The 50,273-nt window shown below is 43.3% G+C and carries 45 protein-coding genes and 2 riboswitches (1 of these 47 only partly in view); of the genes, 33 read left to right on the top strand and 12 right to left on the bottom strand.

Going from position 1 to position 50,273, the window contains the following annotated elements; genetic code table 11:
* The 3 genes from AS888_RS18545 to AS888_RS18535 all read right to left on the bottom strand — a co-directional run.
* On the bottom strand, window positions 1-541 hold a 541-nt coding region (locus AS888_RS18545), incomplete at its 3' end, for a transposase (protein ID WP_185113132.1).
* 303 nt (window positions 542-844) lie between these two features.
* Window positions 845-2,767: a heavy metal translocating P-type ATPase gene (locus AS888_RS18540; RefSeq protein ID WP_061143628.1), complete on the bottom strand. Its 1,923-nt coding sequence runs from the start codon at window positions 2,765-2,767 to the stop codon at window positions 845-847.
* A gap of 337 nt (window positions 2,768-3,104) precedes the next feature.
* The gene (locus tag AS888_RS18535; protein ID WP_061143627.1) at window positions 3,105-4,271 is read right to left on the bottom strand and encodes an MFS transporter; all 1,167 of its coding nucleotides are present in this window, start codon (window positions 4,269-4,271) and stop codon (window positions 3,105-3,107) included.
* Window positions 4,272-4,461: 190 nt separating this feature from the next.
* Between AS888_RS18535 and cax the strand changes: the two genes are divergently transcribed.
* Together cax and AS888_RS18525 are read left to right on the top strand one after the other, a co-directional pair.
* Window positions 4,462-5,520 (top strand): calcium/proton exchanger, encoded by a 1,059-nt coding sequence (gene cax / locus AS888_RS18530; RefSeq protein WP_061143636.1) that lies wholly within the window; start codon window positions 4,462-4,464, stop codon window positions 5,518-5,520.
* A gap of 459 nt (window positions 5,521-5,979) precedes the next feature.
* A complete protein-coding gene (locus AS888_RS18525) occupies window positions 5,980-6,792 on the top strand; it encodes a YfkD famly protein (protein ID WP_061143626.1) in 813 nt (270 codons plus the stop codon).
* 35 nt (window positions 6,793-6,827) lie between these two features.
* Here the strand turns inward: AS888_RS18525 and yfkAB are convergent, their stop codons facing one another.
* The gene (yfkAB, locus tag AS888_RS18520) at window positions 6,828-7,955 is read right to left on the bottom strand and encodes a radical SAM/CxCxxxxC motif protein YfkAB (protein WP_061143625.1); all 1,128 of its coding nucleotides are present in this window, start codon (window positions 7,953-7,955) and stop codon (window positions 6,828-6,830) included.
* Between the two features lie 151 nt (window positions 7,956-8,106).
* Between yfkAB and AS888_RS18515 the strand changes: the two genes are divergently transcribed.
* Window positions 8,107-8,295, top strand: coding sequence for an SE1561 family protein (locus AS888_RS18515; RefSeq protein ID WP_061143624.1), 189 nt, complete (start codon window positions 8,107-8,109; stop codon window positions 8,293-8,295).
* Between the two features lie 281 nt (window positions 8,296-8,576).
* Window positions 8,577-10,145, top strand: coding sequence for a fumarate hydratase (locus AS888_RS18510; protein ID WP_061143623.1), 1,569 nt, complete (start codon window positions 8,577-8,579; stop codon window positions 10,143-10,145).
* A 48-nt stretch (window positions 10,146-10,193) separates the two neighbouring features.
* On the opposite strand, the gene AS888_RS26195 is transcribed toward AS888_RS18510, so the two are convergent.
* Window positions 10,194-10,331: a hypothetical protein gene (locus AS888_RS26195; protein WP_185113129.1), complete on the bottom strand. Its 138-nt coding sequence runs from the start codon at window positions 10,329-10,331 to the stop codon at window positions 10,194-10,196.
* 112 nt (window positions 10,332-10,443) lie between these two features.
* Here AS888_RS26195 and AS888_RS18505 point away from each other — a divergent pair, with 112 nt between their 5' ends.
* The 6 genes from AS888_RS18505 (at window position 10,444) to AS888_RS18480 (ending at window position 15,973) form a co-directional block, all read left to right on the top strand.
* A complete protein-coding gene (locus AS888_RS18505; RefSeq protein WP_061143622.1) occupies window positions 10,444-10,629 on the top strand; it encodes a hypothetical protein in 186 nt (61 codons plus the stop codon).
* Between the two features lie 295 nt (window positions 10,630-10,924).
* On the top strand, window positions 10,925-11,710 hold the full coding sequence (pdaA, locus tag AS888_RS18500; protein ID WP_061143635.1) for a delta-lactam-biosynthetic de-N-acetylase: 786 nt from the start codon (window positions 10,925-10,927) through the stop codon (window positions 11,708-11,710).
* Window positions 11,711-11,834: 124 nt separating this feature from the next.
* Window positions 11,835-12,719 carry a DNA-3-methyladenine glycosylase family protein gene (locus AS888_RS18495; RefSeq protein ID WP_061143621.1) on the top strand — a complete coding sequence of 295 codons (885 nt, stop codon included), beginning with the start codon at window positions 11,835-11,837 and terminating at the stop codon, window positions 12,717-12,719.
* Window positions 12,716-14,104 carry a 23S rRNA (uracil(1939)-C(5))-methyltransferase RlmD gene (gene rlmD / locus AS888_RS18490; RefSeq protein ID WP_061143620.1) on the top strand — a complete coding sequence of 463 codons (1,389 nt, stop codon included), beginning with the start codon at window positions 12,716-12,718 and terminating at the stop codon, window positions 14,102-14,104. Before AS888_RS18495 ends, rlmD begins: the two co-directional genes overlap by 4 nt.
* Window positions 14,105-14,316: 212 nt before the next feature.
* Window positions 14,317-15,318: a tRNA dihydrouridine synthase gene (locus AS888_RS18485; RefSeq protein WP_081092515.1), complete on the top strand. Its 1,002-nt coding sequence runs from the start codon at window positions 14,317-14,319 to the stop codon at window positions 15,316-15,318.
* A 139-nt stretch (window positions 15,319-15,457) separates the two neighbouring features.
* Window positions 15,458-15,973 (top strand): YehS family protein, encoded by a 516-nt coding sequence (locus tag AS888_RS18480; RefSeq protein WP_061143618.1) that lies wholly within the window; start codon window positions 15,458-15,460, stop codon window positions 15,971-15,973.
* Between the two features lie 128 nt (window positions 15,974-16,101).
* Here AS888_RS18480 and AS888_RS18475 read toward each other — a convergent pair whose 3' ends face one another.
* Complete coding sequence (locus AS888_RS18475; protein WP_155645547.1) at window positions 16,102-16,374, bottom strand: hypothetical protein; 273 nt, start codon at window positions 16,372-16,374, stop codon at window positions 16,102-16,104.
* Between the two features lie 239 nt (window positions 16,375-16,613).
* Between AS888_RS18475 and AS888_RS18470 the strand changes: the two genes are divergently transcribed.
* A complete protein-coding gene (locus AS888_RS18470; protein ID WP_061143616.1) occupies window positions 16,614-18,014 on the top strand; it encodes a YfcC family protein in 1,401 nt (466 codons plus the stop codon).
* Window positions 18,015-18,221: 207 nt separating this feature from the next.
* Window positions 18,222-18,524, top strand: a complete 303-nt coding sequence (locus tag AS888_RS18465) for a zinc-binding metallopeptidase family protein (protein WP_061143615.1) — start codon at window positions 18,222-18,224, stop codon at window positions 18,522-18,524.
* A gap of 151 nt (window positions 18,525-18,675) precedes the next feature.
* Here AS888_RS18465 and AS888_RS18460 read toward each other — a convergent pair whose 3' ends face one another.
* Window positions 18,676-20,214 (bottom strand): methyl-accepting chemotaxis protein, encoded by a 1,539-nt coding sequence (locus AS888_RS18460; protein ID WP_061143614.1) that lies wholly within the window; start codon window positions 20,212-20,214, stop codon window positions 18,676-18,678.
* A 57-nt stretch (window positions 20,215-20,271) separates the two neighbouring features.
* Window positions 20,272-20,353: riboswitch (cyclic di-GMP riboswitch) on the bottom strand.
* Window positions 20,354-20,468: 115 nt separating this feature from the next.
* On the bottom strand, window positions 20,469-20,708 hold the full coding sequence (locus AS888_RS18455) for a hypothetical protein (protein ID WP_061143613.1): 240 nt from the start codon (window positions 20,706-20,708) through the stop codon (window positions 20,469-20,471).
* 215 nt (window positions 20,709-20,923) lie between these two features.
* On the opposite strand from AS888_RS18455, the gene AS888_RS18450 reads away from it, so the two are divergent.
* The 4 genes from AS888_RS18450 (at window position 20,924) to AS888_RS26915 (ending at window position 23,534) form a co-directional block, all read left to right on the top strand.
* Entirely contained in the window at window positions 20,924-21,700 is a 777-nt protein-coding gene (locus AS888_RS18450; RefSeq protein WP_061143612.1) for a transporter substrate-binding domain-containing protein, read from the top strand.
* Between the two features lie 58 nt (window positions 21,701-21,758).
* The gene (locus AS888_RS18445) at window positions 21,759-22,403 is read left to right on the top strand and encodes an amino acid ABC transporter permease (protein ID WP_061143611.1); all 645 of its coding nucleotides are present in this window, start codon (window positions 21,759-21,761) and stop codon (window positions 22,401-22,403) included.
* A complete protein-coding gene (locus AS888_RS18440) occupies window positions 22,400-23,134 on the top strand; it encodes an amino acid ABC transporter ATP-binding protein (RefSeq protein ID WP_061143610.1) in 735 nt (244 codons plus the stop codon). Before AS888_RS18445 ends, AS888_RS18440 begins: the two co-directional genes overlap by 4 nt.
* A 268-nt stretch (window positions 23,135-23,402) precedes the next feature.
* Window positions 23,403-23,534, top strand: a complete 132-nt coding sequence (locus tag AS888_RS26915; RefSeq protein ID WP_260320291.1) for a hypothetical protein — start codon at window positions 23,403-23,405, stop codon at window positions 23,532-23,534.
* Between the two features lie 73 nt (window positions 23,535-23,607).
* Here AS888_RS26915 and AS888_RS18435 read toward each other — a convergent pair whose 3' ends face one another.
* Window positions 23,608-26,115 (bottom strand): NEW3 domain-containing protein, encoded by a 2,508-nt coding sequence (locus AS888_RS18435; protein WP_061143609.1) that lies wholly within the window; start codon window positions 26,113-26,115, stop codon window positions 23,608-23,610.
* A 235-nt stretch (window positions 26,116-26,350) separates the two neighbouring features.
* On the opposite strand from AS888_RS18435, the gene AS888_RS18430 reads away from it, so the two are divergent.
* The 5 genes from AS888_RS18430 to argH are packed head-to-tail and all read left to right on the top strand — an operon-like array spanning window position 26,351 to window position 32,965.
* The gene (locus AS888_RS18430; RefSeq protein WP_061143608.1) at window positions 26,351-27,574 is read left to right on the top strand and encodes an ROK family transcriptional regulator; all 1,224 of its coding nucleotides are present in this window, start codon (window positions 26,351-26,353) and stop codon (window positions 27,572-27,574) included.
* The gene (locus tag AS888_RS18425) at window positions 27,571-28,653 is read left to right on the top strand and encodes an extracellular solute-binding protein (protein ID WP_061143607.1); all 1,083 of its coding nucleotides are present in this window, start codon (window positions 27,571-27,573) and stop codon (window positions 28,651-28,653) included. The genes AS888_RS18430 and AS888_RS18425 overlap by 4 nt, the downstream gene beginning before the upstream one ends.
* Before the next feature lie 14 nt (window positions 28,654-28,667).
* On the top strand, window positions 28,668-29,780 hold the full coding sequence (locus AS888_RS18420) for an ABC transporter ATP-binding protein (RefSeq protein WP_061143606.1): 1,113 nt from the start codon (window positions 28,668-28,670) through the stop codon (window positions 29,778-29,780).
* Window positions 29,777-31,465, top strand: a complete 1,689-nt coding sequence (locus AS888_RS18415) for an ABC transporter permease (protein WP_061143605.1) — start codon at window positions 29,777-29,779, stop codon at window positions 31,463-31,465. Before AS888_RS18420 ends, AS888_RS18415 begins: the two co-directional genes overlap by 4 nt.
* 15 nt (window positions 31,466-31,480) lie before the next feature.
* A complete protein-coding gene (argH, locus tag AS888_RS18410) occupies window positions 31,481-32,965 on the top strand; it encodes an argininosuccinate lyase (RefSeq protein WP_061143604.1) in 1,485 nt (494 codons plus the stop codon).
* 228 nt (window positions 32,966-33,193) lie between these two features.
* Here argH and AS888_RS18405 read toward each other — a convergent pair whose 3' ends face one another.
* From AS888_RS18405 to AS888_RS18395, 3 genes are all read right to left on the bottom strand, one after another.
* Complete coding sequence (locus tag AS888_RS18405; protein WP_061143603.1) at window positions 33,194-34,669, bottom strand: sodium:solute symporter family protein; 1,476 nt, start codon at window positions 34,667-34,669, stop codon at window positions 33,194-33,196.
* Window positions 34,666-34,866: a DUF3311 domain-containing protein gene (locus AS888_RS18400; protein WP_061143602.1), complete on the bottom strand. Its 201-nt coding sequence runs from the start codon at window positions 34,864-34,866 to the stop codon at window positions 34,666-34,668. Before AS888_RS18400 ends, AS888_RS18405 begins: the two co-directional genes overlap by 4 nt.
* Window positions 34,867-35,051: 185 nt before the next feature.
* Entirely contained in the window at window positions 35,052-36,389 is a 1,338-nt protein-coding gene (locus AS888_RS18395) for an amino acid permease (RefSeq protein ID WP_061143601.1), read from the bottom strand.
* A gap of 178 nt (window positions 36,390-36,567) precedes the next feature.
* Window positions 36,568-36,646, bottom strand: a riboswitch (glycine riboswitch).
* 489 nt (window positions 36,647-37,135) lie between these two features.
* On the opposite strand from AS888_RS18395, the gene AS888_RS18390 reads away from it, so the two are divergent.
* From AS888_RS18390 to AS888_RS18335, 12 genes are all read left to right on the top strand, one after another.
* The gene (locus tag AS888_RS18390) at window positions 37,136-38,509 is read left to right on the top strand and encodes an amino acid permease (protein WP_061143600.1); all 1,374 of its coding nucleotides are present in this window, start codon (window positions 37,136-37,138) and stop codon (window positions 38,507-38,509) included.
* Window positions 38,510-38,957: 448 nt separating this feature from the next.
* Window positions 38,958-40,022: a P-loop NTPase gene (locus AS888_RS18385; RefSeq protein ID WP_061143599.1), complete on the top strand. Its 1,065-nt coding sequence runs from the start codon at window positions 38,958-38,960 to the stop codon at window positions 40,020-40,022.
* Between the two features lie 99 nt (window positions 40,023-40,121).
* Window positions 40,122-40,910, top strand: coding sequence for a formate dehydrogenase accessory sulfurtransferase FdhD (gene fdhD / locus AS888_RS18380; RefSeq protein WP_061143598.1), 789 nt, complete (start codon window positions 40,122-40,124; stop codon window positions 40,908-40,910).
* Between the two features lie 52 nt (window positions 40,911-40,962).
* Window positions 40,963-41,979, top strand: coding sequence for a GTP 3',8-cyclase MoaA (gene moaA, locus AS888_RS18375; RefSeq protein WP_061143597.1), 1,017 nt, complete (start codon window positions 40,963-40,965; stop codon window positions 41,977-41,979).
* A gap of 49 nt (window positions 41,980-42,028) precedes the next feature.
* Window positions 42,029-42,511 carry a cyclic pyranopterin monophosphate synthase MoaC gene (moaC, locus tag AS888_RS18370; protein ID WP_061143596.1) on the top strand — a complete coding sequence of 161 codons (483 nt, stop codon included), beginning with the start codon at window positions 42,029-42,031 and terminating at the stop codon, window positions 42,509-42,511.
* Window positions 42,512-42,668: 157 nt separating this feature from the next.
* Window positions 42,669-43,685: a MoeB/ThiF family adenylyltransferase gene (locus AS888_RS18365; RefSeq protein ID WP_061143595.1), complete on the top strand. Its 1,017-nt coding sequence runs from the start codon at window positions 42,669-42,671 to the stop codon at window positions 43,683-43,685.
* A gap of 17 nt (window positions 43,686-43,702) precedes the next feature.
* Window positions 43,703-44,995 carry a molybdopterin molybdotransferase MoeA gene (locus AS888_RS18360; RefSeq protein ID WP_061143594.1) on the top strand — a complete coding sequence of 431 codons (1,293 nt, stop codon included), beginning with the start codon at window positions 43,703-43,705 and terminating at the stop codon, window positions 44,993-44,995.
* A 36-nt stretch (window positions 44,996-45,031) separates the two neighbouring features.
* Window positions 45,032-45,481, top strand: a complete 450-nt coding sequence (locus tag AS888_RS18355; RefSeq protein WP_397252140.1) for a molybdenum cofactor biosynthesis protein MoaE — start codon at window positions 45,032-45,034, stop codon at window positions 45,479-45,481.
* Window positions 45,482-45,487: 6 nt separating this feature from the next.
* Window positions 45,488-45,721, top strand: coding sequence for a molybdopterin converting factor subunit 1 (gene moaD / locus AS888_RS18350; protein WP_061143592.1), 234 nt, complete (start codon window positions 45,488-45,490; stop codon window positions 45,719-45,721).
* Between the two features lie 321 nt (window positions 45,722-46,042).
* The gene (gene fdhF, locus AS888_RS18345; RefSeq protein WP_061143591.1) at window positions 46,043-48,997 is read left to right on the top strand and encodes a formate dehydrogenase subunit alpha; all 2,955 of its coding nucleotides are present in this window, start codon (window positions 46,043-46,045) and stop codon (window positions 48,995-48,997) included.
* 16 nt (window positions 48,998-49,013) lie between these two features.
* Window positions 49,014-49,493: a helical membrane plugin domain-containing protein gene (locus tag AS888_RS18340; RefSeq protein ID WP_061143590.1), complete on the top strand. Its 480-nt coding sequence runs from the start codon at window positions 49,014-49,016 to the stop codon at window positions 49,491-49,493.
* A 307-nt stretch (window positions 49,494-49,800) separates the two neighbouring features.
* Window positions 49,801-50,273: the 5' portion of a phosphate-starvation-inducible protein PsiE gene (locus AS888_RS18335; protein ID WP_311316489.1), read on the top strand. It continues 1 nt past the right edge of the window; 473 of the gene's 474 nt are visible here — the first part of the coding sequence; it begins with the start codon at window positions 49,801-49,803; only part of the stop codon is in view: it crosses the right edge, with 2 bases visible at window positions 50,272-50,273.

Below are 50,273 nucleotides of genomic sequence, written 5' to 3'. Positions count from 1 at the left end.
GATTGATTTCTTCTTGAAGACGTCCTTGATACGCTCGTGTTTCTTTACGAACGATTTTCTTTTCAAATTTCCGTTTATTCGCACTGGCTTTCACATGTGGGGAATCCACGAAAACGTGTTCTACACTTATTAACTTTTTATTAGCAGCTGTCATTAAAATGCGACAGAAAATCTGTTCAAACAGGTCTGTATCTTTAAAGCGTCGCTCATAATTTTTTCCGAACGTAGAGAAATGAGGTACTTTATCATGGAAACCATAGCCTAAGAACCAACGGTAAGCCATATTGGTTTCAACTTCTTCAATCGTTTTACGCATGGAACGAATACCGAAGGTATATTGAATGAAAGTCAGTTTAACTAAAATAACTGAATCAATACTTGGGCGTCCTACCTCTGAGTACATATCTTTCACCAAGTCATAAATGAAAGTGAAGTCAATGGCAGCCTCCATTTTACGAACCAAATGGTTCGGTGGCACCAGTTGATCTAAAGTAATCATTTCAAGTTGATCTCGCTGAATAGAATCATGTTTAGAAAGCATCCTCATCACCTCAAGTTTTAATCCTTCAATTTTAAAACAAAAATGACTCCAGTAAAAAGTGTTCTATCTAAAAGGTAAGACAAAGTTGATTGGAACGGAAGGTACGAGACTCCTGCGGGAAAAGCGCGTCTAGGGGAGACCCCGCAGGCAAAGCCGAGGAGGCTCCCCGACCGCCCGCGGAAAGCGAGTGCCTGGAGTGGAAATCAACGTCTAAATTGTACAGGCCATAAAAATAGACAAACTCGATTTTCATCGAGTTTGTCTACAGTCTGAAAAAAGGAGCCTTGGGGCTCCTTTTTTTAGTTAGTTTCTCAATAGCCTTAAGCTATTCAGGATAACGAGAATCGTGCTGCCTTCGTGACCGATGACGCCATAGGGCAGGTCTAGGAATTGAAGGAAGTTGGAGGCGATCAGGATCATGATGACTGAAATCGAAAAAATGACGTTTTGTTTGATGATGCGATTCATTTTTTTTGATAGCTTGACGGCTTCAGCAATGCGGGGCAGGTCATTCTTCATCAGGACGACATCCGCTGTCTCCAAGGCAACATCCGTCCCTTCACCCATCGCAATTCCGACAGAAGCGGTTGCTAATGCAGGTGCATCATTGATCCCATCCCCAACCATGGCTACAGTGCCGAATTGCTCTTTCAGCCTTTTCACTTCATGAACTTTCGTTTCAGGCAGGCATTCCGCGATATATCCATCAATTCGGCTCTCTGCAGCAATCGCCCTGGCAGTCTTTTCCCCGTCACCTGTCAGCATCACTGTATGGATGCCTTCATTTTTTAGAGCCTCGATGGCGGCGATGGTTTCTGCACGCACGACATCCTTCAAGGTAAGTATACCTGCAATCCCTTTGTCGTCTTTTGCATAAACGATCGTCTTTCCTTGTTCCGCCAATGTCAGTGCAATGCCTTCGTTGAAATTTTCAGCTTCAGTTCGGCCGACGAAATCAGCTTTTCCGATTTTCCAAAGCACACCGTTGAGATAAGCTTGAACACCGTTACCTGAAATATCTTCCATATTTTCTGGTTTAATGATGTCAGTGGCCAATTTTGGTTTCGCATAACGTACGATCGATGTTGCCAGTGGGTGGTTCGAATAATTTTCGACGGATGCAACATGGAACAAGAAATCCTCTTCAGTCAAACCTTCACGGATGATGACATCGGTTACTTCTGGCTTTCCTTTTGTCAATGTGCCGGTTTTGTCTAAAGCGATAGCCTGAAGGTTACCCAGATTCTCCAAATGGATACCGCCTTTAAATAATATGCCATGACGGGCACCGTTTGAAATGGCGGATAAGGTAGCGGGCATAATGGAAGCCACAAGGGCACAAGGTGAAGCGACAACAAGCAGGATCATCGCCCTGTAGAAAGTTTCCGTCCAGCTCCAAGCCAATAAGAAGTGGGGCAGGAACATCATCAAGCCCACCACAGTCAATACGACCTTTACGTAAGTTCCTTCAAACCGTTCAATGAACAGCTGTGAAGGGGACTTTTCGCTCTGAGCCGATTGCACGAGAGTAATGATTTTTTGAAATAAAGTTTCACTTGCTGGCTTGGTAATTTCCACGGTAATCGTGCCACGAAGATTCACCGTTCCGGCAAATACCTCATCATCCAATGATTTACTGACTGGGATTGATTCACCAGTGATGGCGGCTTCATCGATATTTGTACGTCCATCAATGATTTTTCCGTCCGATGGCACTCGCTCCCCTGGTTTAACCAAGATCAAATCCCCGATATGAAGCTGGGAAACGGATACGGTTTCTTCATATCCGTTTGTGATGCGCAGTGCTTCTTCCGGCTGCAGATCCATAAGAGCTGATATTTCTTTATGGCTTTTATTCATCGTGTACGTTTCGAGTGCACCGCTTAAAGCAAATATGAATATCAATATCGCGCCTTCGGTCCAATAGCCAATGATTGCCGAACCGATGGCCGCTAGAATCATCAGCATTTCAACATTCAGTTCGCGGTCGGCAATCGTATCTTCGATGCCTTCTTTTGCTTTGGCATAGCCGCCAATCAGGAAAGAGGCCAAGTAAATGGCGATGGAGGTGGATTCCATGCCATTCTTTGAAAGGACCCAGCCCACTACTATCAATAAACCGCTGAATAAAGCAGCGATAAGTTCCATATGTGGTTTTGCCTTTTCCAACCAGGTCGTTTTGCATGCCGCCGCCGGTTGGGTTAATTGTTTCGTTTCTGTAATCATAAAATTCCCTCCCACTTTTCTTCTCTATTTATGTGTAATTGATATAGATTATCATTAGCATCCTGTCTAATTGAGAAAGATAATCAACGTCATTTTTCTCCGTAAAATATGAAAGCTGCCATCGGAATTGTGATGACAGCAATGTTTTTAAGGGTTTCTTGACGCGTTGTTCATTTTGATAATATTATAATACCACATATCCTATTCGAAAATAAAGAAGAATGATTCTAATGTAGGAAAAAATATAAAGTGTTAGTGATTGCAATCTGAAAGTTTGATTGTTAAATGGTGTATGACGGTTGAATAATAAATGAAGTAGTTCAGATAATAAACTAAACTACATGTCTTTTGCAGGCAACTTTTCCTTGAAAATAGCCAATGCAAGGAAGACCAGGAAAAGCATGATACTGATCATGTAGAAAAAATCCCCACCCTGTGAATGCTCGATGATAAGGCCGCCAAAGAATGGACCGCCGATGCTGCCAAGACTATAAAAGATACTGCATAACAAATTTCCTGCAGGTAAAAGATTACGAGGCAATAAATCTGCCATATAACTGATACCTAGCGAGAAAGTCGAACCGAGCATCATTCCGCCAAGCATAAAGCAGAGGAAAAGGCCGAGCACGGAATGGGAGTAGAGTCCTGCTATAGTGAATATGGTGAATCCTGAAAAAATGATGAACAGCAGCGTCTTTCGCCGTCCATATCGATCACTGAGCATACCAATCGGAATCTGTGTAAGCAGCGTACCTCCTGAAAATGCCGGAATGATAATCGACACGGCGGTTAAATCGATTCCCGATCGCAATGCGAATACTGGAAAGTTGCTATTCAATGAAGCTTCGAGCACACCAAACGTGAATGGCAATAAAAAAGCAACCCAAGCGATGCGGCTCACCTTCGTAAACCTTTTGAGTGTGCCAAGAAATGACGCGTTTTCTAATTCATCCTGTTCAGGAAGCTCATTTCTAATCAAGAAAACGGTTAACCAAGTGAGCAGGCTGATTATGGATGTGATGATGAAAGGTAATGATTGATTGAACTCGAGAAGCTTCGTCATTAGCGGACCAACCATGAAGCCAAGGCTGAAGAAAAGGCCGTAAATGGCAAGATTCCTTCCTCGCTTCGCTTTTGGTGAAATAGCGGTGATCCAGGTCTGGGTGGCAAAGTGAAGTGTATGATCGCCGATGCCGATGAAGAAGCGCAGGAGGAACCAAAACCAGAATGATTCCCATACAGGAAATAGGGCCAAAGAAAGGATGACGGTCGCTCCCCCAAATATTATCAATGGTTTATATCCATATTTACGGAGGGGCGCTTCCATAAATGGAGAAATTAACAGAATCCCAATATAAAGCGAGGCAGCATGAAATCCGTTTAAGGAAGAGCTGATTCCGTCACTTTCAAAGATGATGGCAATGACCGGCAAGAGCATTCCTTGAGAAAAACCCGATATGCCGACAATCAAGATTAAAACACGTATAAGCAGTTTATGATTCATATATTCATGTCTCCTAAGAAATGTGTACCTTGTTGATGTTACATCCTAAGGACAGGGTTAAGCAATTAAATTTTGGGTAAATATTGACAAGAAGGAGTGCTGTGATAAAATTTTCCTTTGGCAATGACGTAAGATTATGTATGATTGTTTTTGTTATATAAAAAGTACATATAAGATTGTGAGGAGAAGTATCGTGAATAAAATATTTTTGGGACTTGTCGTACTGGGTGTCCCTTTATCCGTCATTGGTTCTTTGCTGCATTGGCCAAGTGTAATCATGTTCATCGTATATTGCTTGACGATCATCGCGCTTGCAGGATTCATGGGAAGGGCGACAGAAAGTTTAGCGATTGTCATGGGGCCGAGGATAGGCGGGCTCTTGAATGCTACCTTTGGTAATGCAGTCGAATTGATCATTTCCATCTTTTCTTTGAAAGCGGGACTTGTGGGGGTCGTACTGGCTTCTTTGACGGGTTCGGTTTTAGGAAACCTGTTGTTGGTGGCGGGATTATCCTTCTTTATCGGTGGTACCAAATACAAACGGCAGAAATTCAACGTTTTCGATGCGAGACATAATGCGGGGTTGTTGATTTTCGCTGTTATTGTGGCCTTCGTGATCCCGGAAGTATTCACACAAAACATGAGTGAAACAAGCACCATGTCGTTAAGTGTTGGAATCTCGATCATTTTGATTTTATTATACCTTGCTGCATTATTCTTTAAATTGGTTACTCACCGCGGGGTCTATCAGCATAATGAGAAAAAAGAGGAGCATGAAGATGAAGTGCCGGAGTGGAGCAAGAAGAAGGCCATTATCGTTCTTGCCCTTGCTACTTTGGCTGTTGCTTATGTATCGGAGAAACTTGTCCATACGTTCAGCGAAGTGGGGGAAACCTTCGGATGGACGGAGTTATTCATCGGTGTCATTATCGTTGCGATTGTAGGTAACGCAGCTGAGCATGCATCCGCCGTTATTATGGCGTATAAAAATAAAATGGATGTCGCTGTGGAGATTGCGGTCGGCTCCACGCTTCAAGTCGCGATGTTCGTAGCGCCTGTACTCGTGCTGATTTCGTTAATGTATCCGACGCATATGCCGCTTGTTTTCACATGGCCAGAGCTCATTTCGATGGTTACGGCCGTCTTTTTGATGATCATGATATCGAATGATGGGGAAACGAACTGGTTTGAGGGGCTAACGCTATTGGCTGCCTATTTCATTATGGGCATTGGCTTTTACTTATTATAGGAATACAAGGCCTTCCAACGCGGAAGGTCGTTTTTGTATAAATAAAAATGACTCTGCTCAGGTTAGATTTAGCAGAGTCATTTCTATATTAGTAAATTACCATTCATAAGTTATTCCAAAATTTTTCATCATGCTTTGTGAAAGTTGAGAAATATTCTAGAGTGTTACACCATCCTTTTACATCAGATTTAAGTATTGGCGATTTCGTTTTCTGTTATCCTTTAAAAAGGTGTCATGGATTGTTCGATAAGCATACCCCCTGAATGTGTAATAGGTATGAACGATTTCGCCTCCTTTTTATAATGTAAATGAAGTATAACAGATACCGAAAGAAAAGTAAATATTCTGAACTTTACAAATGCATTACAAAATCGACATTCGATTGAAATGTATAATATGCTGCCTAAAAACAAAATCTATAAACAAAATGATTGAACCCTTGAAAAGGAGTGCGACAGCATGAGAAGAATAATTCTTTGTACGATGATTGCGCTAATTGCTTTCATTCAGGCGAATGTTAGCTTTGCGGCCGATAAACCGGGAGATAAGGCAGCTCCGACTAAGGTGAATATCCCGCCTTCCGTATTGAATATTGCCAAGGAAAACACATACCCTAACTCGACGCAAGATCTTCCGATGCTGCAGCCGAGTAAGTTTGCCGAACAATTGATCGATTCGTCTGATATCAAGATTGAAAATCCAGAACTTATCCATATGTTGAATGAATCGGCAATTGCAAAGGCTCCGCTTGCTTTTGGTTACAGGGCGACCATTTATCTTGGTCATTGGGCATTGAATTATGAGTCATCGGAAACGGCCCCGAACTGGGAATATCAAAAGATCAATATGAATTATTATGATAATCGGGGCGGGGAAGTCCCATACAGGATCCGTTATGTCCAGGAAAGCCAGAAGGTAGTAAGCGGAGGTTTGACCGCTAAAATCCCGAAGGCCGAGGATGTCCAGAAGATGATGCTCTTGAAGGCTACGGAAAAGACGAATTTGCCATTGGCCTTCGAAACGATCATCGGAGCTGGCACGAAAAAGGATGAAGTATACAATGTGGCTTCGAACAGGATCGGTTACTTATCCAGCTATGCCTCGGCAGTAAATGAAAAAGGCAAGGTCACTTATGGGGAAGTATATTTGAACTTGAAGGGCAATAAAAGAACGATTACGATCAAGAACATCACTTCACAGGGCATCGGGGCCTGGATACCGGTTCAGGACCATGTTTCCTTCAGCTTCACCGTATCGCAGCAGCCTAGGTAAATGAAAAGAACTCGCCTTGATTGGCGAGTTCTTTCTCATATGTTTGAGCTTCTTGTCCGGAAGTCTTCCTTCGGATAATAGGCGTTTTTGACGAGAACGTTAGGACCCAGGCATTTGACTGCCGGGCAGTGGCAGTTCAATTCATTGGCCAGTCTCGAATTCATCCAGGTGTCATATGATTCGGTCAATGGCTGGTCTTTAATATTACCCAAGGTCGGCGCATCGCCGAAGTCGGTCACGATGACTTCACCCGTAAAAATGTTGATATTCAAGCGTGACCGTCCATCAGGGTCGTTGCGGACTGTCACTTTATGCGTCCCATAAAGGCGCTGAAGCAGTTCTATATCCTCTTTATTATCATTACAAGGATAAAATGGCAATGTACCGAAGAGCATCCAGACATTTTCATCACGGATATCAAGCAAATGATGAATCGCTTCCCGCATTTTGTCCAAGGATAAAGTCTCAAGAGCCGATGCGAAATCACTCGGATACATCGGGTGTATTTCATGCCTTTGACAGCCCATTTCATCAACGATCTGTCTATGGATATGCTCAAGATGCGGCAAAGTCCGTTTATTGAGCATCGTTTCTGCCGACACCAGTACACCAGCTTTTGTGAGGGCACGCGAGTTTTCAATCATTTTATCAAATAATTTCTTACGCTGTTCCCGTGATGGTTTACGATCCATCATGGCGAAGCCGATATCAATGAATTCATCAATCGTTCCCCAGTTATGGGAAATGTGCAGCACATCCAAATATGGAATGATTTCCTCGTACCGTTCCAAATCAAGGGTAAGGTTGGAATTGATTTGTGTCCGCACTCCCCTGCTTCGGGCATATTTCAATAGAGGCAATACATAATTCCTGACTTGTTTCCTTGATAGCATCGGTTCCCCGCCTGTTATGCTGAGTGAGCGAAGCAAAGGGATTTCATCAAGCCGTTGAATCAGCAATTCCAAAGGAAGGGCATCCGGGTCTTTTGGCTGCAGGGTGTAGCCGACAGCGCAATGCTCGCAACGCATATTGCAAAGGGTTGTGGTGGTGAACTCCACATTGGTCAAATTGATCTTCCCATATTGTTCAACGTCCATATATGCTTCCCAAGGATCATACTTGGGTGTAATTGGTGTTAAAAGATCTTGCTTGATTATTGACATGTATTAAAACTCCTTACGTAATAGTGCACTAACTCATTATGAACAATGCGGACAAAAATTGTCAAATGGCGAAGAGCTGCATTTTAGCTTGCCATTGCACTTTCATGCAGATTTCGTTACGATGATATGGAGAATGGAAGGAGAGTGCCTCATGGGAAAATCCATTACAGGTAAAAACGAACAATTAACTTATTTAAAAGAACGCCTCACGATGTTTATGGAGGTTTTGGACCATATCGAACCGGAAAATACGGAATTGGAAGATATAGACCGCTTGATCGGCATGTTAGATGATTTGGAAGGGAAAGTCGAACAATTCAAAACCCGCGAGGAAGAATGATATCTGTTTCGATAATATGATGTTTTCGATATTTTTATTCATGGAGGGATGGCAGCAACATATGCCATCCCTTTTTCGTTGATACAAACATTGATTTGTACTGCATTTTTGCATTCTGTTATTTCGTTCCATGATTCATTTACCGCCAAAATGGCTTTTCATTAAGAAAAACAATTACTTGTTTTCGAAAGAATATGTTAGATGTATAATAAAACGGGTGTTGTAACAGAGAAGCAGGGAAAAGTTTTAAATATAGGGGAAATAAGAGGGGGAAGAGAAATTTGGATATTCAAAAATTCCAAGAAAGTATGTACAGCCTTATCGTTGAAACTTCAACGAATCTTCCAAAGGATGTTCGTCGGGCAGTCAAAAACGCTAAGCAACGTGAAAATGCTGGTACTCGTTCAGCCTTGAGCTTGGATACCATCACCAATAATATTACGATGGCTGACGACAATGTATCTCCGATTTGCCAAGATACAGGTCTGCCGACTTTCAAAATTAAAACTCCAGTTGGCGTGAACCAACTTGAAATAAAAAAAGCGATTCGAAATGCCATCATTTTAGCGACGAAAGGCGGAAAGCTTCGTCCTAACGCCGTTGACTCCCTATCGGGTGAAAATAGCGGGGATAACCTTGGGGAAGGTCTTCCTGTCATGAAATTCGATCAGTGGGAAAAAGACTACATCGATGTCCGCCTGATTTTAAAAGGTGGCGGATGTGAAAATAAAAATATCCAGTACAGTCTTCCTATGGAGCTTGAAGGATTGGGAAAGGCAGGCCGTGACTTGGACGGAATCCGCAAATGTGTCCTGCACTCCGTCTACCAAGCACAAGGACAAGGCTGCAGTGCCGGCTTCATCGGTGTAGGTATCGGGGGGGACCGTTCATCCGGATATGACTTGGCTAAAGCCCAACTTTTCCGCAGTAATGAAGATGTGAATCCGAATGAAGATCTTCGCAAGCTTGAAGAGTACATCATGGAGACAGCCAATGAGTTGGGAATCGGAACGATGGGCTTTGGCGGCGAAACCACGCTGCTAGGCTGTAAAATCGGTGTCATGCACCGCATTCCGGCAAGCTTTTTTGTTTCCGTTGCCTACAATTGCTGGGCATTCCGCCGTTTAGGAGTGAAAGTGAACCCTAAAACAGGTGAAATCAATGAATGGTTATATCAAGAAGGCGAAAAAATCGACTTTGCTCTAGAAGCTGAAAAAGCGGCTAAGGAAGAAGTGGCGGCAGCTGTAGAATCAGACGTTGAAGCTCCACGCGAAATCACCTTACAAGCACCCATAACGGAGGAACAAATTCGTGAATTGAAAGTGGGGGATGTAGTTCATATTAACGGCAGGATGTATACCGGCCGGGATGCCATCCACAAGCACTTATCTGAAAACCCTGCCCCAATTGATCTTGATGGTCAAATCATCTATCATTGTGGACCGGTCATGCTGAAGGATGAGGAAGGTAAATGGCATGTGAAGGCTGCAGGACCGACAACAAGTATTCGCGAAGAACCTTACCAAGGCGATATCATGAAACGATTCGGCATACGTGCCGTTATCGGCAAAGGTGGAATGGGACCAAAAACCCTAGAGGCACTAAGTGAACACGGAGGTGTTTATCTCAACGCAATCGGCGGCGCTGCCCAATATTATGCAGATTGCATCAAATCCGTCGAAGGTGTGAACTTCACCGAATTTGGCATTCCAGAAGCGATGTGGCATCTGAATGTCGAAGGATTCACAGCCGTTGTTACCATGGATTCACATGGAAATAGCCTGCACAAAGATGTTCAGCAATCTTCATTGGAGAAGCTGGCACAATTTAAAGAAGCAGTATTTAAATAAATATATGGAAAAGACGCTCACCAAATCGGCTGAGCGTCTTTTTAGACTTTATTCCTCTATATCAGGCAATGGATCGACCTTTGTTGAATCCTCTAAATTCAAACCACTATTCACAAAATGAACAAACAACCCTGCACCTAAGCCTAGACCACCAACGAAACCCAACGTAATTACCCATTCAAGCATGTCTTCCGCCCCCTCCGTACATGTATATGAAAAAAAAGGCGATAATTGCCTCTGAAAAGTACAATCTTTTGGAACGGACGCACATACATTAATAGAGAAAGGGGGGATTTTCATGCAGAATAATTACTTCTTATTCTTTATTGCCATGCTAACCGGTTTTGCTTTCATCCAACTTCCTGTAGCTGGTACCATTTTCTCCGGTCTTGAAACATTCCTAGATGTAGTCGGAATTGTAATCGTTATCATTTTCGCAATTGCCATCGTCTGGAAGGCGGCACAGGCGTTATTTAAAGGATAAAAAACAGGGGGGCCAATCCTTTTTGGAGGAATGGCCCTTTTTTTGTTCAATCAGATTTGTATGTTGGATTCGCACCCAGGTCGGAAAAACCGAAAAGAATCCGTCCGTCCTGCGAAGAATTCGGCCAAACATGGAAAGAATCCGTCCTACTCGCGAAGAATCCGACCAAATCGGGAAAGAATCCGTCCGTCCCGCCAATAATCCGTCCAAACGCGAGGGAAAATCGACCAACGATAGCATGCATATAAATCTTCATGTTCCAAACACTAAGAAAAAGGACATGGGGGATATTCCAATGAAAAAAAAGGCGATGTTAACTGTTCTTGTTTGCTTGATCTGCTCTTTGGGGAGCCCGGCTTTTGCGGAATCCTATAATTGGGGTTTCAATAAAGGGAAAAATGAGCTACCTGCCGATGCAGGAAAAAACTTCAATGAAATGCTGCCTAAATATGAAGCGATTTATAAAGGGGATACAACGAAGAAGGATATATATTTGACGTTCGATAACGGGTATGAAAATGGTTATACGGCACAGATTCTGGATGTTCTGAAGAAACATAAGGCGCCTGGGGCTTTTTTCGTTACGGGACATTATTTGAAAACGGCGCCTGAGCTAGTTGTAAGGATGGCAAATGAAGGTCATATCGTCGGGAACCATTCCTGGAACCACCCTGATATGACGAGCGTCACGGACGATGTGATCCGCACCGAGCTGGAGCGGGTTAAAAAAGCGACGGAGAAGTTAACGGGGCAAAAGGAAATGAATTATTTGCGTCCTCCTCGAGGGGTGTTCAATGAAAGAACGATGGAGGTCGCCAAGAAGGAAGGGTATTACCACATTTTTTGGTCGCTTGCCTATAAAGACTGGATCGTAGACCAGCAGAAGGGAGCGGCTTTCGCTCATGATGAAGTGCTGAAGCAGATTCATCCAGGTGCCATTTTATTGCTCCATACAGTTTCCAAAGATAATGCGGACGCACTGGACTCAATTTTGACGGATCTTGAAAAGCGAGGGTATACTTTCAGCAGTCTGGATAATTTGATGATTGAAAAACAATTGCCAAGCAGAATGCTGTATTAATAATGAAAAGCGGGTACCTGTAGCGACATTTCAGGTCCCGCTTTTTTCCATTATCCTCAATTCCAAGTATTATTTCAGGAAACGTGCTATAATACGTGGAAAACTGCTAAAGGATGGATCAGTTGTGTGGACTGAAAAATTACAGGTTCAAGGGCCTTATAATTTCGATCTAGTTCTCGAACGGTTATCGTTAGACCCACTTCAAGTAGTTGATTTTACGAACAGGACGGTAAAAGTTCCGCTTTATATAGAAAAAGAACCTATCGTTTTACAGGTTCAGGCAATCGGAAGCATCGATGAGCCTTTCTTTATCATTAAAGGTCATTCAGAGGCGTACAGGTCTAAAGCAATTGAACGGTTAAAAAAGGTCTTTCATTGGCATCAGCCATTGGAAGGCGTATCCCGGCATTTCCGGGAATCCGATTTGAGTGATATCTTCGAAGAACATCGGGGAACGGCGATTGTTCTGGATTTCGATTACTACAGCTGCCTCGTCAAATGCATCATACATCAGCAATTAAATTTATCCTTTGCCCATACGCTCACGGAACGATTCGTAAAAACCTTTGGTTACCAAATGGATGGTGCCTGGTTCTATCCCACACCGGCGACGACCGCCCAACTTAGGATCGAGCAATTGAGAGCGATTCAGTTCAGCGGGCGAAAAGCGGAATACGTCATCGGCCTTTCCGAGCAAATCACCCAAGGTCATCTCCAACTTGATGTATTGGAAAAGCTATCCGATCAAGAAGTTCTGGATACACTAATAAAAATACGCGGTATCGGCAGATGGACGGCTGAAAACTTTCTGCTTTTCGGACTCGGAAGGCCGAATCTATTTCCTAAAGCTGATATAGGCATTCAAAATGCACTGAAAATTTTATATGGCTTACCGCAAAAGCCGACCCAAGAAGAAATGGAGACCTATAGTGTCAACTGGGCTCCATATCTAAGCTACGCTTCCCTCTATTTATGGAGAAGCATTGAAAAACGGAGTGAAAAGAAATGACAAACATTCAAGATACCCAACTGGAAGTGAACCAAACCCTTCCATTGACCATTAAAAGACTTGGCATTAACGGAGAGGGAGTCGGTTATTTTAAAAAGAAGGTCGTCTTCGTCCCAGGAGCCTTGCCAGGTGAGGAAATTGTAGCCTCGGTCACAAAGGTACAGCCAAACTTCACCGAGGCGAAAATTAAAACCATCCGGAAAGAATCACCGCACCGAATCACCGCGCCCTGCCCGGTTTACGCAGAATGCGGCGGCTGTCAATTACAGCATTTAAGCTATGACCAGCAGCTTGTTGAAAAACGCGATATCGTCATTCAAGCGATGGAGCGTCATACGAAACTTCCGGTTTTTTCATTAAATATAAAAGAAACGATCGGCATGGAAAACCCTTGGAATTACCGGAATAAAAGTCAGTACCAGGTCGGTCAAAAAGATGGAAAATTGATTGCGGGCCTATACGGTTTGAATTCCCATACATTGATCGACATCCCGAACTGCCTTGTACAGCATAAGGCAACCAATAAAGTGACACGTACAGTGAAAAAGATCCTGAAAAACCTGAACATCTCGATTTATAACGAAAGAAAAAGAAAGGGCGTAATCCGTACGGTCATCACACGGGTAGGCTTTGAAACTGGCGAGGTGCAGGTCGTCCTTGTGACGGGAGCGGAAGAAATTCCCCAAAAGGATCAGCTGCTTAAACAAATTCGCGATCAGCTTCCTGAAGTGAAATCAGTCGTACAAAACATCAACAACCGAAATACCTCGCTTATTTTTGGTGAAAAAACGATTCATCTTGCTGGCGGTAAAGTCATCAACGAAACATTGGGTGACTTATCATACGAACTATCAGCCCGTACCTTCTTCCAGCTTAATCCTGTCCAAACGGTCCGCATGTATGATGAAGTGAAAAAGGCAGCAGCCCTGACCGGTACGGAAAAAGTTGTCGATGCCTATTGCGGAGTCGGAACGATCGGACTATGGCTTTCTGAAGAGGCTAAAGAGGTTCGTGGAATGGATGTCATCAAGGAATCGATTGAAGACGCCAAGAAAAATGCAAAAAAACATAAGCGAAGCAACATGCACTACGAAACGGGAAAAGCTGAAAACATCCTGCCTCGCTGGATTAAAGAGGGCTGGAAGCCGGACATGCTTGTCGTCGATCCGCCAAGAACAGGATGCGACCAAGCGCTGCTGCAAACAATCTTGAAGGCGAAACCGAAAAAGATTGTGTACGTTTCCTGCAACCCGTCCACACTGGCAAAGGACCTGCAGGAATTGAGCACCATTTACGAGGTGCAATCCATACAGCCTGTGGACATGTTCCCGCAAACGAGCCATGTGGAGTGTGTCTCGCAACTCATCTTAAAAGAAGGCAACTAACCCGATACGGGAGTTGCCTTTTCCTTATTGTATTTGTCTGAAGGGAAGGCTACCATTCAGGACCGATTTTCGTTAAAATAAACATTGCCGATTTTCACGAATTGTAAATGTTCTTGTGTTTGATAATGACTTATTAAGCATGATATACGTGTAAAAGAAGTGTAGGATTTGACTTCGTATTTTCTAAACGAGAGTTTGAAATTTTATCCATAGTGAGAGGATTTGAGTTTGAAATGATAGATAATTTTTGGCGTGATTTACCACGGCCATTTTTTGTACTTGCACCAATGGAAGATGTGACTGATGTTGTTTTTCGTCACGTAGTAAGTGAAGCTGGTCGACCGGATGTATTTTTCACGGAGTTTACAAACTCGGATAGCTATTGTCATCCAGAGGGGATGAAAAGTGTGCGTGGCCGTTTGATGTTTACAGAAGATGAACAGCCAATGGTGGCACATATTTGGGGAGATAATCCCGATTATTTCCGTCAAATGAGTATTGGCATGGCGGAGCTTGGGTTTAAAGGAATCGATATCAACATGGGCTGTCCTGTACCGAATGTGGCTTCGAGAGGGAAAGGCAGTGGCCTTATTCTGCGTCCAGATGTTGCGGCAGACCTTATCCAAGCGGCAAAAGCGGGCGGACTTCCTGTCAGCGTGAAAACACGACTTGGCTTTGAGGATGTGAATGAGTGGGAGGAGTGGCTAACGCATATTTTGAAACAGGATATAGCGAACCTTTCCATTCATTTACGTACAAGAAAGGAAATGAGCCAAGTGGATGCACATTGGGAGATGATTCCGGAAATCAAAAAATTGCGTGACCGCATTGCACCCAATACACTACTAACAATCAATGGAGACATTCCGGATCGTCAAACCGGACTCCAGCTTGCTGAAAAATATGGGATTGATGGCGTTATGATCGGGCGAGGCATTTTTAAAAATCCTTTCGCTTTTGAAAAAGAACCAAAAGAGCATAGCAGTAAAGAATACCTTGATCTTTTAAGGCTGCAGCTTGATCTTCAAGATCAATATGCGGAAGTGCTGCCACGTTCCATCACAGGGCTTCATCGCTTTTTCAAAATTTACGTCAAAGGATTCCGCGGAGCTGGTGAACTAAGAAACCAGTTAATGAATACGAAATCAACTGATGAAGTGCGTGCATTGCTTGATAACTTTGGAAAACAAAACGGCGACAGTGAACTGAGATGACTCGCAAAAGGTTTGTCGTGATGAAACTGAAAATCCGGGAATCCGTAATGGTTCCCGGATTTTCAGCTGTGTTTATTCCCAGCCATTTGTGAAATAATGAAGGTACTGTGAAAAAGAAAACGATACAGGAGGTTTATGAATGCATAATCATGATATATTAATCCGATTAAGGTATGCGCTCGATATAAAAAATAAAGATATGGTAGAGATATTCAAACTTGGGGATATTGACGTGACAAGGGAAGAAGTCATGCAGATGCTCACAAAACCAAAAGATGGATTCGATGATGAATACGAAGATGATATCGATGATGATGGTATAAACTGCAATAACATGATGTTGGAGTCCTTTTTAAATGGCTTGATCATTTTTAAAAGAGGGAAGCAAGAGCCAAAACCGAACCAGCCCGAAAGTCCGGCACCAGCTCCAAGGATCAAGGAAAGCATGAATAATATTTTGCTGAAGAAATTGAAAATAGCCCTGTCGTTGACCAGTGAGGACGTGATTGATATTCTGGATGAAGCTGGGGTCATGATAACTAAAGGGGAACTAAGCGCCATCTTAAGAAAAGTGGGGCATAGGAATTATAAAGAGTGCGGGGATAAATACGCCAGGAATTTCTTAAAAGGATTAGCTTATAAATACAGGGGATAAGGTGCGGCGAAGAAGTGGACTACCCCACTTAGCTGCTGCACTTTATCAAGATATTGAAGAGACGCTTTTTCAGGTACATTCCGAAACAGCGTTGGTGAAAGGCTTGGGCGGTAGGCTCAAGCCTTTTCCTATGTTCGGGCATGCATTAGGCAGCCATCTGGACAATGCGAAACCTCTACATGCAGCCCTGTGAATGCGAAGGGCGGGCTGGATTGAATCCTTCCCCAGCACCTGCCCGTTTTTCCTTGATTGATATAGTCTGTTATCAAGAAGTTCGCCAATTTTTCAAGCTCTGGTTTACCTGTCGCAGCTGGATTAGCAAATGAAGGATATAAGCGGTTTTTTTCCAGAACCACGTCTAACATGGAGACAGGTCCAGACGGTGCTCCTCTGGCAATCATCCCCGTGTTAACATTGGTTTCCCTGTCTCTTATTCCAGATTGCTGTATATATAATATTCAGAAAAATATTATTATTTGAACATATTACTTTATATATAAGCATTTCTAAAACCTACTAAAAAAACTATATAAATTGGGATTGTATTAATATAGAATAATATGTATTATTATTTAAAAATAATAATTTATAGAATGACTATATAAGTGTTAACTTTTTGAATAAGGAGTTTTGACAAAAGATGTTTAAGGGAAAAAAAGGTACTGAAAAGAAAACGGGCATTAACGCACATGTGTTAATCTTCTCGTTAATCGTTATTGCAGCAGTTTTGACATATATTGTCCCAGCCGGTCATTATGACAAGGTTGAGGTTAAAGGACATAGTGAGATTGATCCGGATACATTTAGATTCATCGATAGTGATCCAGTGGGGTTATTGGAGTTGTTCAGTAATATTCATACAGGTATGGTCAATGGTGCAGGGACGATATTCTTTGTCTTAATCATCGGAGGGGTATTCGGTATTATCAGTGCAACAGGGGCACTCGATACGTTCATAACCTCATTCGCCCGGAAGATGGCGAATCGCGAGAAGCTAATCATACCGGTCTTGATGCTGTTTTTTGCGATTTGCGGTGCTACGATGGGGATGTCTGATGAGACGGCAGTTTATGTGGGGTTGCTTGTGCCACTAACGATCGCTTTAGGGTTTGATGCGGTAACCGGTTTTGCAATCGTTGTGGTTGGTGCATCGATGGGTTATACAGCTGGGTTCATGAATCCCTTTACAGTTGGCGTTGCACAGGGCATAGCGGAGCTGCCGACCTTTTCGGGTATTGGCTATCGCCTGATCGTTTTCGCTATCTTTTATATTATCGCCGTCATGTTCGTTTATCGACATGCGATGAAGGTGAAGGCGAATCCGGAGCTTGGCAGTTATGGCAAATTCGGGCGTTTAAATCAAGATACCAAACAACAACCAGCAGTGAAAATGACTTTTCGTCATAAATTGGTACTTGGTGCATTTTTACTTAACTTCATCATCTTAATTTTCGGGGTGATGAAATATGAATGGTATGTTACGGAGATTGCCGGTCTGTTTTTGATGTTCGGCATTATCATGGGAATACTCGGGAGACTATCGCCATCCAGCATTGCCGATAGCTTTGTGAAGGGCGCCGCGGAACTAATTGGCGGTGCCATCATTATCGGTTTGGCACAAGCAGTCCTTGTTATTTTTGAGTCTGGAGGATTGATGGATACAATCCTTTACTATGCTTCTGACTTATTGAATATGATTCCTTCGGGGTTTGCCGCTGTGGGCATGATGATTTTACAGCTCATCATTAATTTCTTGGTTCCTTCTGGAAGTGGACAAGCGGCACTTACCATGCCTTTAATGTCACCTCTTGCCGACCTTGTAGGTGTAACAAGGCAAACGGCCGTGCTTGCTTTCCAATTCGGGGATGGAATTGCGGCAAGTATATTCCCAACGAATGGTGCGCTCATTGCATCTCTTACGATCGCGGGAATCCCATGGAACAAATGGGTGAAATGGTATATTCCGTTCTTCATCATCCAATTGATTGTCTGTGCGATTTTATTAGTTGTGGCAGAGTGGATCAACTACGGACCATTTTAAGAAAAGGAAATTCTATCAATGTTTGAAACGATAGCGAAACAGGCGGTAGCAGATCGGCGCTACCTACATGAAACCAAGAGCTCTCTGGAAGCGAGTGGCAAACAAAGACATTCATACGTGAGCGACTTGAAGCATTAAATCTCCAGGTTTTGGACTTCGATCTCCCCGTGGTTACATGAAAGGAACGCAGGGCGAAAACCGATCGCCATGCGTGCAGCTATCGTCGCATTGCCAATCATCCCTGAGGAGGGAAATAAACCGAATATCTCCAAGGTGAAGGACATCCCGCATGCTTCCGGGCATGACGGTCATACAGCCATTCTGCTGGCGACAGCGGAATGGTTCCTATTCATCATCCAATTGGCAGAGGAAATTATGCCAAGTGGTACCGACCGCTTCGTTAAAATGGGTGTGTTGGAAGGTGGAGAAGCGAATTTTGGCATTCAGTTGTGGCAAAGCATGGAAATGGGGAAGAAGGGCTTGAAAGCCGGAGGTTACGGCAATGGTTAAAGAATATCGCTAATAATCCGAATGACTCCGGCACAGCTTTGGAGTCATTTTTTTGATGGAAGAATGGAAGTGTAAGAGTATGTTGACGGGCAACTCCATTCAGCTGGAACATGACGAAAACCCGCAATCTTTGAAATGCGGGTTACATCGTTTAAGATGGCGCTTTTTGGTTTAGATTGACAACCAACTCCGCCACTTGTTTTGCCTGACCCTCCAGATGAAGAGATTGCTTCATCAAAGATACCATCAAGAAAGCTTGTTCACTTGTAGAAGTCGCAATCTGCTGGTTTGCGGCACGAGATTCCTGTGAATCATGCAGGATGGACCCAAATACTTCATGAATGTTCCTGTTCGTCTCTGTTAGTTGATTTATGCTTGATTCATAGAGACGCAATAGCTGGTTCACACCTTCGTTGGAAGAATAAATCGATCCGAATACCAGCTGGGATTCATGAGCGATCTTCGCTCCTGGTTCTACATCCATGATGGAATGTTCTACTTGCTTCTGGATCAATTCCGTTTCGTCTTGGATTTTACTGACCACACGGACAATTTCCTGGGCAGATAGATCTGACTGGTTAGCGAGATTCCTGACTTCTTCCGCAACGACTGCAAATCCTTTTCCTGCATCTCCCGCACGAGCTGCCTCTATGGAAGCATTAAGGGCTAAAAGATTAGTCTGATCGGAAATACGGTTAATCATGATGGTGAATTGCTCGATTTCTTGTATTCGCTGTTTAAATCGATGAATCGTACCTGCCAAACCGGATACATGTTCAGTGACTAACTTTAACTGAATATGAAGTTTCTTCATCAGCTGCTGGCCGGTATCCACATGAGTGCTGGTGGAATTGGAGTTTTCGGCAACCTCATGCGTACGCTTTGTAAGGTTGAGGACCTGTTCTTCCATGCTCTTCAGCTTCAGCATATTGGATTCCGTCAGGTCCAAATTGCGTTCCGTTTTTACAGACATGTCCTGGATATTGGCATTAATTTGAGCTGAGGCACTATTGGTTTCCTGACTCGTTCCTTTTATCTCCGATGAGACAAGCAGCATTTCTTGTGACATTATATCCAATGCCGTAAGCAGCTCCGTTGTTTTTTGCTCGATTTTGCGGTTTTGCTCCCATAGGTTTCTTTTCATCGATTTTTTATGCAAAAGCAGGACGATCGTTGCCCCGCTAGTCAAAATTAGAAAGACTGCGTGTACCAGCAGAAGCGAAAAGGCATAATTGGATGTTCCGCAAAGCAGCTCCGGAAATAAGAAGTAACCTGCCAGATGTTGCAAGGCAAAAATCATCGTGCTCAACAGGACAAGCTGGATGGAATCGAAGAAAGCGATTAAAGCAATGACCATAAAAATTGAAAAATGATACTCAACCAAACCATTTCCCCCAGCTATCATGGATATCGAGGAAAAGGTGAGGCAGAGCGTGATGGACCAAGGCAGCAACGGATGATTTCTATTTTTCTTATAGAAAACGGTTGCGATAAGGAAGAATAAGATAGGCAGCATAAACAATAGGACAAGCGAAAATGCTAGGTGAGAAGGAAGTTCAGCAATTCCCCGCATCATGAGATAGTCCTGTAAAAACCCCGTGTACCTGTGCAAGAAGTGAATGAAAATCCCCATTAAAACCGTTCCTGCACTGAACATCAGCATTAAATAATTCCCTTTGAATTTATTCATGGTCAGACTCCTCAATCAGTTAATAATCCAGATAAAAAAAGCCAACTAAACATAACGTTTAATTAGCCGGTTGCGCTACTGACTCCAAACCATCCAAGCGCCCATATACGGATAGTTCTTCAAAGTCTCAGGATTTAGATAATAACTATATCGGTTCGGATTTAGAAATCTTGACGGTTTAAAACCTGGTAAAAAATAGAAGGTGTCCTGGGAGAATGCTTCAATACCTTGTGAACCCGATTCCCCATTTTGTTTTATTTCGAATGCTTCTCATTCCCGTGTTTAAAGTTACCCGTAATCTTGGCGAGAAGCAATTGAACCTCCAATATGCTGTGTTCACAGTTTTTAATTTTTTTTATCAGGCGCTCGGCTTGTTTATCCTTTACGACCATGATTTGCTTCTTATTGAAATAAATGATCATGGTTGCTTTCTTTGTGAGGATATAAGTGAAGGGTTCTTCCAATAATTTATTTCTTTTATCTATTCCGCTCATTGAAATATCTCCTTTTTATAACGTTTTTGCCATATGTGCCACTTTTTAGTTTTAATATTCCTATTTTTTAGAAGAGTTAAGAAAAACACGAAAAATATTATTTGGAGAAAATAATATTTATTCTAAAAATTCATATTATAATACTTTATTCTTATGCTATATTATAGGGAGAATTATTTATTATCACGCATAATCAAAGAATTGGAGTGATTTCAATGAAGAAACTTGGTTTACTTAGTTTGTTTTTGATTTTGACTATCTTTATCTCGGCATGTGGGAGCAATGATGGGAAAGATGCTGGTGACGAAAAGAAAAATGAAAAAGTATATAAAGTGGGCGTGGATACGACATATCCGCCGTTTGAATTCAAAGAAGGAAACGAATATAAAGGCATTGATATTGATTTAATCAATGCAATTGCGAAAGACCAGAATTTTAAAATCAAGTTATCTCCGATGGATTTCGGCGGGATCATTCCAGCGATGCAAGCAAACCAGCTTGATGTGGCCATTGCAGGCATGAGCATTACCGAAGATAGAAAAAAGGTTGTTGATTTCTCGACGCCATATTTCGATGCAGGTTTGACTGTCGTCGTTACGAAGGATAATAAGTCCACTAAATCGGTTGCTGACCTTAAGGGGAAGACGGTAGCGGTCAAAAAAGGGACAACTGGTGCCAAATACGCACAGGATAATGCTGGTAAATTAAAGATTAAAGTGGTTCAGTTCAATGACTCTCCAGCGATGTTCCAGGAAGTGTCGAATGGCAATGCCGATGCACTTATCGAAGATTATCCGGTAATCTCGTATGCCATTGCCCAAAAAGACCTTGGCTTGAAAACCGTAGGTGAGCGCTTGAATGGGGATCAGTATGGAATTGCTGTATTGAAAGGCGAAAACCAGGATCTATTGAAGAAAATAGATGCGGGTCTTGCCAATCTGAAAAAAGACGGCAAATATGATGAAATCATAAAAACGTATCTTGGTGAATAGATTAAAGGCTCAATAAGCGCGCCTGAGGCGCGCTTTCTTTTTCGAAGGGGTGAAAGGAATGGATATAATTGTTGCGGCTTTGCCTATGTTAGTAAAAGGACTTCAGGTGACGCTTTACATCTTTGTGATTGCCATTATCCTAGGTTTTTTGATTGGTTTAGTAGTGGCCCTGCTGCGACTTGCCCCTATCAAGATCTTGAACTGGATTGCAAAGGTTTATGTGGATGCGATACGAGGGACGCCGTTCATCGTGCAGCTATTCTTTATATATTTCGGAGTGAATTCACTGAATCTCATCTCATTGAACAGTACGACAGCGGGAATAATCACCGTTGCAATCAATGCAGGAGCATATTTTGCTGAAATAATAAGAGCGGGGATACAATCCATTGATAAAGGCCAAACGGAAGCGGCAAGGTCAATCGGGTTCACTGGAACCCAAACGATGCGCTATGTCGTGCTGCCGCAAGCCTTTAGGAGGATGCTTCCTACGATTACGAACCAATCGATCATTAGCTTAAAAGATACTTCCCTATTGTCCGTCATCGGGATTGCCGATTTAACCCAGCAAGGCCAGATTCAAGCTTCGGCAACGTTTGAGGCATTCAAGATTTGGCTGGTTGTCGGTGTGATTTATTTCATCATCATTTATGTGATAACCCTAATTGCCAATTTCATTGAAAGGAGGGTTCAAGTGCGATGAGCATCATTACCGTAAAAAACCTAAGAAAATCTTTTGGAGCTGTAGAGGTCTTAAAGGATATTAATGCAGAAGTGCAGGAAAAGGAAGTTATTTGTGTAATAGGCCCTTCTGGATCAGGGAAAAGTACGTTTTTGCGTTGCCTGAACCTTCTTGAGGAGGTTACTGGCGGTGAGGTGATCGTAAACGGACATAATATAACCGATCCCAAAAGGAAAATCAATATTAACAAAGTAAGGCAAGAGGTAGGGATGGTCTTCCAGCATTTCAATCTATTTCCCCACAAGACGGTACTGGAAAACATCACATTGGGCCCGATTAAAATCCGCGCAACCGATAAAGCCGAGGCTGGCAGATTAGCACTTGAGCTATTGGATAAGGTGGGCCTGAGGGAAAAGGCAAATAGCTATCCAGGAGAACTTTCCGGCGGACAAAAGCAGCGGGTTGCCATTGCAAGGGCACTGGCGATGAATCCAAAGATCATGCTTTTCGACGAACCGACTTCTGCGCTTGATCCTGAAATGGTCGGAGATGTTTTAGAGGTAATGAAGCAGCTTGCCAAAGAGGGGATGACAATGGTCGTCGTTACGCATGAGATGGGCTTTGCCCGCGAAGTCGGTGACCGCGTCATTTTCATGGATGGCGGGTACATCGTTGAAGAAAATGAGCCGAGTGCATTATTCGGCAACCCACAGCATGAAAGAACCAAATCCTTCTTGAGTAAGGTGCTCTAAGCAGGACGCAAGGATGGACAAGAACCATCGGATGGCCGGGCAAATAAGCTGGCCATGAAGGAAGTTGTGCATAAAGTGTGGACAAAGGAATGCGGGACACGAGGGAACCTCGATCGCGCAACCGTTTCCCTTCACTTTGTGCATAACTTTTTTTAATTTAGGGAAAAGAAGCCTTTAGCAGGTGCGTGCAAAGGGTTAGATCATTAATATGGAAGGTGTCTAAATTCGCGAGTAAAGCAAGAAAAGGATGCCGTTTGTGCCTTCGTGGGTGAGCGGAACGAAAGGATTTTTGATCGTGTCCGTACCATCTTTTGTCGCAGTTGGGTCTTGCAATAAAGCCAGCTTCTGCAAGCATGACTACGTGAATGATGCACCTCTCTATAACTACCATAATTTCTAATAAATCGAAAAGGCTTCGGGATGGGACATCCCGAAGCTACAAAACCTATACACCTGCATAGGTTTCTTTTTCGTTATTTGGATCCGTAACTGATCAAGTTCGTCATGATTCGGTATCCGCCTGGAACCTGGCCTTGAATTTGGCGGTAGAGGACAAGGTTGGTGTAGAGGTAGGTGCCTTTACCGTATTTGGCCATCAGGATTCCGCCATCGAATGGCGCTTCATTTGGATCGGCCATGGAGATGAATGTTTCGAATGAGGGGTCCCATTTCATTGGGAAGTACAATCCTCTTTCCTGCACCCAGTTTTCCCAGTCAGCCGCTGTTATTTTGTTTGGATAGTTGAAAAGCGGTGATTCTGGTTTCAGTACGTTTACCGCTGCCTTTTCATCCGTCACTCTCCACCGAATGGAAGGATTTCCGAGAGTAAGTGGATAGGGAGCAGTCGTCATGGCATCCCAGCCATCGCCCGGTTTGTGGTATTGAACGACGAGATGACCGCCGTTTTCCACATATTGAAGCAAGCGTGCGTTATTGGCCTTTAAATCTTCCCTGGATAAATAGGCACGTATGCCTGTGACGATCGTATCGTATTGGCTCAAATCAGCTTCAGCCAAATCAGCAGGAGTCAACTTTGTAATGGCAAGCCCTGCATTGCTCAAATAATCTGCCACCTTATCAAATCCACTGTCGATGTAACCGACTTTTAACGATGCGGGCATTAAAAGCTCAAATGCAGCGGTGTCGATGGCTGCAGGATATTGGTAGTAAAACGTCCCGATATGATCATAGGAAATTTCCTGGATGGTCGATTTGAAGGTCTTACCGTGAACGGTGGCAGAGGCCTTGATCTGATAATCGCCATTTTGAATCGTTTTAGGCGGCGTGAGAGTGAATGTCACTTGCTTTTCTTCTAATTTTTCATTAAAGGATACAGTGGTTTTTTTAGGATGGACCTTCCAGTTCTTTGGAATATTCAACGCCACTTTTGCAGATGCATTTCCTTGTGAATAATTTTTCAGAGATACGGTCACGGGGATTTCTTCCTTTACATCAGCTGTATTCACCACGATATCTTCTGGTGAAAGGGAAAGGGCGACGTCGGGAAGGACTGCAATCGTTCCATCCAATTCTTCCAGGATGGATGTTTTTGTGCTGCCATACTCATAAGTAATGTTGGCTGTAATGGTTGGTCCGTCATAAGCCTGGTAATAGGAGGTATCTTCGGGCACTTTAACTTGGTATGTGATCTTTGCCGCTTGATTCGGTGCAAGGCTGCCACTTTTGGATGTTGTTTTCGCCCTCCACCCTTTAGGCACGTTCACTGCAGCCGTCACTTTCTTTAATGTTTGCTTGCCATTATTTTTAAGTGTGATGGTCACCTTCGTTTTTTGTCCCCGAGTGAGGATCCTTGAATCTGCTGTAGCTTGAACATCCAATCCTGAAGAGACATAACTGACTGCTTGTATTTGCTCTTCTTTTAATGAAAGCTTATGGAGCAGGTCGTTCTTCAGCGCAGTGCTTAACTTGGCTTTTTTAACTTGTGCCCTTATGTTCCGCAGATGGGTGAGGGCTGTCTGGGATTTAGAAAAGACTCGTTTCTCATTTGGATAGGCTGCAATGACAGCATCCAATTTTCGTTGGATATCGGTCAATTCTTCCTTCAATCTTGAAGCCGATGGTGGGAGTTTTCCAGCCCATTCCGTGAAATTGTAAGGTACACCCGCAAAAAGGTCCTTATTTTTCTTGATATTGACGGCGCTTTGCTTCAAATCCAGATGGATTTGGCGGGGTTCTGCAGGAATATCGGAACCCATGCCTTGGCTTTTATGGAGGTATCGGGATTGTTCCCCAAGCTGTGGATAAGTCATGCCGTAGATGGGATCATATTTGCCTATTTCAATGGAAGTGGCGGCTTGATCTGCTGAGGAAACAGGTACATACAACTTTTTAACTTGCCATACCGATAGGCCCTGCTTCAATTGTTGCGGAAAAATGGCCGGATCTGCCGCGTCCTTAAAGGCACGCTCACTTAAAATGGTCATCGTACGGTGATGTCCATGCTGGGTATCATCGTTTTGGAAGGATGGCATCAAGATATCGGGCTGGTATGTTCGGATAAAGCGGATGAGCCGTTCATACGTAAGCTGCTCTCCCCATTTTTCCAATGTCTCCTCAGGCGTTTTCGAGAAGCCGAAATCATAGATCGGGTCGGACGTCGTTTCACTTAGATGATAGGCCTTCACTCCGGTAATTTTGGCGGCCTCTATCATTTCCCTCGAACGGATGATTCCAAGCGCATTGTCCAGTTCATCGCCAATTTCGTTTTGTCCGCCTTCACCCCTGTTTGCAATCAGGCTCGAAGTCTTCACGCCCAATCCTCTTGATAGGTAAGCGAGAAAGTCACTGCGTTCATCATCTGGGTGGGCACCGCTGTTTAGGAATGAAACGGTTGTCTCTAGCGGCTTAACAGCATTCCATAACGCGACATTGGTTTTCACCGGCTTTGCTGAAACCCCATCGAACCGCAATGGCACGAGCACCAACATAAGGGAAAGCAAAGCTATCCATGCTTTTTCCATTTCTTATTTCAACCCCCTTCGATTTTTAAAAAGCTGTAATGAAGCAAGAAAATGTAGGTTAGTACTCATTTCTAACGAACCTGAAAAAGAAGATATATAATGAATAACATTTATGGTTATATTTGTAAATGATTAGAAGTAACTATTATAATCGGGCGGTTTAATCGAAAGAAATTGCCGAAATGAATTAGTCATATTTACTAACTAACTAAGGTAAGGCCGTGATGTGATGAGTATGAAAAGAACACCTCGTCAACAAAGATATGTCAATAAAAAAAGAATCATTCAATGCATCCGAGAATGTTCACCGATTTCAAGAGCAGAAATTGCCGGTAAGCTTCAACTTAGTAAGCCGACTGTTTCCATGGCGGTTGATGAGCTTATACAGGAGGAATGGATATATGAGAAGGGGATAGGCGAATCATCCTCCCAGGGAGGCAGGAGGCCCATTCAGCTCTTTTTCAATGAAAAGGCGGCATATATCATTGGCGCCGATATTGGCGGGACGAAGGTGAAAATCGTGTTATGTGATTTATCCGGCAACATCCTGGCTGAAATTGGCTTTTTAACAAGTACTTATCTACAAACGGGTCTACTTAAACAGATGGCGCATGAAACGGAACGATTGATTGCCAAGAACCAGATTGTCAGAGACAGGATTTTAGGGATGGGGGTTGGGATTCCTGGGATTACGCAAACGGCAAGTGGATTGGTAATCGAGGCACCGAGTTTAGGATGGGTGCAGTATCCGTTTATAGCGGAAGCGAAACGTTTTTTCGATTTTCCGATTCATATCGACAATGATGTGAATGCGGCGGCCCTCGGAGAACAGTGGCTCGGCAATGCACGTAATAAGCGGAATGTACTGTTCATTGCAGTTGGTACGGGGATTGGAAGCGGCATTATCTTGAATAATCAGTTATACAGGGGAGCTTCCAGCGCAGCTGGGGAAATCGGGTATATGGTAACGGACAAAGAGGATATGAAACGTGAGTTCAAGCCGGTTTTCCGAAGATACGGCTACTTGGAAAGCGTTGCAGGGGGGAAAGCGATTGGCGATCACTATACCGAGGCTGTACGAAACAATCCTCATCATTCCTTGTTCGGGCAGGTCCAGTCTTCACAGCTTTCAGGGGCAGATGCTTTTTCATCCGCAGCGAAAGGTGATGCGACAGCAATCGAAGTCATTCATCAAGCGCTCGAACATTTAGCTTGCGGCGTTGTCAATGCGGCCAGTTTGTTAAATCCCGAGGTGATCATTTTAGGAGGTGGCGTCTTGCATTCAGCTGCATATATTTTACCTAGAATACAGGAGATCATTGATCGCTATCTTCCAAGTTCAGTAGAAATCAAACCAGCCAGACTGGGAGAAAACGCAGGTGTATTAGGAGCGGTATCCCTATTTTTGAGGGAGCATGATAGTGTCTTGAATTTACGTGATGAGGGGGATCATATATGAAATACAGCAAAAGAGTGTATCTTTCCTTATGGGCCTTATCGACGGCCCTATTGATTTCCGGTTGTAACGGAGCAGATACGGAAACGAATGGCGAAGCTGGCGGTGCCAAGGGAGGATTGGAAGACAAAATTGTGGTGTACTCGCCGCATGGAAAGGATATTTTAGCAAAATATGAAAAGCAGTTCGAAGCTAAATATGGGATTGATGTCGAGTGGCTTGACATGGGGTCCCAGGAAATCCTCGACCGAGTTCGATCAGAGAAAAATAACCCGCAGGCAGACGTTTGGTGGGGAGCTCCTTCAACAAATTTCAATCAAGCTAAGGCTGATGGGCTGCTAGCTGCATATAAGCCAACCTATTCAAATAGCCTTGATGAAGGATTCCACGATCCGGAATGGTTTTGGACGGGAACGAGCCAGACACCCGAAGTGATCATGTATAACAGCAACGAGCTTTCAAAGGATGAAGTTCCGCAAGATTGGGATGAATTGCTCGATCCGAAGTGGAAAGACGAAATCATCATCCGCTATCCGTTAGCCTCAGGTACGATGAGGACCATCTTTTCTTCGATGATCTATCGTACGTATAAAGATGCGAAGGATCCAAAAGAAGGATATGACTGGTTAAAGAAACTCGACCAAAACACAAAGGAATATTCAGCAAATCCGGAATTGATGTATAACAAGATAGCCAAAGGAGAGGGCTCCCTTTCCGTATGGGCCATGCCGGATGTCGTCATGCTGAAAGAAAATAAAAAGTATCCGTTCGAGTTCGTCATTCCGGAAAGCGGGACGCCGGTACTGACCGAAGGAATTGCCATCGTGGAAGGTGCCAAGCATCCGAAAGCGGCCGAAGCGTTTTATGAGTTCGTCAATTCGAAGGAAGCGGCAAAAAATCTAGCCGAAGAATTTTATCGGATCCCGACAAGAAGTGATGTACCGGATTTACCAGAATGGATTACGAGCACAAAAATCAAAGCGATGGATATTGATTGGGATGTTTTCCAAGAAAAAGGTGATGAGTGGATGAAATATTGGGACGAAAACATTAAAAGTGGGGATAAGGAAATTAAAGAATAAGGAAGTGTCGTTGGATGGCTTCAATAAAAATGGAAAATGTCCAAAAAGCCTTCGGAAAAACGATAGCTGTTGACCATTTAAACCTGGAAATCAACGAAGGAGAATTTTTTACCTTTCTTGGACCGAGCGGCTGCGGTAAAACGACGACGCTTCGGATGATTGCCGGCTTTTATTATCCTACGAAAGGCATCGTCCGCTTTAGCGACAAAGATATGACGCGCGTACCGCCGGAAAAAAGAAATACAGGCATGGTATTTCAAAACTATGCTCTCTTTCCCCATATGACTGTTTTTGAAAATGTGGCATTTGGCCTGCGTGTTAGAAAAATCCCATCGTCGGAGTTAAAGACGAGAGTGCTGGATGCTCTCCAAAAAGTCAGGCTTGAGAGCTACCCAAACCGCCAAGTGAGCCAGTTAAGCGGCGGTCAGCAGCAGCGGGTGGCCCTTGCGAGAGCACTGGTGATCGAACCGGAAATATTGCTGCTGGATGAACCATTAAGTAATTTGGACGCCAAGCTTCGTGATGAAATGAGGGGGGAGATATTAAGGCTTCAGCGAGATTATAAAATCACCACCATTTATGTCACGCATGATCAAGCTGAAGCATTATCGATGAGTGATCGGATTGCTGTGTTCAATTATGGTGTATGTCATCAGGTCGGTACGCCGGCAGAAATTTATAATCAGCCGGCCAATGATTTTGTGGCTGGTTTTATAGGTGAAAGTAACCTTTTACCCGTTCAAGTCAAAAGTGTGCAGCAAGAGAATGTAGTGGTCACGCTTAAAAACGTTGATCATCCGATTACGATTGATGTTCCCAATCACGCTGGAGAGGGAGAGCCCATTTTGCGGACGGATAAGGACCTTGCCGTTTCGATTCGTCCCGAAGCCATCCGGATTTTGGATGTGGCAGAAGAAGGAGTGAATAGCTTTAAAGGGAAAATCGATTCCGTCCAATTTTTTGGTTCTGTGGTTACTATCACCGTAGCTGTTCAAAACGTGTTCCTGAGAGTGGATGTCTTGAATACTCATGAATTTAGACACTTTTATCAAGGGAAGGAAGTGCATGTTCAACTACCACAGAAACGGCTTCGGCTCATTCCGATTATAAGCGGTGATGCTCCATGATTAAAAATCGCGATACGAGATTGACAGTTTGGCTGCTTATCCCAGTTGTATTGGTGCTCGCGGCATATGTTCTTTATCCTTCATTAAGGACTTTCATCGAAAGCCTGCAAAAAGATGGGGCAGCATCGCTCGGTAATTACCAAGACTTCTTCGTACAGGAATCGAAGACGAACCTGGAGGCGCTTTGGAATTCCGTTTATATCTCCGGTTTGAGTGTAGTGGTCAGTGCGATGATAGGCATTCCGCTCGCATTCATTTTTAATCGGTATGACTTTCCAGGCAGAAGCTTCTTTTCATCTGCAGCGATATTGCCGATCGTTTTGCCATCATTGGTCGGGGTCATGGCCTTCCTGTTTTTATATGGAGAATCGGGATTGATTCCGAATATCATCAAGGATCTGTTCGGCCTCGAGCAAGTGCCTTTCAAAATCGGCGGGCTCTCGGGAATCTTGATCGTCCATGCCTATACAATGTATGTCTATTTTTATATGACTGTCTCCGCTGCAATCCATAAAATCGATCCGTCATTGGAAGAAGCCGCTCATAACCTTGGAGCTGGTAAATTCAAGGTATTTTGGCAAGTGACCTTTCCACTGTTGACGCCCGCCATCGTTGCCGCTTCTTTGCTTGTTTTCATGATTTCAATGGCCTCCTTCAGTGCCCCGTTTTTATTGGCTGGCGGGTACCGGGTTCTGAGCCTGCAAATCTATTTTTCGAAGCTTAATGGTGATATGGAGATGGCTGCAACTCAATCTGTCATTCTGACCATCGTTTCAATTTCCTTCCTATTGTTCATGCGCTGGTATCAGAATAGGAAGGACTACCGCATCGCCTCGAAAGGGATTGGGGCACATAGAAGTGAAGTGAAAAACCCGCTTATGAAGTGGGCGCTGGTCATAACGGGCATCATCGGCGTGATCATCCTGCTTTTACCCCACTTCACGATTTTATTGCTTTCACTTGTACCGGATGGAACCTGGACATTTCAAACGTATCCATCCGTATTCAATATCGAAAATTACCGCCTATTATTCGAAGATCCCAATATCTTTAAACCGCTCCAAAATAGTTTGCTGATGGCCGTTATTGCCACACTGGCAAATCTAGTATTCGGTGTGATCACTTCGTATGTCCTTGTTAAACGGAAATTCGTCGGGAAAAGCATTATGGATATTTTGGTCATGATTCCCTGGGCCTTGCCGGCAACGGTCATCGGGATGAACCTGATATTCGCCTTTAATGAACCGAGCGTGTTTTCTTTTGGTCAAATATTGGTGGGGAGCTTCTGGATATTGCCGCTTGCCTATTTCATCCGGCATATCCCACTTGTTGTGCGTTCGACGAACGCCGTTTTGGAGCAGCTGGATGACTCGATCGAGGAAGCGGCCAGGAACCTGGGAGCGAAGTGGTTTTATACCTTCAGAAAGGTCATTTTGCCGATCATCATGCCTGGAGTGTTGGCAGGGACATTATTGGCATTCATCGAGTCAGTCGGGGAATTTCCAACGTCGGTGCTGCTGTATACGATTTCCAATCGGCCGATATCCATTGAAATCATGAATCAGCTGCGGATGTTCAATATGGGGCAGGCTGCTGCCTATGGGATGGTACAGATCACGCTTATTGTTATCGTGCTTTTCATTTCGAACAAGTTTTTTGGAATCAAAGCGGAAAAAGCTTTATAAATCGGAGGTTCAAAGATGGGTAAGCTTGATGAATTTATCAAAAATGAAGGCAGTGCTTTTCCTGGAAAAACATATGCGGAAGAGCTTTTGATGCCTGTTTTTAATGATCAAAGAGATTACTTATTTCATGCCATGTTCGATATTCATCGGGCACATGTCATCATGCTTTCAGAGCAAAAGATCATTATGGAAAGTGAAGCGACCATCATGTTGGAGGGCATTCGGAAAGTGGCTCAAACAGAACTCGGCGTGCTGAACTATCAACCGCAATTCGAAGACTTATTTTTCATGATGGAGGCAAAGATCGGAGAGGAAATCGGCCATGAGCTGGCGGGTAAAATCCATATCGGCCGCAGTCGCAATGATATGGGGGTCGCGATGTACAGGCTCGTATTAAGAGGCCGCCTTCTCCAACTGATTGGTCAAGTGGATCAATTGCGAGAAGTATTCCTCGTCCAGGCAGAGAAGCATGTAGAAACTTATATAACCGGCTACACGCATACTCAGCCTGCCCAGCCGACAACATTAGGCCACTACTTTCTGGCCATTCATGATGTTCTCCAAAGAGATTCAGGCAGGCTATGGGCAGCATACGAAACGGTGAATCAGTCTCCCCTTGGTGCCGCTGCATTGACCACGACCGGCTTTCCGATCAGCCGGGATCGGACTGCGGAACTGCTTGGCTTCGATTCGATTATTGAAAATTCCTATGACTCGATCGCCGGTGCCGATTATTTGGTGGAAACCGCGACGGCGATCATGACGTGCATGGTTGATGCCGGAAGATGGATTCAGGATTTCCTGCAGCATGTGACAAGGGAATTTGGTACATTTCATGTGGCAGATCCCTATGTCCAAGTAAGCAGCATCATGCCGCAAAAAAGGAATCCTGTCTCCATTGAACATTCCCGGTCGATTGCAAGCAGTGCGTATGGGGATGCCCTAGCTGCCATGAATATGATCCACAATACGCCATTTGGGGATATCGTCGATACGGAAGATGATTTGCAGCCGCATTTATACCGGGCTTTTTCGAATGCGGGCCGTGTCATGAAGCTTATGTATGCCGTCATCGCCACTTTGAAAGTAAATGAAGGACATACGAGGGGAATGGCGGCAAAATCCAGTATAACCGTTACTGAATTGGCGGATACGCTCTCAAGGGAGCACAAGATATCCTTCAGAAAAGCCCACTCGATAGCCAGTCATATCGCAAAACGTTCGTTAAGCGAAGGAAAAGAGCTATATGACTGGGACACCAAGGACATTAACAAGATGATAAATGAATTCGTTTCAGTCCATATAGCAGAAGACAAATGGAAAAAAATCATCTCTCCCGAATACTTTGTCGAGATAAGGAGCATCCAGGGCGGACCGAGCCCAAAAGAAGTATCGAGGATGGTAGTGGATAGAAAACAAAAACTAGAAGGAGAGATGCAGCAATATAACGAAAAAATCAACGCTTTAAATGACCGAAGGAAGGCCTTGATCGATTATTGAAGGTATCAAGCAAGATGTGGGGTAAGGGTAATGATCAAGGACTGTCTGCGCTTCGGGGTATATTGTTTAGGCCGTTCCAATCCACTCAGTTTTAACATTTTGATAGAAGCCTTTTGGTCAGCCGTGGGCATCCAGTTCAACTTAGCCTTTATAAGGAACGTTTATAGTACAGTCTAAGGCCCAGTCTTTTTGACTGAGCCTCTCGTCTCGTATTTGCTAGTAGTTGCTTCAAATCTTGTTAATATTAGGTTCTGCCTGCATGGACCTCTTACTGAAAGCAAGGCTTACTAGGAACATCACCAGGAAATTGACCGCCAAGGCAATGATTCCGACATTCAAATCTTTCGCCGCTTGCGGCAAGGATGGAAACAAGGTTCCAATTGTCGAATGACTGACCGTAATGCAGGTGACGATGGCCAACCCACTGATGATGCCGGCAATTGCACCATATTTATTGATGGGATTATTCTTTTTCAAACTAAAGAGAAGGGACGGGAAGAGCTGTGTTATGAAACTGTATCCCATGAGAATCAGTGCCGACATCGTATCGCCTCCGTTCAAGGTAAAGTAGACGGCGATAAGGGCTATGGCGGGCACAAGGAATTTTGCCAATCTTACAATGTGCCTATCGGATGCCGCCGGGGCAATTTCCTTATAGACGTTTTTCGCGAGCAGCGTAGCGACACTCATCAATAGCATCGATCCCGGAACCAATGCGGTCAGCAACCCCGCTCCGCCGATTATGCCGATGAACCATGGATCGAAGGTCTCGATCGAAAGGCGGAGCAAGGAGAGGTCGGCATCTGCACCAACGAGCCCGGGCACTTTCAATATGGCTGTGAACCCCACGAAAAACACGAATAGTAACATGAGTGTATAAATGGGGCTGATGATGGCATTCTTTCGAAAGATCTTCCCGCTGCGCGCTGAATATACCGCACTGAAAACTTGCGGCCACATATAGAAACCGAACACGAGCAAGGTTACCGTGGAGATGAACCATGATACGCTAAGCCCTTCGTCAGGAAGCTTCAGAAAACCGGGCTTGGCTGCATTGACTGCTTCGAACATCGGTTGAAAACCGCCAAAGTAATGAATGGGCAAATAAATGCCCAAGAAGCCTATGATGGCAATCATCAAGGTATCTTTAATGACTGCAGTCCAGACAGATCCGTGTATGCCGGATATCATGACATAAATGGTTAGGCTGATGGCTCCCATCCAAACCGCCGCAGACATGGAAATGCCACCATAAGATGCTTCGGATACAATGATCCCCAAACCCTTCAGCTGCACGACGATCACTGGAATCATCGAAACCACACCGACAATCGCCGCCAGTATGCCGAGGACGGGACTTTGATATTTGCTAACAAAAAAGTCGGATTGGGACATCAGTTTATTTTCTTTGGCATATTTCCATATTTCAGGAAGGAGCCAATAGGATAATACGTAAGACAATGTGATGTATATGAGAACATATAAGGCGGGGGCACCTTTGCCGTAGGCCCAGCCGCTGCCGCCAAGAAAGGAGAAGGTCGTATAGATTTCCCCGGCCATCAATAAAAAGACGAAGATCGCCCCGAACCCGCGTCCGCCGACCGTCCATTGCTCGAGGTTCATGTCTTTTCCTTTGGAGGAGCGAATGCCTAGAAATATGGCTAAAAGTAAAAATGCTAAAATAATGAAAAGGGAGCTCTTCATTCCTGGTCACCTTCGCGATTCCTTGGATCCAGCTTATACATGATGCCCAAGATCACCGATGTAAGGACAACCCACATCGACATCCAGAACATATTGAAGGGCAGTCCCCATACATATGGCTCTATTCTATTCACAAAAGGCAGGAATCCTAGTATGCCTATAAAAGGTACTAGTGTAAGGATATAGATCATCTTCATTAAACAAACCCCTCCGTTTTATATAAAGTGAAGCGTCTGCCATCTTTTTTAGGCAATCGGCCGATGATATATAGCTTACACTATTTTGATATAAAATTTAATGTGGACGCTTATATATTTATGTGGCACTGTCAAGGGACGATTGAACCTTGAGCTCCAATGAGTCCAAGGCTTCATCCTTTTCGTTATCGTTTTTTATATTTGTAAAGCATCGCCAAGACGATGAACCAGATCGGCGTCATCAACAGTGAGAGTCGTGTAGCCTCAGCGAATAGCATGACGAGCAGGATGAACGCGAATAAACCTAGGATCAAGTAATTGATGAAGGGTGTCAAGGGTGCCCTGAAAGTCGATTTGGCTCTTAAGTCAGGCCGTGTTTTCGTATATATGATATGGGAGATCAAGATGATGCTCCATACCCAAATGAAACAGATGGCACTGATCGTGGTCACGACGGTAAAGGCCTGTTCCGGTATCAGTTTGCTTAACAAAGCCCCCAATGAGACAACGATCGTCGATGTGAATAAGGCATTGCTTGGAACAGCCTGTTTATTTAAATGGGCCAGTTTGGCAGAGGCTTCGCCATTCCTGCTTAACGTATAGAGAATGCGGCTCGTTGAAAATAATCCGCTGTTGCATGCAGAGGCGGCAGATGTCAACACAACGAAATTGATGATTCCAGCAGCGACAGGAATGCCGATTAACGCAAAAACTTCAACAAATGGGCTGCTCGTTGCATCCAGTTGCGTCCAAGGGTTCACAACCAGGATGACGAATAGGGCTCCTACATAGAACAATAAAATCCGGACAGGGATTTTATTGATGGCAGACGGAATGTTTTTCCTGGGGTTCGCCGTTTCCGCTGCAGATACCCCAACCAATTCGACACCGACAAAGGAGAAGACGACCAATTGTAAAGACAAAAGGAAACCGGAAATGCCATTGGGGAACATGCCCCCATGGCTCCATAAATTCGTTACGGAAACCGTACCCGTGCTTGTCTTGAAGCCGATGATCAACAAAATGATTCCTGCGATGATCATGGCGATGATCGTGATCACCTTAATGATGGCAAACCAAAATTCCAATTCGCCAAATAGCTTGACGGTCAATAGGTTCAATCCTAACAAAATGACAAGGCATAGGAGAGCCGGAATCCATTGAGGGATATCGAACCAGTATTGCATATAGACACCGACGGCAATGATATCGGCCATTGCGGTCATGATCCAACAAAACCAATAGGTCCATCCGGTCACAAATCCAGCCCAAGGGCCGACATATTCGGTAGCGAATTCGGTGAATGATGTATAACCTGCGTTGGATAAGAGCAGCTCACCTAAAGCCCTCATGACAAAAAACAAGGCTATACCTATGATTAGATACGAAAAGATGATGGATGGACCTGCCAAGTGAATGGCTTTTCCAGATCCCAAAAATAAACCGGTTCCGATCGTTCCTCCTATTGCGATTAATTGAACATGACGATTTTGTAAATCTCTTTTTAACTCCTGTTTAGCCATTCCGTAAGCCCCCATCTTTTCATAGTAGTAGTGGAAAATTATTTCAAGCCGGCATGATATTGGAGAGAGGGACGTGAAATTTCGCCTTGTTTTTTACATTCCTTCACAAAAGTGAACATTAAAAAAAGAGATTGGAAAATACCAATCTCTTAAAAGGTCAGAATAACAATTTATCATTCGTTACTCTTCTGTCCTTTTGCCTGAGATTGTGAATCCTTCGGCGCTGCATCTTGTACAGTCTCTCCAGAAGCTGCTCCTGCTATAGTGTCATCCATAGCATTCATCGCTTGCTTGTATGCGGTTGTCAGCAAATGTTTGTCGGTGAAGGGGGTGCCTTCACGATAAACCATTCATTATGCTTATAAAATAATATTCGAATTCTAACATTTATTCCCCCCTCGGTCAACAAATTATTTTTTCGTATCGGCAGGAGCTTGAGTGCAGTTTTAAGAGCATGATTTATAACCGGACATTGAAACGAGCTCCAAGAAAACCTGCCACTTTTGGATAATCACTATCATGAAATATCGACTAACATTTTTTTAAAATGATAGTTTTAGGGTGGGGAAATTGAAAAGATATTTTTGCCAGCTGTTTTCTTCAAAAATACATTTGTATTTTTACAGAATATTTACTATTATAAGATAAGAAAATGAAATTGAAGTGTTATACAATATTTAAACGAAATGAGATCAATAGAGTGTCAGTTAGTGTGAGCATAGAAAAAGCACCTGGAGGAATCAATCATGTCAAACAAGGAATTGAAGAGAGGGCTGGAGGCACGTCACATTCAAATGATAGCCTTGGGCGGAACCATCGGGGTCGGGTTATTCATGGGATCGGCGAGCACGATCAAATGGACTGGACCCTCCGTAATGCTTGCTTATGCCATCGCAGGTATTTTTATTTTTTTCATCATGCGTTCCATGGGGGAAATGCTTTATATGGAGCCGACTACAGGTTCTTTCGCAACCTTTGCGAGCAGCTATATTCATCCATTGGCAGGTTATATGACTGCTTGGAGCAACTGGTTTCAATGGGTAATCGTCGGGATGTCCGAGATCATTGCCGTTGGCTTGTATATGCAGTACTGGTTCCCTGAGTTACCTGCTTGGATTCCAGGTGTTGTTGCCATGATCATTTTGGGGGCTGCCAACCTCATATCCGTAAAATCTTTCGGTGAATTCGAATTTTGGTTCGCACTCATAAAAATCATTACGATTGTACTGATGATCATTGCTGGTATCGGCCTCATTTTCTTCGGAATCGGAAATGGAGGGGATGCCATTGGGTTATCAAATCTATGGTCAAACGGCGGCTTCTTCACTGGAGGCTGGAAAGGGTTTTTCTTTGCGCTTTCCCTAGTCGTAGCTTCCTACCAAGGAGTTGAGCTCATCGGCATCACGGCCGGTGAAGCAAAAGATCCTACGAAGACGGTTACAAAAGCGATTCAGTCAATCATATGGCGCATTTTAATTTTTTATATCGGCGCCATTTTCGTCATCGTAACGGTCTTTCCTTGGAATCAACTGGATGAGATAGGCAGTCCATTCGTTTCAACCTTTGCAAAGATAGGTATCACGGCAGCGGCAGGAATCATTAACTTTGTCGTGATCACGGCAGCGATGTCTGGCTGCAACAGCGGGATTTTCAGTGCAGGGAGAATGCTTTACACGCTAGCCCAAAACGGACAAGCACCAAAAATCTTTGCAAAAGTATCGAAAAGTGGCGTACCGGCCTATTGTACGATTGCCGTCCTATTAGGTTTGGGCATCGGCGTTATCCTGAACTACCTTGCACCGCCTCAAGTATTCCTTTATGTGTACAGTGCAAGTGTTTTACCTGGGATGATCCCATGGTTTGTCCTGCTCATCAGTGAGCTGAAATTCAGAAAGGTAAATGCCGCTGAAATGGAGAAACATCCCTTCAAAATGCCATTGGCCCCTTTCAGCAACTATGCGACGATCGCCTTTTTACTGATGGTTCTTGTCGGTATGTGGATCAATCCGAGCACCCGGATTTCCCTGCTTGTCGGGATCATTTTCCTCGCCTTGGTCGCAGCAAGCTATTACTTGCTGAAAATGGATAAACGAACGCCTTTACAGGATGACGATATTTAGGATAAGTCAATAAAAGCCCACTCTTCTAAAAGGGAGTGGGCTTGTTTGATGTCTGCCTGAAGCATGGGTATGTAATTCAGGTGTAATCACCAAAGGAATGGAATTAAGAAAATCCAGATAATAATGTACATAATTTGTTATTGAGCTTATAGATCGAAAGTATTATAATGAAATTACAAATTCATTGATATTGGGTAACCGCAAGTTGCCTTTATATCCTGATTTTTATATTTATTTTACGTGATGAGATGGATAACTGGTAGGTAAAGCTGCTTAGTCATTAGCCCGTCATAAAATAGGCTGTGTATGAACTTGTACACAATTTATTTTATGATGGGCTTTTTTGTTTCCCTCCTTTCTTGATTGATATTCATATGTTTGAATCTTTTTCCAAAAATCGTTTGGCCATAATGATAATGACGCTAATATTAAAAATGGAGTGATAGGAATGCTGACGCACGAAGAAGTTATGAAAGCACTGAAACACGTCGAAGATCCCGAATTGCATAAAAGTATCGTGGATTTAAATATGGTAAAAAATGTTGAAATAAACGGTGCAAATGTCGAACTTGAAGTGGTATTAACGATTTCCGGATGTCCTTTAAAGGCAAGAATCAAAGAGGATGTCGAAAATTCCCTTAAAGGGACAGGCGCCTCAGAAGTGTCATTGACCTTTGGTTCCATGACACCAGAAGAACGTGCTGCATTGACGAAAACCTTGAAACAAAATGCTTCAACAGAGACGGGGATGCCCAACATGCTGCGGCCGGATTCAGGAGTTCACTTCATTGCTGTGACGAGCGGGAAAGGGGGCGTGGGGAAATCGACGGTGACCGTGAACCTTGCCACGGCCTTGGTTCGTATGGGTAAAAAAGTAGGCATTTTAGATGCTGATATATATGGATTCAGTATTCCAGCCATGATGGATGTGAAACAAAAACCGACCATGCTTGATAAAACGGCCATTCCAGTTAGTAGTAATGGTGTTAAAATTATGTCGATGGGATTCTTTACAGATAATAACAATCCGGTCATGTGGAGAGGGCCGATGCTCAATAAATGGATTCAAAATTTCCTTGCGAATACACACTGGGGTGAATTGGATTATCTTCTTTTGGATTTACCTCCGGGCACGGGAGATGTAGCGATTGATGTAGCCGCGATGATTCCTCAGGCTAGGGAAATCATCGTCACGACTCCGCATAATGTCGCCTCTTATGTTGCTTCCAGAGCAGGCGCCATGGCAAAACATACAAAACATGAAGTACTGGGTATCGTGGAGAATATGTCTTATTATGAAGAGCAAGACGGTTCTAGAAATTACCTTTTTGGAAAGGGCGGCGGTGATATGCTGGCCCGCCAGATTGATTCTGAAGTCATTGCCAGAATACCTTTTGCGAAGCGAGAGGAAAATAATCATTCCAATGTATATGATGAAGATTCGCTTACGGGAGAAATGTTTACGTCCCTAGCTGAAGACCTCATTCATAGAGAACAAGTCTTAAGGCACTGATTCTGTTTCAGTAAATATAGCAGAATGGTCAATGTATCACGCCACTGAAAAAGTATGGAATTCTTTAAGAAGAATATAATTTTAAGGATGATTTATGATATGAAAACAACGGTGGGGAAAAGGGAGATCCTGAAATTTGCGAACGGGCATATTGAACGTGCCGAGGATGTAATTGTCACAGAGTATCCTGTTACGGTAAAAATCAATGAACAGGAATTCGTTACGATGGTCTGTACACCGGAATACATTGAAGATATGGTCATCGGCTACTTGGCATCTGAAGGGATCATCAAAAAATATGAAGAGATTAAAGACATTTGGTTTCAAGAAAAAGAAGGGTATGTACATGTGAAAATTGATAAGCTGAATCCTTATTATCAAAGCTTCCAGAACAAGCGTTACATTACATCTTGCTGCGGGATGAGCAGGCAAGGGTTCGTTTTTGTCAATGATGCTTTGACCGCCAAGAAAATGAATGATATCCGGGTGAAGATCTCCCCGGATGATTGCCTGCGTTTGATGAGGAACCTACAAGATTCAGCTACTATTTTTCAGGATACAGGAGGGGTCCATAACGCCTCCTTATGTGATGTGGATGATTTCATGCTTAGCCGAATGGATATAGGAAGGCATAATGCGTTGGATAAAATATACGGCTACTGCTTGAAAAATGACATCCCGATCGGAAATAAGATTATTGTATTCAGCGGGAGGATTTCTTCGGAAATTTTATTGAAGGTCGCAAAAATCGGCTGTGAAATAATTCTGTCAAAATCCGCTCCAACCGAATTGGCGCTAGAGTTGGCAGAAGGCCTGGGAATTACGACAGTAGGCTTTATTCGAAATCGATCATTTAATATATATACATGTCCAGAACGAATTCTATAAATGAGGTAAAGAATAATATGATTTTCAATCTTATGGAAGAGAGCTGAGGATTGTGGAAGAAGTTATCTTGGATAAATTACAGCGTCCGTTGAAAGACTTGCGTCTATCTGTCACGGATCGTTGTAATTTTCGTTGTCGCTATTGCATGCCAGAAGAAATCTTTGGGCCTGATTATCCTTTTTTAGCTTCGGATAAAATTCTGTCTTTTGATGAAATGGAGCGATTGACCCGTATATTTGTTTCTTTAGGTGTAACGAAAATACGTATTACAGGAGGAGAACCACTATTACGCAAGGATCTTCCAGAATTGATTCAACGTCTGAATTCGCTTGCTGGAGTAGAGGATATTGGCATTACGACGAACGGATCTCTTCTTAAAAAATTTGCCCCCCTCTTATTTGCTGCTGGGTTAAGAAGGGTGACAGTCAGCCTTGATTCCTTGGATGATGAACGTTTCACCCAGTTAAATGGAAACAGGAGCAAGGTCGGGAGAGTGTTGGAAGGCATTCAGGCAGCTTCTGACGCAGGGTTGAACGTGAAAGTGAATATGGTCGTCCAAAAAGGGAAAAACGATCAAGATATCGTACCAATGGCAAGATATTTTAAAGAAAATAAACATACACTTCGCTTCATCGAGTATATGGATGTAGGAAATTCTAATGGTTGGAGAATGGCGGAGGTAATGACCAAAAAGGACATTTTGGATCGAATTGGAAAAGTTATGCCGCTTGAACGAATCAAGCCGAATTATGTAGGGGAAGTGGCAACAAGGTATCGCTATTTGGACGGTGATCAAGAAATCGGAATCATCTCTTCTGTCACCGATTCATTTTGTTCCACCTGTTCAAGGGCTCGGGTTTCCGCTGAAGGAAAATTATATACATGTTTGTTTGCATCAAATGGTTATGATCTTCGTCATTTGCTCCGCTCTGAAGATTCGGATGAGGTGATTACCGATAAAATCACGGATATTTGGCATCATCGCGGTGATCGTTATTCTGACGAACGAGCAAGTGGAGAAAGTACAAAAAGAAGTTCAAAGGTAGAGATGTCTCATATTGGCGGATAAAAGCATCTTCCGCTTTAAATAGCTTCTTAACATACGAAGGAGGCAAATGATGAGCAACTTTTCACATTGGAATGAAGAAGGAAGACCTAAGATGGTCGATGTTTCCCAAAAGGAAATTACATCACGTACAGCTATTGCTCAAAGTACGATTGCGTTATCAAATGAACTATTCGATGCGATTGAAAACAAATTAATAAAAAAAGGCGATCCGCTCCAAATAGCACAGATTGCCGGAATCATGGCTGCTAAAAAAACAGCCGATATCATACCGATGTGCCATCCAATCATGCTGCAAGGAAGTAACTTTACCTTCCATTTTCAAAAAAGTGACAAAGGCTATGATCTGATCATCCGAGCTACGGTGATTTGCAATGAGAAAACAGGAGTCGAGATGGAAGCATTAACTGCCGTATCCGTTGCTGCCCTTACCTTTTATGATATGTGTAAAGCCGTCGATAAAACCATGGTCATTAAGGAAACATTTTTAGTCCAAAAAACGGGTGGGAAAAGCGGGGACTTCTTTCATGAATGATGATTGCGATACGAATTTTTCATTATACTAAGTTATTAATATTGAAAAATAACTTCAACATCACCAGGCTCCGGCGTTGATGAAAGGGTGCTGCCGATATGGGTTGGACCTTTGAGAGATAAAATAAAGGATATTCGTGGGAAAGAAGGCGAGTTCGTTGATTGATCGTTATTCACGGCAACAGCTGTTCAAGCAGATAGGACCGAGGGGTCAGGAAGAAATCAGAAATAAGCATGTACTGATTGTTGGTGCTGGGGCATTGGGCAGTGCCGGTGCTGAAGCCTTAGTGCGAGCAGGTATCGGAAAGCTGACAATTATTGATCGAGATTATGTTGAATGGAGTAATTTGCAGCGCCAGCAGTTATACAATGAAACTGATGCAAAAGGACAAATTCCAAAAGCGGTAGCTGCCGGACAGCATCTGAAGAAAATCAATTCAGAAGTGGAAATCGAAGCGCTTGTATTGGATGCAAGACCGGGAAATTTGGAAGACTTGTTACGCGGCGTTGATGTCATGATAGATGGGACTGACAATTTTGACATTCGGTTCATTTTAAATGATCTTTCACATAAGTTAAACATTCCATGGATTTATGGTTCATGTGTAGGAAGCTACGGAGCCACGTACACGATCATTCCTGCCAGGACACCATGTTTGCAATGCATCCTGAAGAAGGTGCCGAGTGGCGGTGCTACATGTGATACAGCAGGGATCATTAGCCCGGCTGTGCAAATTGTTTCGGCTTATCAAATAGCCGAAGCGTTAAAAATTCTTGTCGGTGATTATTCATCGCTTAGAAACACGTTTTTGACATTTGATGTCTGGAGCAACCAGCATTACTCCATTAAATCAGGGAAAATCCAAAAAGAAGGCTGCCCAACCTGCGGAACGGCTAGAACGTTTCCGTATTTATCGTATGAAAACCAGACGAAAACAGAAGTATTATGCGGGCGGAATACCGTTCAAATCAGACCTGCTAAAAGTATTGAATATAGCTTCGATCAAATGGAAAACCGATTAAAAGCTCATGGAAAGGTTTCTAGAAATCCTTATTTATTGTCTTGCCAGCTTCAAAATCATCGCCTGGTTATATTTGGTGATGGACGTGTTTTTGTTCATGGAACGAATGATATCCAGCTCGCCAAAAATCTCTATTATCGTCTGTTGGGCTAATGGAAGGAGTGAAAGGTATGGTAGAAAAACGAACCCCGATTCCTATAGGAGAATGTGTACGTAAAGTAACGCAATACGCCAAGAATGGCGTGAAGGAATTGATTTCGCTTGAAAAGGCCTATGGCCGGTTTCTTGCAGAAGATCTGATAGCCGATCATAATGTGCCCTCATTCGATCGCTCGCCATATGATGGATTTGCCATTCGATACGAAGATACAAGAACTGCCACAACCCATCATCCCGTGTCATTGAAAGTGGTGGGCGAGATAGGTGCGGGTATGGTTTTTGATGGACAAGTCAGACCATTTGAAGCAGTCAGGATCATGACCGGTGCTCAAATTCCCGAGGGCTGCAGTGCGGTAATCATGCTTGAATTAGTGAAGGAATTCACGGAATCTAATCAGAAGTTCATTGAAATTAAACGTTCCCTCAACAAAGGAGATAACATCTCTTTTGAAGGAGAAGATACAACAAAAGGGACCATCTTGGCAAAAAGAGGTACCTACATCAATCCTGGCATTTCGGCACTTTTGGCAACGTTCGGATATAGCAGGGTACCTGTTGCCCAAAAGCCTGTCGTAGGGGTCATAGCCACTGGAAGTGAACTGCTTGAAGTAAGTGAACAGCTTAAACCCGGAAAAATCAGGAATAGCAATGCCTATATGATGCTTTCGCAAATTGAAAGAGCCGGAGGGGACGTCAAGTATCTCGGGAAATTGAGCGATGATTTCGATAGTTGCTTCATGGCTGTCAAAAACGCCCTTGCCGATGTTGATATGCTTATTACTACCGGAGGTGTATCGGTGGGGGACTATGATCATCTACCGGCGATTTACGAAAAATTGGGAGCTACGGTCCTCTTTAATAAAGTGGCGATGCGGCCTGGAAGTGTAACGACGGTAGCGCAATTGAATGGGAAGCTATTATTCGGATTATCGGGCAATCCGTCTGCTTGTTACGTTGGATTCGAATTATTCGTTCGCCCTGTGATCCGGATTCACTTATTCAATGATCGGCCACACCTCAAAAAAGAAGCGGCATCATTAGGAGAGGACTTTACGAAGCCCAACCCGTTTACCCGATTGATAAGGGGAACGCTTGCCTATGATAAAGGCAGGCTATTGGCTTCGCCTTCGGGTTTCAATAAATCTGGTGCCGTATCCTCTTTAGCGGGAGCGGATGTATTCATCGTCCTTCCAGGAGGCACGCGAGGGTATCAAAAGGGAATGGCTGTCGATGTTTTATTATTGGAAGACGTACAAGGCAGTGCATGGCCTTGGGATGACATTGTCCCATCATACAGGTCGTAGAACATTCATGAGGTGGTAAAAAAAGTGGAACGAACGATGTTTAAAATAGTCCGTGACCCCATATTTGCAGACGAGGTAACGAACCTGGTTTCCAGAAGGGAAGCAGGAGCCATTACGGTTTTCATTGGAACCGTCAGGGAATTGACCAAAGGGAGGAAAACGTTGTCCCTTGAATATCAAGCGTATGATTCAATGGCTGTAAAAATGTTGAGTCAAATCGGGGATGAAATCAAAAATAAATGGCCGGATGCCTTGGTTGCCATCACTCATAGAATAGGCAAGTTGGAAATAACGGATATAGCCGTTGTTATCGCTGTTTCTTCCCCACACCGGAAAACAGCGTACGAAGCGAATGAATATTGCATAGAACGAATTAAACAAATCGTCCCCATTTGGAAAAAGGAATTTTGGGAAGACGGGACGAAGTGGATTGGAAATCAATTAGAGACCGCTGAATATCCGGAAGGAAAGCCGAGTAAGGAGTGATAAGAAATGATTACAGTTTTATTTTTTGCGGAAATAAGGGAAGTAATCGGATTAGATCGGATAATAATAAAAAAAGATCGGATAACCGTTTTGCAACTAAAACAATATTTTGAAAGCAAGTATCCGCTTTTATCTTTCGAGCCATTCATGACAGCCATTAACGAAAGCTTCGTAACAGATGAGGAAATGATAAAAGATCAAGATACAGTTGCCTTTATCCCCCCGGTAAGCGGTGGATGAGAACCTATCAAAAACCATGTACCAGGAAAGGGTTGGTGCAATTTGGATTTTATGAAACGTGAATAGTCGGGAATTCTTATTGAGCTTACTTATGTAAAGTATTATAATGAAATATGAAGAAACGTATAAGGAAATCATTGATATGAGGTACGACAACTTGCCGTCATATCCTGTTTTTCTTTTAATATTGTGGTGAGATGGATTACAAGTAGATAAAACTGCTTAGTTATTAGCCCGCCATAAAATAGAATGTGCATGACTCGTGCACACTCTATTTTATGGCGGGCTTTTTTTGATTTTTTTAGAATAGGAGATTTTAAAATGGCAGAAACAGTCCGAGTGAAAATTAATGGACAGCAACATGAAGTGAAACAGGGGACTCGAATTCTAGATTATCTTTTGGAGATGGAAATAGAGCATCCACATATTTGTTATTCAGAAGTATTAGGGCCCATTCAAACGTGTGATACGTGTATGTGCGAAATTGACGGGAAAATCATGAGAGCCTGTTCCACGGAAATCGAGGCTGGGATGAATATATTAACTTCTTCAGAATTGGCCAAGGCTTCACAAATGGAAGCAATGGATCGCATTTTGGAGAACCATTTACTTTATTGTACGGTTTGTGATAACAACAACGGAAATTGCCGTGTTCATAACACAGCCGAATTATTGGAAATTGAACATCAAACCCGCCCATATCGGGAAAAAGGATATGAGGCGGATATGTCACATCCATTTTACCGATACGATCCGGATCAATGTATTCTTTGTGGTCGTTGCGTGGAAGTTTGCCAAGACCTGCAGGTCAATGAAACCCTATCCATTGACTGGGAACGTGAGATTCCACGTGTCGTGTGGGATGACGGCAAATCGATCAATGAATCTTCTTGTGTATCTTGCGGACAGTGCGCCACCGTTTGTCCGTGTAACGCATTGATGGAAAAATCGATGTTGGGCGAAGCTGGGCTCATGACAGCCATTCCAAAAGATTTATTAGACCCTATGGTTGACTTAATTAAAGAGGTCGAACCGGATTATAAAACCATTTTTGCCCTATCGGAAGTGGAAGCGGCCATGCGTGATACACGTACAAAAAAAACAAAAACGGTTTGTACCTTTTGTGGCGTAGGATGTTCATTCGAGGTTTGGACAAAAGGACGGGAAATCTTAAAAGTGGAACCAACTGAAAATAGTCCTGTCAACAGCGTTTCAAGCTGTGTGAAAGGGAAATTCGGATGGGACTTCGTAAACAGTGAACAACGGCTTACAACGCCTTTGATCCGAAAAGGCGATGCATTTGTCCCTGCTACATGGGATGAAGCCTTAACATTGATTGCGGGAAAAATGGGTGCATTTAAACAAACCTACGGAGGGCATGCGCTTGGCTTTGTAAGCTCCTCTAAAACAACAAATGAAGACGCCTATCTTATGCAAAAGCTAGCCCGTCAAGTATTTGAATCAAACAACATTGACAACTGTTCAAGATACTGTCAGTCTCCTGCCACGGATGGATTGCTTTCGACAGTAGGATATGGAGGCGATTCCGGTACGATCAAAGATATCGCTAGTGCAGGCCTTGTCATCATCATTGGTGCCAACCCGACTGAAGGTCATCCGGTGTTGGCTACTCGGGTAAAACGTGCCAAGAAATTACACGGACAAAAATTAATCGTTTCGGACCTTCGAAAACACGAAATGGCCGAGCGCTCCGATTTGTTTCTGCATCCAAAACAAGGAACGGATTATGTATGGATAACGGCCATTGCTAAGTACATCATCGATCAAGGCTGGCATGATGAAGCATTCATTGAAAAACATGTAAATCAATATAGTGAGTATGCTGGGCTTTTAGAAACATACACACTTGAATATGCAGAAGAAATAACAGGCCTTCCAAAAGAACAGCTTATTGAAACAGCCAAAATGATTCATAAAGCGGATGGAACGTGTATTTTATGGGGAATGGGCGTCACACAAAACGTTTCGGGATCTCATACATCAGCAGCCATCGCTAACCTTTTATTGGTAACAGGGAACTTTGGCCGCCATGGTGCAGGGGCCTATCCTCTTCGTGGCCATAATAATGTGCAAGGTTCATGTGACATGGGTACCCTGCCACAGTGGCTTCCAGGAAATCAACGTCTATCGGATGACATGGCGCGAGAAAAGTTTGAACAATCATATGGAGTGAGTATTTCTGATAAGCCAGGGCTAACAAACATTGAAATGTTAGAAGCAGTGGAGAATGGTGAATTAAAAGCGATGTATCTAATGGGAGAGGATATGGCCTGGGTGGATTCAAATTCCAATCATGTACATGAAACGCTTGGCAAGTTGGAATTCTTTGTCGTCCAAGATATCTTCTTAACGAAAACGGCTCAATTTGCAGATGTCGTTTTACCGGCAGCTCCTTCGTTGGAGAAAGATGGTACATTCACGAATACGGAGAGACGCATTCAACGTCTGTACCGTGTGCTTGATCCATTAGGCGACTCCAAACCGGATTGGTGGATCATTCAGCAAGTGGCAAAATATATGGGTGCCAATTGGAACTATGATCATCCAAGCGAAATCATGGATGAGATTGCCAGCCTGTCGCCGCTATTTGAAGGGGTATCGTATGAACGGCTTGAAGGATGGAAAAGTTTAATGTGGCCCGTGAAAAAAGATGGTACGGATGAGCCTCTTCTTTATACGGACCATTATAACTTCCCGGATGGAAGAGCTCGTTTTTCTCTTGTCGAATATGTGCCGCCTATTGAATTTGCACAGGAATTTGATCTTACGTTGAATAACGGGAGACTTTTGGAACATTTCCATGAAGGAAATATGACTAACAAATCCAAGGGGCTTCAGTATAAATTGCCTGAAGTATTCGTAGAGGTTTCACCGGAACTTTCCAAAGAACGCGGTATTAAGGACGGTTCTTTAGTACGTCTTGTGTCACCATATGGTGCCATCAAACTTCGGGCAGTGGTGACGGATCGAGTGCAAGGAAAAGAGCTATATGTACCGATGCATTCAGTAAGCCATGAAAATGCGATTAATCTATTAACTGGAAGCATTGGCGATGTTCGAACACAAACACCAGCGTATAAACAGACAAAAGTGAAAATGGAATTAATTAATGTCAAGGGCAGCAAACCGCTTCCTTTATACAACCCTCGGTATGCTAAGCGAAATCCACAGCTCGGTGTGCAGGTTGAACGTAAATGGGATCGTGAAGATTATGAGCCGATTGCAGACCTGAATATAACAGCAGATAGAAAGTGATAGGGGGTAACATGTAATGGCAAAACCAATTACGAAAATAGAAGAACCAGTGTTTACTGAAAAAGAAAAGCAAAGCCAAGAGCTTGATAACGTTTTGCAGGATATATCGCGAAATTCCGATGGGATTAAAGAAACCATCAAACTGCTCCAGGAACTCCATGATAGTGGAATTCTTGGGGCAATCAATAATTTGGTTGAGGCAAAAGAAGATGTAGCTAAAATTGCAGTAGGGCAAATGTTGCGTCCGCCTGTAACTAATGCGCTCAATAATGCGATGGCTGCCGCTGGAGTATTGACAGAATTGGACCCTGAGACAACACAAAAATTAGTGGGGGGCTTATCAAAAGGGCTTCAAAGAGCAGAGGAAGGATTCCGGGCAAACAAAAAAGTCGGTGTTTTTGATTTAGTGAAGCTGCTAAGAGACCCCGATGTGAATCGAGTTATGAGGTTTACTATTGATTTAGTGAAGGGGCTGGGTGAAGGCCTGAAAAAATAACTAAATGAGTGCAAAGGGCTTGTTCAATTTCTCTTTTGCCTTATTAGGAAGGTCCGCATTCCTGCCGGTAAATAGTATGATTTCTGGGGACGAAGTACAGAATGAATGTACAATGGTCGATCCTTATTCCTCGTCGGGCATCCCTAACTTTTCGATAGCTAAAAACGTTCTGTATCAGAAAAAAAAATGAAACTGCTCTAGTACATGCCCATGGACTTTTTATTTTGGAACTCTTTGGGTATGTTCTTTATTTCATATGATCCATGAAAGGACAGTAGGCAGGACAACATTAGAAAAATGAAAGTGAATGAAAGGAAAAAATCATGTAGGAGTGGTATTACGAAGATGGGGGATACAGATGGTTGAATCAGCTGGAAAATCGTTGATCAAACTTTATCAAATAGTATTGAATATCGCATTAATTATTCTTAGTCTTATCCTTACTTATTTTCTTTTTAGAGAACTATATTACATTTTAAGTGATATCTTGCTGGAGAATGGTGATGTTCATGGAACGTTCAGTAAGATTTTGGTTTTTTTCTTGTATTTTGGATTCATTTCAATGATTTTAACGTATTTTAAAGAAAGTCACCATTTCCCGCTAAGATACCTTTTATATATCGGAATTACAGCGACGATCCGGTTCATTATAGTGAATAATGGGAATTCATTTCAAAATTTATGGCTGTCCCTCGTAATTCTCATGCTCACAATCAGCTATATACTATTACCTTCACCAGAAGGACAAAAAATTAAAAGATTCAGAAGGGAGATATCGTG

Source organism: Peribacillus simplex (assembly GCF_001542915.1).
Lineage (GTDB): Bacteria > Bacillota > Bacilli > Bacillales > DSM-1321 > Peribacillus > Peribacillus simplex_B.
Note: the sequence above shows the minus strand (reverse complement) of the source record. Positions and strands in the feature narration are given on the sequence as shown.

What these genes read in the sequence shown, in the direction of transcription:
- moaC (WP_061143596.1), top strand. Translation starts at nt 42,029, where the DNA reads ATGAGCAACTTTTCACATTGGAATGAAGAAGGAAGACCTAAGATGGTC.
- fdhF (WP_061143591.1), top strand. Translation starts at nt 46,043, where the DNA reads ATGGCAGAAACAGTCCGAGTGAAAATTAATGGACAGCAACATGAAGTG.
- AS888_RS18455 (WP_061143613.1), bottom strand. Translation starts at nt 20,708, where the DNA reads ATGAGCGGAATAGATAAAAGAAATAAATTATTGGAAGAACCCTTCACT.
- AS888_RS18535 (WP_061143627.1), bottom strand. Translation starts at nt 4,271, where the DNA reads ATGAATCATAAACTGCTTATACGTGTTTTAATCTTGATTGTCGGCATA.
- AS888_RS18425 (WP_061143607.1), top strand. Translation starts at nt 27,571, where the DNA reads ATGAAATACAGCAAAAGAGTGTATCTTTCCTTATGGGCCTTATCGACG.
- AS888_RS18450 (WP_061143612.1), top strand. Translation starts at nt 20,924, where the DNA reads ATGAAGAAACTTGGTTTACTTAGTTTGTTTTTGATTTTGACTATCTTT.
- AS888_RS18465 (WP_061143615.1), top strand. Translation starts at nt 18,222, where the DNA reads ATGCGTGCAGCTATCGTCGCATTGCCAATCATCCCTGAGGAGGGAAAT.
- AS888_RS18515 (WP_061143624.1), top strand. Translation starts at nt 8,107, where the DNA reads ATGGGAAAATCCATTACAGGTAAAAACGAACAATTAACTTATTTAAAA.
- AS888_RS18400 (WP_061143602.1), bottom strand. Translation starts at nt 34,866, where the DNA reads ATGAAGATGATCTATATCCTTACACTAGTACCTTTTATAGGCATACTA.
- AS888_RS18480 (WP_061143618.1), top strand. Translation starts at nt 15,458, where the DNA reads ATGCATAATCATGATATATTAATCCGATTAAGGTATGCGCTCGATATA.
- yfkAB (WP_061143625.1), bottom strand. Translation starts at nt 7,955, where the DNA reads ATGTCAATAATCAAGCAAGATCTTTTAACACCAATTACACCCAAGTAT.
- AS888_RS18390 (WP_061143600.1), top strand. Translation starts at nt 37,136, where the DNA reads ATGTCAAACAAGGAATTGAAGAGAGGGCTGGAGGCACGTCACATTCAA.
- AS888_RS18385 (WP_061143599.1), top strand. Translation starts at nt 38,958, where the DNA reads ATGCTGACGCACGAAGAAGTTATGAAAGCACTGAAACACGTCGAAGAT.
- pdaA (WP_061143635.1), top strand. Translation starts at nt 10,925, where the DNA reads ATGAAAAAAAAGGCGATGTTAACTGTTCTTGTTTGCTTGATCTGCTCT.
- AS888_RS18340 (WP_061143590.1), top strand. Translation starts at nt 49,014, where the DNA reads ATGGCAAAACCAATTACGAAAATAGAAGAACCAGTGTTTACTGAAAAA.
- AS888_RS18470 (WP_061143616.1), top strand. Translation starts at nt 16,614, where the DNA reads ATGTTTAAGGGAAAAAAAGGTACTGAAAAGAAAACGGGCATTAACGCA.
- AS888_RS18460 (WP_061143614.1), bottom strand. Translation starts at nt 20,214, where the DNA reads ATGAATAAATTCAAAGGGAATTATTTAATGCTGATGTTCAGTGCAGGA.
- moaD (WP_061143592.1), top strand. Translation starts at nt 45,488, where the DNA reads ATGATTACAGTTTTATTTTTTGCGGAAATAAGGGAAGTAATCGGATTA.
- AS888_RS18505 (WP_061143622.1), top strand. Translation starts at nt 10,444, where the DNA reads ATGCAGAATAATTACTTCTTATTCTTTATTGCCATGCTAACCGGTTTT.
- AS888_RS18525 (WP_061143626.1), top strand. Translation starts at nt 5,980, where the DNA reads ATGAGAAGAATAATTCTTTGTACGATGATTGCGCTAATTGCTTTCATT.
- AS888_RS18440 (WP_061143610.1), top strand. Translation starts at nt 22,400, where the DNA reads ATGAGCATCATTACCGTAAAAAACCTAAGAAAATCTTTTGGAGCTGTA.
- AS888_RS18355 (WP_397252140.1), top strand. Translation starts at nt 45,032, where the DNA reads ATGTTTAAAATAGTCCGTGACCCCATATTTGCAGACGAGGTAACGAAC.
- rlmD (WP_061143620.1), top strand. Translation starts at nt 12,716, where the DNA reads ATGACAAACATTCAAGATACCCAACTGGAAGTGAACCAAACCCTTCCA.
- AS888_RS18430 (WP_061143608.1), top strand. Translation starts at nt 26,351, where the DNA reads ATGAAAAGAACACCTCGTCAACAAAGATATGTCAATAAAAAAAGAATC.
- AS888_RS18415 (WP_061143605.1), top strand. Translation starts at nt 29,777, where the DNA reads ATGATTAAAAATCGCGATACGAGATTGACAGTTTGGCTGCTTATCCCA.
- AS888_RS18360 (WP_061143594.1), top strand. Translation starts at nt 43,703, where the DNA reads ATGGTAGAAAAACGAACCCCGATTCCTATAGGAGAATGTGTACGTAAA.
- AS888_RS18475 (WP_155645547.1), bottom strand. Translation starts at nt 16,374, where the DNA reads ATGATTGCCAGAGGAGCACCGTCTGGACCTGTCTCCATGTTAGACGTG.
- fdhD (WP_061143598.1), top strand. Translation starts at nt 40,122, where the DNA reads ATGAAAACAACGGTGGGGAAAAGGGAGATCCTGAAATTTGCGAACGGG.
- AS888_RS18435 (WP_061143609.1), bottom strand. Translation starts at nt 26,115, where the DNA reads ATGGAAAAAGCATGGATAGCTTTGCTTTCCCTTATGTTGGTGCTCGTG.
- AS888_RS18445 (WP_061143611.1), top strand. Translation starts at nt 21,759, where the DNA reads ATGGATATAATTGTTGCGGCTTTGCCTATGTTAGTAAAAGGACTTCAG.
- AS888_RS26195 (WP_185113129.1), bottom strand. Translation starts at nt 10,331, where the DNA reads ATGCTTGAATGGGTAATTACGTTGGGTTTCGTTGGTGGTCTAGGCTTA.
- AS888_RS18405 (WP_061143603.1), bottom strand. Translation starts at nt 34,669, where the DNA reads ATGAAGAGCTCCCTTTTCATTATTTTAGCATTTTTACTTTTAGCCATA.
- AS888_RS18420 (WP_061143606.1), top strand. Translation starts at nt 28,668, where the DNA reads ATGGCTTCAATAAAAATGGAAAATGTCCAAAAAGCCTTCGGAAAAACG.
- argH (WP_061143604.1), top strand. Translation starts at nt 31,481, where the DNA reads ATGGGTAAGCTTGATGAATTTATCAAAAATGAAGGCAGTGCTTTTCCT.
- AS888_RS18540 (WP_061143628.1), bottom strand. Translation starts at nt 2,767, where the DNA reads ATGATTACAGAAACGAAACAATTAACCCAACCGGCGGCGGCATGCAAA.
- AS888_RS18395 (WP_061143601.1), bottom strand. Translation starts at nt 36,389, where the DNA reads ATGGCTAAACAGGAGTTAAAAAGAGATTTACAAAATCGTCATGTTCAA.